Source organism: Streptomyces sp. A2-16 (genome assembly GCF_018128905.1).
In the GTDB taxonomy this organism is placed as follows: domain Bacteria; phylum Actinomycetota; class Actinomycetes; order Streptomycetales; family Streptomycetaceae; genus Streptomyces.
This window is the reverse complement of sequence record NZ_CP063808.1, coordinates 8,259,904-8,317,574: the sequence shown is the minus strand read 5'-3', so window position 1 is coordinate 8,317,574 and position 57,671 is coordinate 8,259,904. Positions and strand designations below refer to the sequence as shown.

At 67.1% G+C, this 57,671-nt stretch carries 48 protein-coding genes and 2 tRNA genes (2 of these 50 only partly in view); 37 read left to right on the top strand and 13 right to left on the bottom strand.

Annotated elements, in window-relative coordinates; translation table 11 throughout:
* On the bottom strand, window positions 1-1,055 hold the 5' portion of the coding sequence (locus IOD14_RS37325) for a GNAT family N-acetyltransferase (RefSeq protein ID WP_212672618.1). 175 nt of this gene lie to the left of the window's left edge; only the first 1,055 of its 1,230 coding nucleotides appear in the window; its start codon is at window positions 1,053-1,055; its stop codon lies off the left edge, out of view.
* Between the two features lie 168 nt (window positions 1,056-1,223).
* Between IOD14_RS37325 and IOD14_RS37320 the strand changes: the two genes are divergently transcribed.
* The 4 genes from IOD14_RS37320 (at window position 1,224) to IOD14_RS37305 (ending at window position 6,148) form a co-directional block, all read left to right on the top strand.
* On the top strand, window positions 1,224-2,405 hold the full coding sequence (locus IOD14_RS37320) for a PP2C family protein-serine/threonine phosphatase (RefSeq protein ID WP_123989235.1): 1,182 nt from the start codon (window positions 1,224-1,226) through the stop codon (window positions 2,403-2,405).
* A 106-nt stretch (window positions 2,406-2,511) separates the two neighbouring features.
* Window positions 2,512-3,267, top strand: coding sequence for an ABC transporter ATP-binding protein (locus IOD14_RS37315; protein ID WP_212672617.1), 756 nt, complete (start codon window positions 2,512-2,514; stop codon window positions 3,265-3,267).
* Window positions 3,267-5,693, top strand: a complete 2,427-nt coding sequence (locus IOD14_RS37310; protein ID WP_212673484.1) for an FtsX-like permease family protein — start codon at window positions 3,267-3,269, stop codon at window positions 5,691-5,693. Before IOD14_RS37315 ends, IOD14_RS37310 begins: the two co-directional genes overlap by 1 nt.
* Window positions 5,690-6,148 (top strand): HD domain-containing protein, encoded by a 459-nt coding sequence (locus IOD14_RS37305; protein WP_249126167.1) that lies wholly within the window; start codon window positions 5,690-5,692, stop codon window positions 6,146-6,148. The genes IOD14_RS37310 and IOD14_RS37305 overlap by 4 nt, the downstream gene beginning before the upstream one ends.
* Here the strand turns inward: IOD14_RS37305 and IOD14_RS37300 are convergent.
* The gene (locus IOD14_RS37300) at window positions 6,145-7,272 is read right to left on the bottom strand and encodes an acyltransferase family protein (RefSeq protein WP_212672616.1); all 1,128 of its coding nucleotides are present in this window, start codon (window positions 7,270-7,272) and stop codon (window positions 6,145-6,147) included. The genes IOD14_RS37305 and IOD14_RS37300 overlap by 4 nt on opposite strands.
* A gap of 365 nt (window positions 7,273-7,637) precedes the next feature.
* On the opposite strand from IOD14_RS37300, the gene IOD14_RS37295 reads away from it, so the two are divergent.
* On the top strand, window positions 7,638-7,832 hold the full coding sequence (locus IOD14_RS37295; RefSeq protein WP_020136157.1) for a hypothetical protein: 195 nt from the start codon (window positions 7,638-7,640) through the stop codon (window positions 7,830-7,832).
* A gap of 354 nt (window positions 7,833-8,186) precedes the next feature.
* On the opposite strand, the gene IOD14_RS37290 is transcribed toward IOD14_RS37295, so the two are convergent.
* Window positions 8,187-8,260, bottom strand: a tRNA-Gly gene (locus tag IOD14_RS37290).
* A gap of 356 nt (window positions 8,261-8,616) precedes the next feature.
* Here IOD14_RS37290 and IOD14_RS37285 point away from each other — a divergent pair.
* The 5 genes from IOD14_RS37285 to clpX all read left to right on the top strand — a co-directional run bounded on the left by IOD14_RS37285 (window position 8,617) and on the right by clpX (window position 13,401).
* Window positions 8,617-8,693: transfer RNA gene (locus IOD14_RS37285), tRNA-Pro, on the top strand.
* 181 nt (window positions 8,694-8,874) lie between these two features.
* Window positions 8,875-10,269, top strand: a complete 1,395-nt coding sequence (gene tig, locus IOD14_RS37280) for a trigger factor (RefSeq protein ID WP_123989231.1) — start codon at window positions 8,875-8,877, stop codon at window positions 10,267-10,269.
* 328 nt (window positions 10,270-10,597) lie between these two features.
* On the top strand, window positions 10,598-11,203 hold the full coding sequence (locus IOD14_RS37275; protein WP_174269302.1) for an ATP-dependent Clp protease proteolytic subunit: 606 nt from the start codon (window positions 10,598-10,600) through the stop codon (window positions 11,201-11,203).
* A 70-nt stretch (window positions 11,204-11,273) separates the two neighbouring features.
* A complete protein-coding gene (locus IOD14_RS37270; protein WP_020136160.1) occupies window positions 11,274-11,954 on the top strand; it encodes an ATP-dependent Clp protease proteolytic subunit in 681 nt (226 codons plus the stop codon).
* 160 nt (window positions 11,955-12,114) lie between these two features.
* Window positions 12,115-13,401: an ATP-dependent Clp protease ATP-binding subunit ClpX gene (gene clpX, locus IOD14_RS37265; protein WP_123989229.1), complete on the top strand. Its 1,287-nt coding sequence runs from the start codon at window positions 12,115-12,117 to the stop codon at window positions 13,399-13,401.
* Between the two features lie 69 nt (window positions 13,402-13,470).
* Here the strand turns inward: clpX and IOD14_RS37260 are convergent, their stop codons facing one another.
* Window positions 13,471-14,520 (bottom strand): hypothetical protein, encoded by a 1,050-nt coding sequence (locus IOD14_RS37260; RefSeq protein ID WP_123989228.1) that lies wholly within the window; start codon window positions 14,518-14,520, stop codon window positions 13,471-13,473.
* A 136-nt stretch (window positions 14,521-14,656) separates the two neighbouring features.
* Here IOD14_RS37260 and IOD14_RS37255 point away from each other — a divergent pair, with 136 nt between their 5' ends.
* The 12 genes from IOD14_RS37255 (at window position 14,657) to IOD14_RS37200 (ending at window position 30,854) form a co-directional block, all read left to right on the top strand.
* Window positions 14,657-17,281, top strand: coding sequence for a valine--tRNA ligase (locus IOD14_RS37255; protein ID WP_123989227.1), 2,625 nt, complete (start codon window positions 14,657-14,659; stop codon window positions 17,279-17,281).
* 130 nt (window positions 17,282-17,411) lie between these two features.
* The gene (locus IOD14_RS37250; protein ID WP_123989226.1) at window positions 17,412-18,896 is read left to right on the top strand and encodes a folylpolyglutamate synthase/dihydrofolate synthase family protein; all 1,485 of its coding nucleotides are present in this window, start codon (window positions 17,412-17,414) and stop codon (window positions 18,894-18,896) included.
* Between the two features lie 5 nt (window positions 18,897-18,901).
* Window positions 18,902-19,258, top strand: a complete 357-nt coding sequence (locus IOD14_RS37245) for a DUF4233 domain-containing protein (RefSeq protein WP_123989225.1) — start codon at window positions 18,902-18,904, stop codon at window positions 19,256-19,258.
* 64 nt (window positions 19,259-19,322) lie between these two features.
* Window positions 19,323-19,736: a nucleoside-diphosphate kinase gene (gene ndk / locus IOD14_RS37240; RefSeq protein WP_123989224.1), complete on the top strand. Its 414-nt coding sequence runs from the start codon at window positions 19,323-19,325 to the stop codon at window positions 19,734-19,736.
* A gap of 308 nt (window positions 19,737-20,044) precedes the next feature.
* On the top strand, window positions 20,045-21,064 hold the full coding sequence (locus IOD14_RS37235; RefSeq protein WP_004931372.1) for a rod shape-determining protein: 1,020 nt from the start codon (window positions 20,045-20,047) through the stop codon (window positions 21,062-21,064).
* A 115-nt stretch (window positions 21,065-21,179) separates the two neighbouring features.
* Entirely contained in the window at window positions 21,180-22,127 is a 948-nt protein-coding gene (mreC, locus tag IOD14_RS37230) for a rod shape-determining protein MreC (protein ID WP_123989223.1), read from the top strand.
* An 11-nt stretch (window positions 22,128-22,138) separates the two neighbouring features.
* Window positions 22,139-22,816, top strand: coding sequence for a rod shape-determining protein MreD (gene mreD, locus IOD14_RS37225; protein ID WP_212672615.1), 678 nt, complete (start codon window positions 22,139-22,141; stop codon window positions 22,814-22,816).
* Between the two features lie 80 nt (window positions 22,817-22,896).
* A complete protein-coding gene (gene mrdA / locus IOD14_RS37220) occupies window positions 22,897-25,152 on the top strand; it encodes a penicillin-binding protein 2 (RefSeq protein WP_212672614.1) in 2,256 nt (751 codons plus the stop codon).
* Entirely contained in the window at window positions 25,149-26,348 is a 1,200-nt protein-coding gene (gene rodA, locus IOD14_RS37215) for a rod shape-determining protein RodA (protein WP_123989220.1), read from the top strand. The genes mrdA and rodA overlap by 4 nt, the downstream gene beginning before the upstream one ends.
* Window positions 26,349-26,438: 90 nt before the next feature.
* Window positions 26,439-27,938 (top strand): CYTH and CHAD domain-containing protein, encoded by a 1,500-nt coding sequence (locus IOD14_RS37210; RefSeq protein WP_212672613.1) that lies wholly within the window; start codon window positions 26,439-26,441, stop codon window positions 27,936-27,938.
* A 76-nt stretch (window positions 27,939-28,014) separates the two neighbouring features.
* Window positions 28,015-29,985 carry a TIGR03960 family B12-binding radical SAM protein gene (locus IOD14_RS37205; RefSeq protein WP_212672612.1) on the top strand — a complete coding sequence of 657 codons (1,971 nt, stop codon included), beginning with the start codon at window positions 28,015-28,017 and terminating at the stop codon, window positions 29,983-29,985.
* Window positions 29,986-30,443: 458 nt separating this feature from the next.
* Window positions 30,444-30,854 (top strand): hypothetical protein, encoded by a 411-nt coding sequence (locus IOD14_RS37200; protein ID WP_212672611.1) that lies wholly within the window; start codon window positions 30,444-30,446, stop codon window positions 30,852-30,854.
* Window positions 30,855-30,956: 102 nt separating this feature from the next.
* Here IOD14_RS37200 and IOD14_RS37195 read toward each other — a convergent pair whose 3' ends face one another.
* Entirely contained in the window at window positions 30,957-31,346 is a 390-nt protein-coding gene (locus IOD14_RS37195) for a hypothetical protein (protein WP_212672610.1), read from the bottom strand.
* A 703-nt stretch (window positions 31,347-32,049) separates the two neighbouring features.
* Here IOD14_RS37195 and IOD14_RS37190 point away from each other — a divergent pair.
* The 3 genes from IOD14_RS37190 (at window position 32,050) to IOD14_RS37180 (ending at window position 34,689) form a co-directional block, all read left to right on the top strand.
* The gene (locus IOD14_RS37190; RefSeq protein WP_212672609.1) at window positions 32,050-32,622 is read left to right on the top strand and encodes a hypothetical protein; all 573 of its coding nucleotides are present in this window, start codon (window positions 32,050-32,052) and stop codon (window positions 32,620-32,622) included.
* Window positions 32,623-32,865: 243 nt separating this feature from the next.
* Window positions 32,866-33,714, top strand: a complete 849-nt coding sequence (locus IOD14_RS37185) for a hypothetical protein (RefSeq protein WP_212672608.1) — start codon at window positions 32,866-32,868, stop codon at window positions 33,712-33,714.
* 417 nt (window positions 33,715-34,131) lie between these two features.
* Window positions 34,132-34,689 (top strand): hypothetical protein, encoded by a 558-nt coding sequence (locus IOD14_RS37180; protein WP_212672607.1) that lies wholly within the window; start codon window positions 34,132-34,134, stop codon window positions 34,687-34,689.
* A 152-nt stretch (window positions 34,690-34,841) separates the two neighbouring features.
* Here the strand turns inward: IOD14_RS37180 and IOD14_RS37175 are convergent, their stop codons facing one another.
* Complete coding sequence (locus IOD14_RS37175; protein WP_212672606.1) at window positions 34,842-35,525, bottom strand: HNH endonuclease signature motif containing protein; 684 nt, start codon at window positions 35,523-35,525, stop codon at window positions 34,842-34,844.
* Window positions 35,526-36,005: 480 nt separating this feature from the next.
* On the opposite strand from IOD14_RS37175, the gene IOD14_RS37170 reads away from it, so the two are divergent.
* The 3 genes from IOD14_RS37170 (at window position 36,006) to IOD14_RS37160 (ending at window position 41,285) form a co-directional block, all read left to right on the top strand.
* Complete coding sequence (locus IOD14_RS37170) at window positions 36,006-38,246, top strand: ATP-dependent endonuclease (RefSeq protein WP_212672605.1); 2,241 nt, start codon at window positions 36,006-36,008, stop codon at window positions 38,244-38,246.
* Window positions 38,243-40,138, top strand: coding sequence for a UvrD-helicase domain-containing protein (locus IOD14_RS37165; RefSeq protein ID WP_212672604.1), 1,896 nt, complete (start codon window positions 38,243-38,245; stop codon window positions 40,136-40,138). Before IOD14_RS37170 ends, IOD14_RS37165 begins: the two co-directional genes overlap by 4 nt.
* A gap of 232 nt (window positions 40,139-40,370) precedes the next feature.
* Window positions 40,371-41,285 (top strand): aminoglycoside phosphotransferase family protein, encoded by a 915-nt coding sequence (locus IOD14_RS37160; protein ID WP_212672603.1) that lies wholly within the window; start codon window positions 40,371-40,373, stop codon window positions 41,283-41,285.
* A 3-nt stretch (window positions 41,286-41,288) separates the two neighbouring features.
* On the opposite strand, the gene IOD14_RS37155 is transcribed toward IOD14_RS37160, so the two are convergent.
* Window positions 41,289-42,662 carry a sporulation protein gene (locus tag IOD14_RS37155; RefSeq protein WP_212672602.1) on the bottom strand — a complete coding sequence of 458 codons (1,374 nt, stop codon included), beginning with the start codon at window positions 42,660-42,662 and terminating at the stop codon, window positions 41,289-41,291.
* A gap of 210 nt (window positions 42,663-42,872) precedes the next feature.
* On the opposite strand from IOD14_RS37155, the gene IOD14_RS37150 reads away from it, so the two are divergent.
* Together IOD14_RS37150 and IOD14_RS37145 are read left to right on the top strand one after the other, a co-directional pair.
* Window positions 42,873-43,430 carry an ATP-binding protein gene (locus IOD14_RS37150; protein WP_212672601.1) on the top strand — a complete coding sequence of 186 codons (558 nt, stop codon included), beginning with the start codon at window positions 42,873-42,875 and terminating at the stop codon, window positions 43,428-43,430.
* 329 nt (window positions 43,431-43,759) lie between these two features.
* Entirely contained in the window at window positions 43,760-44,056 is a 297-nt protein-coding gene (locus tag IOD14_RS37145) for a hypothetical protein (protein WP_249126166.1), read from the top strand.
* 407 nt (window positions 44,057-44,463) lie between these two features.
* On the opposite strand, the gene IOD14_RS37140 is transcribed toward IOD14_RS37145, so the two are convergent.
* A complete protein-coding gene (locus IOD14_RS37140) occupies window positions 44,464-45,243 on the bottom strand; it encodes a GntR family transcriptional regulator (protein WP_212672599.1) in 780 nt (259 codons plus the stop codon).
* 165 nt (window positions 45,244-45,408) lie between these two features.
* On the opposite strand from IOD14_RS37140, the gene IOD14_RS37135 reads away from it, so the two are divergent.
* The 4 genes from IOD14_RS37135 to IOD14_RS37120 all read left to right on the top strand — a co-directional run bounded on the left by IOD14_RS37135 (window position 45,409) and on the right by IOD14_RS37120 (window position 48,905).
* Window positions 45,409-45,756 carry a hypothetical protein gene (locus tag IOD14_RS37135; protein ID WP_212672598.1) on the top strand — a complete coding sequence of 116 codons (348 nt, stop codon included), beginning with the start codon at window positions 45,409-45,411 and terminating at the stop codon, window positions 45,754-45,756.
* On the top strand, window positions 45,756-47,057 hold the full coding sequence (locus IOD14_RS37130) for an FtsK/SpoIIIE domain-containing protein (RefSeq protein WP_212672597.1): 1,302 nt from the start codon (window positions 45,756-45,758) through the stop codon (window positions 47,055-47,057). The genes IOD14_RS37135 and IOD14_RS37130 overlap by 1 nt, the downstream gene beginning before the upstream one ends.
* The gene (locus tag IOD14_RS37125) at window positions 47,054-47,251 is read left to right on the top strand and encodes a hypothetical protein (RefSeq protein ID WP_212672596.1); all 198 of its coding nucleotides are present in this window, start codon (window positions 47,054-47,056) and stop codon (window positions 47,249-47,251) included. Before IOD14_RS37130 ends, IOD14_RS37125 begins: the two co-directional genes overlap by 4 nt.
* A gap of 364 nt (window positions 47,252-47,615) precedes the next feature.
* Window positions 47,616-48,905 (top strand): replication initiator, encoded by a 1,290-nt coding sequence (locus IOD14_RS37120; RefSeq protein ID WP_349252443.1) that lies wholly within the window; start codon window positions 47,616-47,618, stop codon window positions 48,903-48,905.
* 214 nt (window positions 48,906-49,119) lie between these two features.
* Here IOD14_RS37120 and IOD14_RS37115 read toward each other — a convergent pair whose 3' ends face one another.
* Window positions 49,120-50,739 (bottom strand): recombinase family protein, encoded by a 1,620-nt coding sequence (locus IOD14_RS37115; RefSeq protein ID WP_212672595.1) that lies wholly within the window; start codon window positions 50,737-50,739, stop codon window positions 49,120-49,122.
* A gap of 540 nt (window positions 50,740-51,279) precedes the next feature.
* Here IOD14_RS37115 and IOD14_RS37110 point away from each other — a divergent pair.
* Entirely contained in the window at window positions 51,280-51,690 is a 411-nt protein-coding gene (locus IOD14_RS37110; protein ID WP_212672594.1) for a hypothetical protein, read from the top strand.
* 336 nt (window positions 51,691-52,026) lie between these two features.
* On the top strand, window positions 52,027-54,087 hold the full coding sequence (locus tag IOD14_RS37105) for a restriction endonuclease (RefSeq protein WP_212672593.1): 2,061 nt from the start codon (window positions 52,027-52,029) through the stop codon (window positions 54,085-54,087).
* A gap of 178 nt (window positions 54,088-54,265) precedes the next feature.
* Here the strand turns inward: IOD14_RS37105 and IOD14_RS37100 are convergent, their stop codons facing one another.
* From IOD14_RS37100 to IOD14_RS37085, 4 genes are all read right to left on the bottom strand, one after another.
* Entirely contained in the window at window positions 54,266-55,441 is a 1,176-nt protein-coding gene (locus IOD14_RS37100) for a glutathione-independent formaldehyde dehydrogenase (protein ID WP_123989200.1), read from the bottom strand.
* 300 nt (window positions 55,442-55,741) lie between these two features.
* Window positions 55,742-55,927 (bottom strand): hypothetical protein, encoded by a 186-nt coding sequence (locus IOD14_RS37095; protein WP_212673540.1) that lies wholly within the window; start codon window positions 55,925-55,927, stop codon window positions 55,742-55,744.
* Window positions 55,928-56,029: 102 nt separating this feature from the next.
* Window positions 56,030-56,728, bottom strand: coding sequence for a DUF899 family protein (locus IOD14_RS37090; RefSeq protein ID WP_212672592.1), 699 nt, complete (start codon window positions 56,726-56,728; stop codon window positions 56,030-56,032).
* 136 nt (window positions 56,729-56,864) lie between these two features.
* Window positions 56,865-57,449: a TerD family protein gene (locus tag IOD14_RS37085; RefSeq protein WP_123989197.1), complete on the bottom strand. Its 585-nt coding sequence runs from the start codon at window positions 57,447-57,449 to the stop codon at window positions 56,865-56,867.
* Window positions 57,450-57,541: 92 nt separating this feature from the next.
* Here IOD14_RS37085 and IOD14_RS37080 point away from each other — a divergent pair, with 92 nt between their 5' ends.
* Window positions 57,542-57,671 carry the beginning of a GNAT family N-acetyltransferase gene (locus IOD14_RS37080; RefSeq protein ID WP_212672591.1) on the top strand. It continues 398 nt past the right edge of the window, so the window shows 130 of its 528 coding nt (coding positions 1-130); its start codon is at window positions 57,542-57,544; its stop codon lies beyond the right edge, outside the window.

Sequence of the window (57,671 nt, the reverse complement as noted above, 5' to 3'; positions counted from 1 at the left end):
TCCGTCGTACGGTCGCAGGTCGCGCCCTTCGCGTCGCCGCTGAGCCGCCAACGCCCGCTGTTCCAGGGGCAGAAGGCGTCCTCGACCTCCAGCACCACGTCCACCGGCGCCTGATAGGTCCGCGCCTCCAGCGCCGCCCCGACGTCCACCAGCCGCACGTGCAGCGAGTCCCGCACCAGCAGGGAGCAGCGCCGGACGTCGGAGACGAGGTACTGCCAGGCCTCGTCGACCGGCCGCCGCCGGACGTCGATCCGCGAGGTGAGGTCGAGGTCGAACAGGAACCGCCAGAGCGCGCCGTGCGTGGCCGGATCCAGCGCCTCCAGGTCGGAGACCACCACCGTGCCCTTGGGCCCGGCCGCCTCCCAGTCCGCCTTGACCCGGTAGCGCACGAAACCCACGACCTCCCCGTCCCGCTCCGCGACCACGCACTGCAGCGGTGACGCGCCGTCCCGGTCGCTCTCCGCGTCGAGCAGCCACAGCCGCTCCCAGCCCGGAACCCGCGCGACCATCCCGGGCCGCCGGGGCACGAGCCGGGCGTACACCGCCTCGCACGCGTCGAGCACGTCGGCGGGCGCCGCGTACCGCAGGCGTACGTCGTCGGTGCCGGGCGGCACGGACAGCCTGACCCGGGTCGTGTCGATGTCGGCGTTGAGGTGGTATGTGCCGACGCCGTACCCGAACCGGCCGTAGATCACCGGCTCGGAGGCCGTGAGCACGGCCAGCGGCTCGCCCCAGGAGCGCACGTCGTCCAGCTGGCGCCGCATCATCGAGGTGAGCACCCCGCGCCGCCGGTGCGTGCCGGCCACGCCGACCATGGTGACGCCGGCGGCGGGCACGGAGGCTCCGCCCGGCACGGTCACCCGGAAGCCGAACGCCCCCGCTGTGCCCACGCAGCGCCCGCCGTCCCAGACGCCGATGGAGCGGTCGTACGCGGTGAGCTCACGCCACAGCTCCCGTTCCTCGGCCGACTCCGGAACCCCGCCGAAGGCGCGGATCAGGTTGCCGTACCACTCTTCCCAGTCGTCCTGCCGAAGCACCCGCAAGTCAGTCCCCATGAACCATGCCTACCAGGGCATTGCGGGACGAGCGAGGGAATTTCGGGGAGCCCGTCGTGAGCAGGGGCGCGTACGGCCCTTGAACAGCTGTGAAGTTGAACCTCGCACGGGGGACAAGTCGTACCTCCTGTGCCAAGCAGGGGGTTCGACGGATAAGGTCCCGAACTAATGGCAGCAGGACGAGAGCGGCGCGCGGCAGCCGATACGTTCACGGCCCGGTTGAGGATGCAGTGGCACCGGGTCCGCGTCGGCCTGCGCAGAAGTGCCGTGGACTACTTCCGCGGCGACGGCTCGGACTGGGTCGCGCTGGCCGGCCTGCTCCTGACCGTCCCGATGATCGCGGCCGTCACTTTGATGAACTCGGTGTGGTGCTCACCCGCCGCACTGGTCCTCCCGATCGTCGCCGGCGGGCTGCTGCTGCGCCCGGCGAGCCTGCTCGGCCTGTACGCGGCGGCGGCGACCGCGCTGATCGTGGAGTCGGTGCAGCTGGGGCCGTACACCGAGGGCCCGTCCCGGGTCACCCCCGGAGTGGTTCTGGTCGTGGCCGCCTGTGGCTCCTTCGGACTGCTGATCGCACAGTTCCGCAGCCGGGTCGGAGTGCCCTGGCGACGCGGCGGGACCATGCTGTTCGACCTGCGCGAACGCATCCGGGTGCAGAGCAAGCTGCCGCAGCTGCCGCACGGCTGGCACCGGGAGATGGCGCTGCGGCCGGCGGGCGGCCAGTCCTTCTCCGGCGACTTCGTGGTCGCGGCCCGTACGAACGGCGGCCGGACACTGGAGGTCGTCCTGACGGACGTCTCCGGCAAGGGCATGGACGCGGGGTCGCGGGCGCTGCTGCTGTCCGGGGCCTTCGGCGGCCTGCTGGGTTCGCTGCCCCCGCACGCCTTCCTGCCCGCCGCGAACGGCTATCTGCTCCGCCAGGACTGGGACGAGGGCTTCGCGACCTCCATCCACCTCGTCCTGGACCTCGACTCCGGCGACTACGAGCTCTACTCGGCCGGCCACCCGCCGGGGCTCCAGCTCAGCGCCGGCAGCGGCCGCTGGGAGGAGAAGGCCGCGGAAGGACCCCTCCTCGGGGTCTACGACGGCGCCCAGTTCGACCCGGTGAAGGGCTCGCTCCGGCCCGGTGACGTGCTGATGCTCTTCACCGACGGTCTGGTGGAGACGTCCGACCGGGACATAGTGGAGGGCATAGACCGTCTGACCGGCGAGGCCGACCGCTACGTGGCGGGCGGCTTCCACGGCGCCGCCTGGCACCTGATCGAGGCGGTCGCCAAGGACGTCAACGACGACCGGGCGCTGCTGCTGATCTCGCGCGAGGGGCCGACGGCCCAGGCGATGCCGCGCTAGGCAGGTGGGGTTTACCCCCGCCCGGATCCGCCAGCCGTCCTCATCGCACCCCCACCCCTTCGCTCCGTAGGTTCAAAAGGACACCAACGGACCGAAGGGACACGTCATGCCAGCCGAATGGGCCGTAGAACTGCACGGAGTCACCCGGCGCCACGGCCGGGGCGGCTCCGCCGTCCACGCCCTGCGCGGCATCGACCTCACCCTGCCGCCCGCCACCTTCACCGCGGTGATGGGCCCCTCGGGCTCGGGGAAGTCCACCTTCCTCCAGTGCGCGGCCGGCCTGGACCGCCCCACGTCCGGGACCGTCCGCCTCGGCGGTACCGAGATCACCGGCATGAAGGAGAACAAGCTCACCGCGCTGCGCCGCACCCGCCTCGGCTTCGTCTTCCAGGCCTTCAACCTGCTCCCGTCCCTCACGGTCGAGCAGAACGTCGTCCTGCCGATGCGCCTGGCGGGCCACCGCCCCGACCGCCGCCGCACCGCCGAGGTCCTCGCCCAGGTCGGCCTCACCGACCTGGCCCGCCGCCGCCCCGGCCGGCTCTCCGGCGGCCAGCAGCAGCGCGTCGCGATCGCACGGGCCCTGGTCACCCGCCCCGACGTGGTCTTCGCCGACGAGCCCACGGGCGCCCTGGACACCACCACGGCCGCGGAGATCCTCGCCCTTCTGCGCACGGCGGTCGACGCCCAGGGGGCCACCGTCGTCATGGTCACCCACGACCCCTCGGCCGCCGCCTGGGCCGACCGCGTCCTGTTCCTGGCCGACGGCGAGATCGTCGACCACCTGGACCGCGCCCCCGCCGACCGCATCGCCGCCCGGATGACGAGCCTCACGACACCGGCCTACGCGGGAGCGGCGGCGTGATGCACCTCCCCAACGGTCTCGCTCGCGCCGCCGTCCGCTTCCGACCGGCCTCCTTCGTCGGTACGTTCGTCGCGCTCGCGCTGGCCGCGCTGATCGTGTCGGCCTGCGGCATCCTCCTGGAGACGGGCCTGCGGGCCGCCGTCCCGCCCGAGCGCTACGCCGGCGCCCCCGTCGTGGCCGCCGCCGACCAGAAGGCCCACTACGGACACGGGGACAGCGCGGACAGCGAGCCGGTCCCGGACCGGGCCCGCCTCGACGCCGCCCTGGTGGCGAAGGCGGCCACGGCCCCCGGCGCCCGCACGGCCGTCGCCGACATCACCTTCCCGGCCCGCTCGCCCCGGGGCCCCGTCACCGCCCACAACTGGGCCTCCACCGCCTTCACCGGCGACCGCCTCACCGCGGGGAGCGCCCCCGGCCCCGGCGAGGTCGTCCTCGCCCACGCCGACGTCGGCGACCGCGTCACCCTCACCACCCCCACCGGCACTCGCACGTACCGCGTCTCCGGTACGACGGGCACCGGCACGGCCGTCTGGTTCGCGGACTCCGACGCCGTACGGCTGTCCGGGCATCCCGGCCGCGTCGACGCCGTCGCCGTCCTCCCCGAGCCCGGCGTCGGCACGGGCACCCTCGCCGCCCAGGTCTCCCACCTCCTCGGCGAGCGCGTCGAGGTGCACACCGGTGAGGACCGGGGAGCCGTGGAGGACCCCACCCTCGCCGAGGCCAAGGAGACCCTCGTCGGCATCGGAGGCTCCTTCGGCGGGATCGCGGCCATGGTCGCCGTGTTCACGGCGGCCGGGGCCGTCGCCCTCGCCGTGGGCCAACGCGCCCGCGAGTTCGCCCTGTTGCGTGCCATCGGCGCCACCCCGCGTCAGATCCGCCGCACGATCGCCACCGAGGCCCTGCTGGTCGCCCCGCTCGCGGGACTGCTCGGCTGTCTGCCCGGGATCGGCCTCGCGGCCTGGTGGCTGGGGCAGTTGAAGGACAAGGGCGCGGTGCCCGAGGCCGTCGACCTGTCGGCCGGCTGGATCCCCCTGGTCACCGCCGTCGGTACGGTCCTCCTCACCGCCCTGGCCGCCGGCTTCATGGCCGCCCGCCGCAGCTCGCGCATCAAGCCGGGCCAGGCCCTGAGCGAGGCGTCCGTGGAGCGGCTGCGCTTCGGCTGGATCCGCACCCCGCTGGGCCTCGCGGCCCTGGCCGGAGGGTTCGTCTGCGCGGGCCTGGCCGCCTCGCTCACCGGCGAGGACGCGGCCAACGCCTCCCTCGGCATCGTCATGCTGTTCATGCTCGCCGTGGCACTCCTGGGACCCCTGGTCGCCCGGCTGTGCGCCGGCCTGTTCGGGCTCCCGCTGCGCGGCGCGGGCGCCCCGGCCTCCCTCGCCGCCGCCAACTTCCGCACCAACGCCCGCCGTCTGGCCTCCGCGATCACCCCGATCGTGCTCGCCATGGCCTTCTCGTCCGTCCTCGTCTTCATGCACACCAGCGAGGACCGCGCCACCGAACGGCAGCAGCACGCGGGCATCCTCGCCGACCACATCGTCACCGCGGACCCGGGCCTGCCCCCGGACGCCGTACGACAGGCCGCGCGCACCCCCGAAGTCACCGCGGCCGTCGGCCTGTTGAGGACCTCGGTGCTCGTCCCCGCGTCGGGCGGCGGACTCACCCCGGCCTCGACGCAGGGCGTCACCGGCTCCGCACGCGACCTGGCCGCCGTGCAGGACCTGGACGTGAAGGAGGGCCGACTCTCCCTGAAGCAGGGCGAGATCGCCGTGGACGCCTCCGTGGCCGACAGCGCGAACCGCGGGATCGGCGACCGTCTGCCGGTCCGCCTCCCCGACGGCACCAGGACGGAACCCCGGATCGTGGCGACGTACGGACGCGGCCTGGGCCTCGCCCAGGTGACCATGGCGCGCGCCGACCTCGCCACCCATGTCACCTCCGCCTTCGACACCGAACTGTGGACGAAGGGCGGAACTCCGGCCGCTCTCAGGGGATTCGGCACCGTCTCGGACCGCGCCGACTACACCACCGCCCAGTCCGTCGACCGCGAGCTCAACGCCTGGGCCAACACGGTCATGGCGGCCCTCCTCGGCGGCTTCGCGGCCGTCGCCGCCGTCAACACCCTGGTGATGACCGTCCTCGGCCGCCGCCGCGAACTCGGCACGCTGCGCCTCATCGGCTCCACCCGCCGCCAGGTGCTGCGCATGATCCGCTGGGAGGCCCTCCTGGTCGCCCTCGCCGGCATCGTCCTCGGCACGGCCATCGCGCTCGCCACCCTCGTCCCGATGATGAAGGGGCTGACGGGGGAGGGGCCGTACATACCGCCGCTGGTCTACGGCGCCTTCGCGGGCACGATCGTCGTGCTCGGCCTCACCGCGGCCGGCCTCCCGGCCCGCGCCGCACTGCGCCGGGACACACTGGACGAGTGAACCGACTGACGCTCGCCGAAGTAGAGGCCACCGCCCGCGCCGCCCACGCCCACCAGACCGACAAGGCGGGACGGCCGTACGCCGAACACCTCCAGGCCGTCGCCGAGGGCGTACGCGCGCGGGGCGGTGACGACGACCAGATCGCGGCGGCCTGGCTGCACGACTCCGTCGAGGACGACGCGCTCTCCGCGCGGTGGCTCGAGGGGGCCGCGCTGAGCCGGCGCACGAAGGACATCGTGCTCGCCGTCACCAAGCGTGCCGGGGAACCGCCCGAGGCGTACGCCGGGCGCATCCTGGCGACCCCGGGGGCGCTGCTGGTGAAACAGGCCGACCTGGCCCACAACGCGGACCCGGTGCGCCTCGCCGTCCTCGACGGGGCGACGCGGAGCCGACTGACCGAGAAGTACGCGGGAATGCGCGCGCTTCTCGGTCTGCCGACGCCGGACTCCGACTAGACGCCTGCGGTCTCCCGGGGAGCCGCCGCCTTCTGCTCGCGCCCCCGCGCCACCTCGGCCGGCTCCCGGCGGAACGCCCAGTTCATGTCGGGCTCCATCACGCACCGGAAGACCCGGCGCACCGGTGAGGTGCACAGCGCGGTGACGGCGACCGCGGCCACAGCGCTCACGAAGAGCTCACCGGCGGGCCGGTGCAGCCAGGCGGGGTCGAACCAGCCCGCGAAACCGGCGCCCTTGATCAGGAAGCCGTGCAGCAGATAGCCGTAGAGCGTGCCCGCGCCGAGCGCGGTGAACCACATGCGCCGCCCGGGCACCCAGGCGAAGAAGCAGGCCGTCAGCAGCAGCGAACCGCCGAACATGGCCAGCACCATGACCGGTCCCGTCCACCAGGGCGCGCCCATCTCCTGGGCGGCGTTGCGGTGATAGAACCACTCGGTGTCCATCCGCGGCACCGCCCACCAGCCGACGGCGAGGGCGGCCGCGAACACCGGCACCGCCGCGATCCGCACCGCACGCCGGCGCACCATCCGGAAGTGCTCGGGCTGCATGACCAGGCCCAGTACGAAGTACGGCAGGAACTGCAGCACCCGCTGGAGGTCCAGGTCGTCGCCGATGTCCGGGGTCACGGACGCCAGCATCGCGATGCCGAGCGCGAGCGGCAGCGGCCACCGCACCAGCTTCCAGACGGGCGTGGTCAGCCGCCAGATGAACAGCGCCACCAGGAACCAGGTCAGGAACCACGGATCGAGGAGGCTGATCTCCATGCCGGGGTCGTGGTCGGCGTACCGCTTGAAGAGGGAATAGGCCGTCTCGAAGACGATGTACGGCACCGCGACACCTGTGACGAGCCGCTTCAGCCGGTCCGGGCGCATGTCGAAACTACGCGAGAAGAAACCGGAGATGACGATGAACGCCGGCATGTGGAACGAGTACACCACCGTGTACACGCCCTCCAGGATCCGGCTGTCGCCCTTGAGCGGCTCCCAGGAGTGCGCGACGGCCACCAGGACGATCGCCAGGTACTTGGCGTTGTCGAAGAAGGCGTCACGCTGTCTGCCGGGCTCGGTTCGCGGGCTCTGCGGCGGGCGCGGACGGGGGACGGCGTCGGCGGCGGCTGGAAACATCTGAGGCACCCTAGCCCCGGCTGTGTGTTTCCGTAAAACCAGCTGTCTCGTGGCTGGTTGTTCACTTCTGAGCCCCTCTCAACAGGGCTGTATTGTCAGGATTAATCCCGCTGAAATGCCGCATAATCGCCGCGTCCGCACATCTGTGTCGATGCCTCGAATTCCCTGCGGACGGAATGTGCGGACGCGGTGGGCGCGGACCGAAAGGAACCGGCCAGGGGGTGCGGCGCGTGTATCGGCATGGCCAAACGTTGGCTCAGCGGCCGCATATGCGGGCCGCGTTGGTGGCACGATGGTTCTGGCGGGGGTCGCGAGGTCGCGTCCCCGGGCCGGGAGAGCGGGACCGACCGAGGGTGTGATCAGTTGTGGCCATTTCGCTGTCAGTGGTGCTGCTGTTGGGGATCATCCTGGTGGTGTTGATGCGGGGAGGCTCCATCAAGGCCGGCCCCGCCATCGTCGCGGTGCTCTTCGGCTTCTTCCTCGCCTCGACCGGCATGGCCGACGACATCCAACGCTTCCTGGACTCGATAGCGGACACCATCAACTCGATCCAGTTCTAGGCCCGCGCCGCCGTCCGTCCCCACGGGCGCCCGGCGCCGCTTCGGCGGGGGGAGGACGTGATCGAGGACAGCGCCCACCGCCGTCACCGCACCCACGAGCAACAGGACGACCGAGGTGATCCGCAGCATTCCCCCGCCGTACAGGGCCTGGTAGCCGAGCCAGGCCGTACTGACGCACGTCATCAGGATGCTGCCGAGCCGCTTCAGCCACGGAGCCACGCCCACCCCCGAGTCGGTCCCGCCCGCACACCGGGCGCCCGAGTGTGACACGCCCCGCGAGAGCACGGGGCAGGGCCCCCGGAAACACTCAGGGCCAGGCGGAGGAGTGATCCTCCGACCTGGCCCTGAGCCGTATGGAGCGGGCGACGGGAATCGAACCCGCGTAGCTAGTTTGGAAGACTAGGGCTCTACCATTGAGCTACGCCCGCACAGCACGCGCCGCGGTCCCCTGACCGACGGCACGACAGCATCGTACCGGGTCGTCACCCTTCGTCGCACACCGCTTGTGAACGGGGCCGCCGCGCCGGCCGGCCGCACCGGGGATCACCGCCCGCCGGACACCGTGAAACGTACGGACCCCTCCCGGCGGAGCCCTCGTCGCACGTCCGTGGTCGCCGCCGTCGCCGGAGAGGGCGTTTCCCGGGCCCGGTGGGCGGTGACGGCTGGTTTCCGTGAGACCGGTGGGGCGTGCGCCGCCGGGGTGCGGCGGGGTGGTTCCGGCCGGGGCTCGCGAAATGCGGCAACCCCGCTGCCTGCGGGCATGTACCCTACGTGTCGCACCAGACGGGGTGTGGCGCAGCTTGGTAGCGCGTCCGCTTTGGGAGCGGAAGGCCGTGGGTTCAAATCCCGCCACCCCGACCACCTGCGTGATCACCTCGCGCGAGCCGGTCCGTGATCGCCTTTGGGGCGTGTCGCCGCTGCCGTTACTATGCAAGCTGCACGCCCGTGTGTCTCTCCTACTAGAAGTCCTCCGGGCGGCTATCCGCCGGAGCCGTTCTGGCCCCGGCAGAATCCGAGAAGTCAGCCACAAGGAGACCGAACCGTGAAGAGCGCCGTGGAGACCCTGAACCCGACTCGGGTTCGGCTCAGCATCGAGGTGCCCTTCGAGGAGCTCAAGGACAGCCTCGACGCGGCGTACAAGAAGATCAACCAGCAGGTCACGGTGAAGGGCTTCCGGAAGGGCAAGATCCCGGCCCGCGTCATCGACCAGCGGTTCGGCCGCGGTGCGGTGCTGGAGGAGGCCGTCAACGACGCGCTTCCCAAGTTCTACACCGAGGCGGTCAACGAGGCCGAGATCGACGTCCTGGGCCAGCCCGAGGTCGACATCACCGAGCTGAAGGACGGCGAGACGCTGAACTTCACCGCCGAGGTCGACGTCCGCCCGTCCATCGAGATCCCGGACTACTCCGGCATCGAGGTCGAGGTCGACGCGGTCGAGGTCAGCGACGAGGACGTCGACAAGGCCGTGACCGAGCTGCGTGAGCGCTTCGCCTCGACCTCCCCGGTCGAGCGGGCCGCCGAGGACGGCGACGTCGTCACCATCGACCTGGAGGCCAAGGTCGACGGCGAGGTGCTGGAGGACGGCGTCGCGAGCGGCGTCTCCTACACCATCGGCTCCGGCGAGCTGCTGGACGGCATCGACGACGCCGTGAAGGGCCTGGAGGCCGGTGGCGAGGCCACCTTCACCTCCGAGCTCAAGGGCGGCTCCGCGGCCGGCAAGGAGGCCGAGGTCACCGTCAAGGTCACCCAGGTCGCCGCCCGCGAACTGCCCGAGCTGGACGACGAGTTCGCGCAGCTCGCCTCCGAGTTCGACACCCTCGACGAGCTGCGGGCCGACAGCCGCAAGCGCCTCGAGAACATGAAGCAGTACGACCAGGCCACCCAGGCCCAGGAGCGCGTCCTGGAGAAGCTCCTGGAGCTCGTCGAGGTGCCCGTCCCCGAGAAGCTCCTCGAGGACGAGATCAACACCCGCAAGCACAACCTGGAGCACCACCAGCTCGGCCAGATGGGCCTCGACCTCGAGAAGTACCTCGAGATCCAGGGCAAGACGGCCGAGGAGTTCGACACCGAGACCAAGGACGCCGCGGTCAAGGGCATCAAGACCCAGTTCGTCCTCGACGAGCTCGTCAAGCGCGAGAAGCTGAACGTCAACCAGGAGGAGCTCACCGAGCACCTCATGCGCCGCGCGGCTTCCTCGGGCATGTCCCCCGACCAGTTCGCCCAGGCGGTCGTCGAGGGCGGTCAGGTTCCGCTCCTCGTCGGCGAGGTCGCCCGCGGCAAGGCCCTGGCCGTCGTGGTCGAGGCCGCCACGGTCAAGGACACCAACGGCGAGGTCGTCGACCTGGACGACGACGAGGACGAGACGGCCGAGACTGTCGAGGCCTCCGCCGAGGAGACCCCGGCCGAGGACCAGGCCGAGGACAAGACCGAGGCCTGATCGCCTACGGCGCCTTGAATGTCGTACGACGGGCCCTGGGAGCATCCGCACCCAGGGCCCGTCGGTCTACCCAGGGGGCGCGGGGCCGTATCGATGTGCGGCGCCGCCCAGGGGCGCGGGCGACCACCCGCGACCCGCACCCGCCCACGCACGGCCGTGGTCCCGGCGAATAAGGCAGCATCCCCCCGCCGGAGGCTCTACGCCCCCGGCGAACAGCCCTCTATCCGGGATTCCCCGAAGGGACCAGCGCGTTAGGGTCCCTTGATAGGGAAACGTGAGACGGCCCGGCGCCGTCGTAAGACGAGCAGGTGGATACGTGACGAATCTGATGCCCTCCGCCGCCGGCGAGCCTTCCATCGGCGGTGGCCTCGGCGACCATGTCTACAACCGGCTGCTCAACGAGCGGATCATCTTCCTCGGCCAGCCGGTCGACGACGACATCGCGAACAAGATCACCGCACAGCTGCTGCTCCTTGCCGCCGATCCGGACAAGGACATCTACCTCTACATCAACAGCCCCGGCGGATCGATCACCGCCGGCATGGCGATCTACGACACCATGCAGTACATCAAGAACGACGTGGTGACCATCGCCATGGGGCTCGCGGCCTCCATGGGCCAGTTCCTGCTCAGCGCGGGCACCCCGGGCAAGCGCTTCGCGCTTCCCAACGCCGAGATCCTGATCCACCAGCCCTCCGCCGGCCTCGCCGGCTCGGCCTCGGACATCAAGATCCACGCCGAGCGGCTGCTGCACACCAAGAAGCGCATGGCCGAGCTCACCTCGCAGCACACCGGCCAGACGATGGAGCAGATCACCCGCGACTCGGACCGCGACCGCTGGTTCGACGCCTTCGAGGCCAAGGAGTACGGCCTCATCGACGACGTGATCGCCACGGCCGCCGGAATGCCGGGCGGCGGCGGCACCGGGGCCTGAGCCCCATGCGAGGCCGTACAGCCCTCGCACAGCCCCTCAGCCGACCGCCACAGCCCCTAGGAGACAGACAGTGAACGACTTCCCCGGCAGCGGCCTCTACGCCCGCACCGAGGCCGAGTACACCGGCCCGCGTGCCGAGTCCCGCTATGTGATCCCCCGCTTCGTCGAGCGCACCTCGCAGGGCATCCGCGAGTACGACCCGTACGCGAAGCTCTTCGAGGAGCGCGTGATCTTCCTCGGCGTGCAGATCGACGACGCCTCCGCCAACGACGTCATGGCGCAGCTGCTGTGCCTGGAGTCGATGGACCCCGACCGGGACATCTCGGTCTACATCAACAGCCCCGGCGGCTCCTTCACCGCGCTGACGGCCATCTACGACACCATGCAGTTCGTGAAGCCCGACATCCAGACGGTCTGCATGGGTCAGGCCGCCTCGGCCGCCGCCATCCTGCTGGCCGCCGGTACGCCGGGCAAGCGCATGGCGCTCCCGAACGCGCGCGTGCTGATCCACCAGCCCTACAGCGAGACCGGTCGCGGTCAGGTCTCCGACCTGGAGATCGCCGCCAACGAGATCCTCCGGATGCGTGCCCAGCTGGAAGACCTGCTGGCCAAGCACTCCACCACGCCGATCGAGAAGATCCGCGAGGACATCGAGCGCGACAAGATCCTCACGGCCGACGACGCCCTGGCGTACGGCCTGATCGACCAGATCATCTCCACCCGGAAGATGAACAACGCCGCCGTCCGCTGACGCGGACCCGTAGGATATGCCGCCCCTTGGCACAGTGCACGTCAAAGTGAACCCTGCCAAGGGGGGCCCGAACGGGGGGCCCGGCAAGGTACCGTCGGACATAAGGCAGCACCAGGAGCCGCTGGACCTAGGCGTCTCCCAGGCGAAGGGGAAGCACACCGTGGCACGCATCGGTGACGGCGGCGATCTGCTCAAGTGCTCGTTCTGCGGCAAGAGCCAGAAGCAGGTCAAGAAGCTCATCGCAGGGCCTGGTGTGTACATCTGCGACGAGTGCATCGATCTCTGCAACGAGATCATCGAGGAAGAGCTCGCCGAGACGAGCGAGGTGCGCTGGGAGGAACTCCCCAAGCCCCGCGAGATCTTCGAGTTCCTCGAGGGCTACGTGGTGGGCCAGGACGCGGCCAAGAAGGCCCTCTCCGTGGCGGTGTACAACCACTACAAGCGCGTCCAGGCCGGCGAGAACGGCGGCGGCAACGGCCGTGACGACGCGATCGAGTTGGCGAAGTCCAACATCCTCCTGCTGGGCCCCACCGGCTCCGGCAAGACACTCCTCGCGCAGACCCTGGCCCGCATGCTGAACGTCCCGTTCGCGATCGCCGACGCCACGGCGCTCACCGAGGCGGGCTACGTGGGCGAGGACGTCGAGAACATCCTGCTCAAGCTGATCCAGGCGGCCGACTACGACGTCAAGAAGGCCGAGACCGGGATCATCTACATCGACGAGATCGACAAGGTCGCGCGGAAGAGTGAAAACCCGTCGATCACGCGGGACGTGAGCGGCGAGGGCGTGCAGCAGGCCCTGCTGAAGATCCTGGAAGGCACGACCGCCTCGGTCCCGCCCCAGGGCGGCCGCAAGCACCCGCACCAGGAGTTCATCCAGATCGACACGACGAACGTCCTGTTCATCGTGGGCGGTGCCTTCGCGGGCCTGGAGAAGCTCATCGAGTCCCGTGCGGGCGCCAAGGGCATCGGCTTCGGTGCGACGATCCGCTCCAAGCGCGAGCTGGAGGCCAAGGACCAGTTCGAGGACGTCATGCCCGAGGACCTGGTCAAGTTCGGCATGATCCCCGAGTTCATCGGCCGTCTCCCGGTCATCACGAGCGTGCACAACCTGGACCGGGAAGCCCTCCTCCAGATCCTGGTCGAGCCCCGCAACGCGCTCGTCAAGCAGTACGAGCGCCTCTTCGAACTCGACGGCGTGGAGCTGGACTTCGAGCGCGCGGCGCTGGAGGCCATCGCCGACCAGGCCATCCTCCGTCAGACCGGCGCGCGCGGCCTGCGCGCCATCATGGAGGAAGTCCTCCAGGGCGTCATGTACGAGATCCCGTCCCGCAAGGACGTGGCCCGCGTCGTCATCACCGCGGACGTGGTCCACTCCAACGTCAACCCCACGCTGATCCCGAGGGACGCGCGCGGTCGGGGGTCGGGCGAGCAGAAGACGGCGTAACGCCACCCGCAGGACATGTGAAGGGGCCCCGGTCGACCGACCGGGGCCCCTTCACATGTGCCGGGTGCGTCAGGCCTTGACGCGCACGTCGTTGCGGAGCTTGGCCGTCAGCGCGGCCGCGTCCTCCATGGTGGTGCTCTTGCCCTCCGCCAGGCCGGCCAGGTCGAACGACAGCACGTAGGTGACGGTGCTGTGGTCGGCCCAGATGCAGAACGGCATCGTCACGCTCTGCCCGGACTCACTGGTCTTGATCTCCTGGCACTTCAGGACGCCGTTCTCGAAACCGGCGGGCTTGAACTCCTTGGGGCTGCCGACGAGTTCGCCCTCGCTGGAGCTCTTCGACGCCTCCGTCTTCATCTGGCCGAACATCGCGTCGATGACCTTCTCCGGGTCGTCGATGCTGCCGTACACACCGGCGAACGTCAGGTTCTTCGAGGTCAGGCCCGAACCCGCGGTGTAACTCGCGCTGATGTCCTTGGGGTTGTCCACGCCCCAGGACTCCGCGTCCTTGATGTCGTCGTCGGTCATCCCGCCGGCCCCGGCGTCGGAGCCCTTCTTGTACTCCCCGTCGAGGACGGTCGCCGGCGCGGTCAGCTTGTGCGCCCCGTCGTCCTTGATGTCCGACCCGCCGCCGCCGTTCCCGCCCCCGCCGATCACGAGGTAGGCGCCGACCCCGATCGCGGCCACGACGGCCACCGCACCGAGGATGATGCCGATCTTCTTGCCGTTGCCGCCGCCCGGCGGCGGGGGCTGCGGGACGCCGTAGGGGGCCTGGCCGTACGGCGGCTGCTGCCCGTACGGGGCCTGCTGGCCGTAGGGGGCCTGCGGCTGCCCGTACGGCGGGGTCTGCGGAGGGACGCCGCCCTGCTGCGGATAGCCGTAACCGGGCTGGGGCTGCTGACCCTGCGGCTGCTGCTGACCCTGCGGCGGCTGCTGGGGGTAGCCGGGCTGGCCCGGAGGCGTCTGCGGGGCCTGCTGGGGGTAGCCGTAGCCGGGCTGGGGAGCCTGCGGGGCCTGCGGCGGCTGGCCGTAGGGGCCCGGCTGGCCGTACGGCCCGGGCTGCTGCGGCTGCCCCGGCTGCTGGGGCTGCCCGTACGGGCCCGGCTGGTTGTGACTCATCTCTGGGTTCCCCTCCAGATGCTTATGTGTTCCTGACATCCTGGCCCAGGCCAAGTCGGCGCACGGCATCGGGGGCCCCACCGTTACAGAACAAACGCGTTTCGGGACACGCCCGGGACACCCCTAAACTGACCCCGTGACCGAGAACGCTCAGCAGCAGCCCACAGCGCCCATCACCGAACTGCCGACCCAGTACGCGCCGGCCGAGGTAGAGGGGGCGCTGTACGAGCGCTGGGTGGAGAAGGGTTACTTCACCGCCGACGCGAAGAGCGACAAGCCTCCGTACACCATCGTCATCCCGCCGCCGAACGTCACGGGCAGCCTGCACCTCGGCCACGCCTTCCAGCACACGCTGATGGACGCCCTCACGCGCCGCAAGCGCATGCAGGGCTACGAGGCGCTGTGGCTGCCGGGCATGGACCACGCCGGCATCGCCACCCAGAACAAGGTCGAGCAGCAGCTCGCCGAGGAGGGCAAGTCCCGGCACGACCTGGGGCGCGAGGAGTTCGTCGAGCGCGTCTGGCAGTGGAAGGAGGAGTACGGCGGCCGGATCCTCGGCCAGATGCGCCGCCTCGGTGACGGCGTCGACTGGAGCCGTGAGCGCTTCACGATGGACGAGGGCCTGTCCAAGGCCGTCGTCACCATCTTCAAGCGGCTCTACGAGGACGAGCTGATCTACCGCGCCGAGCGCATCATCAACTGGTGCCCGCGCTGTCTGACGGCCATCTCCGACATCGAGGTGGAATACCAGGAGGACGCGGGCGAGTTGGTCTCCATCCGCTACGGCGAGGGCGAGGACAGCCTTGTCGTCGCGACCACGCGCGCGGAGACGATGCTCGGTGACACGGCCGTCGCCGTCCACCCCGACGACGAGCGCTACCGGCACCTCATCGGCAAGCAGATCAAGCTCCCGCTGACCAACCGCACCATCCCGGTCGTCGCCGACACCCACGTCGACCCCGCGTTCGGCACCGGCGCCGTCAAGGTGACCCCGGCGCACGACCCGAACGACTTCGAGATCGGCCGCCGCCACGACCTGCCGTCCCTGACGATCATGGACGAGCACGGCGTCATCACCGTCCACGGCCCGTTCCTCGGCCTGGACCGCTACGAGGCCCGCTCGGCCGTCGTCGGCGCCCTCAAGGAGCAGGGCCGCATCGTCGCCGAGAAGCGCCCCTACATGCACTCCGTCGGCCACTGCTCGCGCTGCAAGACCACGGTCGAGCCGCGCCTGTCCCTGCAGTGGTGGGTCAAGGTCGGCCCGCTCGCCAAGGCCGCCGGTGACGCGGTCCGCGACGGCCGCGTCAAGATCCACCCCGAGGACATGTCGAAGCGGTACTTCGACTGGGTCGACAACATGCACGACTGGTGCATCTCGCGTCAGCTGTGGTGGGGCCACCGCATCCCGATCTGGTACGGCCCCGACGGCGAGGTCGTCTGCGTCGGCCCCGACGAGGAGCCGCCCACCGGCGAGGGCTGGACCCAGGACTCCGACGTCCTGGACACCTGGTTCTCCTCCGGCCTGTGGCCCTTCTCCACGCTCGGCTGGCCCGAACAGACCGAGGACCTGCGGAAGTTCTATCCGACCGACGTCCTGCTCACCGGCCACGACATCATCTTCTTCTGGGTCGCCCGGATGATGATGTTCGGCCTGTACGCCATGGACGGCCAGGCCCCCTTCCACACCATCGCGCTCACCGGCCTGGTCCGCGACGAGTTCGGCAAGAAGATGTCGAAGTCGAACCCCAACGCGGTCGACCCGCTGGTCTGGATGGACGCCTACGGCTCCGACGCCGTCCGCTTCACCCTCGCCAACGGCGCCAACCCCGGCGCGGACGTGCCGATCGGCGAGGACTGGGTCAAGGCCTCCCGGAACTTCACCAACAAGCTCTGGAACGCCACCCGCTTCGCCCTGATGAACGGCGCCACGGTCGAGGGCCCGCTGCCGGACGCCTCCGAGATGTCGGCGACGGACCGCTGGATCCTCTCCCGTCTCAACACCACGGTCGCCCAGGTCGACGCGTACTACGACGACTACCAGTTCGCGAAACTCGCCGACGCGCTCTACCACTTCGCGTGGGACGAGGTCTTCGACTGGTACGTCGAGCTGTCGAAGACGACGTTCTTCGCGGGCGGCGAGCCGGCCAAGGTCTCCGGCCGGGTCCTCGGCGAGGTCCTCGACGTGACGCTGCGCCTGCTGCACCCGGTCATCCCGTTCGTCACGGACGCCCTGTGGACCACCCTCACCGGTGGCGAGTCCCTGGTCGTCGGCGAGTGGCCGGCCGACAGCGGCTTCCGCGACAAGGACGCCGAGCTCGAGATCGAGCTGGTCCAGAGGGTCGTCACCGAGGTCCGCCGGTTCCGCAAGGACCAGGGCCTCAAGGACGGCCAGAAGGTCCCGGCCCGTCTTGAACTGACCGGCACCGCCCTGGCCCCGCACGAGCCGGCCATCCGCCAGCTGCTGCGCCTCCAGCCCGAGGACGAGACCTTCGCGGCCACGGCGACCCTCCCGGTCGCCGGTGCCACGGTCGCCCTCGACCTCTCCGGCACGATCGACGTGGCGGCCGAGCGCAAGCGCCTCGCGAAGGACCTCGCGGCGGCCGAGAAGGAGAAGGCCCAGGCCAACGCCAAGCTGGGCAACGAGGCGTTCCTCGCGAAGGCCCCGGACAACGTGGTGGACAAGATCCGCGGCCGCCTGGCCAAGGCGGACGAGGACATCAAGAGGATCCAGGCCCAGCTGGAGAACCTTCCCCAGCAGTAGGGCACCCAGGGGCGCGGGGCCGTGTCACGGTGCGGCTCCGCCGCGTGGGCGCGACCAGCCACAGACTTCCCCGCGCCCGCCGAACGGGACCAGTCAGCCCTCCCGGTAGGCGCAGCCCTAAACTGGCCCTGTGAGTGACACCGACCCCTTCGACGAGATCGTCGCCGCCGAGACCGACCGCGACCCCGACCTCGCGGTCATCGAGGCCGGCAGCCGCACCCTGCGCACCCAGGGCGGCCCGCCGGAGGCGGACGTGCCCGCACGCCCCGAGGACCCCGAGGTCGACAAGGCCCTGCGCGCGGTCGAGGCGGAGCTCGCCTCCCGCTGGGGCGAGACCAAGCTGGAGCCGAGCGTCAGCCGCATCGCCGCCCTGATGGACCTGCTCGGCGAGCCGCAGCGGTCGTACCCCTCGATCCACATCACGGGCACCAACGGCAAGACCTCCACCGCCCGCATGATCGAGGCCCTCCTCGGCGCCTTCGAGCTGCGCACCGGCCGCTACACCAGCCCCCACGTGCAGTCGGTCACCGAGCGCATCAGCCTGGACGGCGCCCCGATCTCCGCCGAGCGGTTCATCGAGACGTACGAGGACATCAAGCCGTACATCGAGATGGTCGACGCCTCGCAGCAGTACCGGCTGTCCTTCTTCGAGGTGCTGACCGGCATGGCGTACGCCGCCTTTGCGGACGCCCCCGTGGACGTGGCGGTCGTCGAGGTCGGCATGGGCGGCTCCTGGGACGCCACCAACGTCATTGACGGTGACGTCGCCGTGGTCACCCCCATCGACCTGGACCACACCGACCGGCTCGGCGAGACGCCCGGCGAGATCGCCGTGGAGAAGGCCGGGATCATCAAGCAGGACGCGACCGTGATCCTGGCCCAGCAGCCGGTGGACGCGGCGCAGGTGCTGCTGAAGAAGGCCGTGGAGGTGGACGCCACCGTCGCGCGCGAGGGCCTGGAGTTCGGCGTCGTCTCCCGGCAGGTCGCCGTCGGCGGCCAGCTGGTGACCCTGCGCGGCCTGGGCGGCGAGTACGAAGAGGTGTACCTGCCGCTGCACGGCCCCTACCAGGCGCACAACGCGGCCGTGGCGCTCGCCGCCGTGGAGGCGTTCTTCGGGGTGGGTGCCCAGCGCCCGGACCGCCTCGACATCGACACCGTCCGCAAGGCCTTCGCGGCCGTGTCCTCCCCGGGCCGCCTCGAAGTCGTACGGCGGTCCCCGACCGTCGTCCTGGACGCCGCCCACAACCCGGCGGGCGCCCGCGCCACCGCCGAGGCCGTCGGTGAGGCCTTCGACTTCAGCCGGCTCATCGGCGTGGTGGGCGCGAGCGCCGAGAAGAACGTGCGGGGGCTCCTGGAGGCCTTCGAGCCGATCTTCGCCGAGGTCGTGATCACGCAGAACTCCAGCCATCGCGCGATGGACGCCGACGAGCTGGCCGCGATCGCCGTCGAGGTCTTCGGCGAGGAGCGCGTCCAGGTCGAGCCGCGGCTGCCGGACGCCCTGGAGGAGGCGATCACGCTGGCCGAGGAGGACGGCGAGTTCGCGGGCGGGGGAGTGCTCGTCACCGGGTCGGTCATCACGGTCGGCGAGGCCCGGCTGCTCCTCGGAAGGGGCTGAGCCGCATGCGTACGCTCTGTGCATCGACCCTGATCGGCGAGTTCTTCGTCATCGGCTTCGCCGGACTGGTCGCGATGAAGGACCCGGACCTCGCGACCTCCACGGTGTGGACGGTCAGCGGCATCGCCATGTTCCTGTGCGTCGCGCTGTGCGGTGTGGTCACCCGGCCCGGCGGCATCGCCTTCGGCTGGGCCCTCCAGATCGCCCTGATCGCCTCCGGCTTCGTCGTGCCGACCATGTTCTTCATGGGCGCGATCTTCGCGGCCCTGTGGTGGGCCTCCGTGCACTACGGCCGGAAGATCGACGAGGCGAAGGCGAGATTCGCGGCGCAGGCGGACTCCGCTACACCTGACGCTGTGTGACGAACGTACCGACACGCCCTGTAATCTCGTCCCACCGCACACGCCTGCAGTCAAGGAGCCCCTCGTGAGCCAGCGCACCCTCGTCCTCCTCAAGCCCGACGCCGTCCGTCGTGGCCTGACCGGCGAGATCATCAGCCGTATCGAGCGCAAGGCCGGCTGGCAGATCACCGCGCTGGAGCTGCGCACCCTGGACCAGGAGACGCTGGAGCAGCACTACGGCGAGCACAAGGGCAAGCCCTTCTACGAGCCGCTGGTGGAGTTCATGGCGTCCGGTCCGGTCGTCGCGCTGATCGTCGAGGGCGAGCGGGTCATCGAGGGCGTGCGCGCGCTCGCCGGCCCCACCGACCCGATCGCCGCCGCGCCCGGCTCCGTCCGGGGGGACTACGGCGTGATCGTCCGCGAGAACCTGATCCACGCGAGTGACTCCGAGGAGTCCGCCGAGCGCGAGGTGAAGATCTTCTTCCCCGGCCGCGCATAGGTCCGTGGGTAGGTTTCGTGGCATTTTCTGACGCGACGTCAGTTCACCCGCCTGCCTGACCTGGGACGGCCGATCATTTTCGGCCGTCCCTCGGCATATGCGTGCCGATCGGGGGAACGAGTGCCCCTTACGGACCGTCTCCACAAGCGGGGCGGCTTTACATCTGCTGACAATGGCGAAGACCCTCGCGCAGTGTTCGTGCAGGCGCGTCTACGATGGAAGCCTTCACGTCACAGCACCCACTTCGCCGACCTGAAAAGCCCTCAAAAGCTCCCGGGAAGGCCAGACGAATCCTGATGGGGAACTCAATGTCGTTCATCGGCCGTGACATGGCTGTCGACCTCGGGACCGCCAACACGCTGGTGTACGTCAGGGGTCGCGGGATCGTACTCAACGAGCCGTCCGTCGTCGCGATCAACACGAACACCGGTGGAATTCTGGCAGTCGGTGCCGAGGCCAAGAAGATGATCGGGCGGACCCCCGGCAACATCGTTGCCGTGCGGCCGCTGAAGGACGGCGTGATCGCCGACTTCGAGATCACCGAGCGGATGCTCCGCTACTTCATCCTGAAGATCCACAAGCGGCGGTATCTCGCGAGGCCGCGCGTCGTCGTGTGTGTCCCCTCGGGCATCACCGGCGTCGAGCGCCGCGCCGTCATCGAGGCGTCGTCCCAGGCCGGCGCCCGTCAGGTGCACATCATCGAGGAGCCCATGGCGGCCGCCATCGGCTCCGGCCTGCCGGTCCACGAGGCCACGGGCAACATGGTGGTGGACATCGGCGGCGGCACCACGGAGGTCGCGGTCATCTCCCTCGGCGGCATCGTCACCGCCCAGTCCATCCGGGTCGCGGGCGACGAACTGGACAACGCGATCATCCAGCACATCAAGAAGGAGTACTCCCTCCTGCTGGGTGAGCGGACGGCCGAACAGATCAAGATCACGATCGGTTCGGCGTACGACCTCGACGCTGACGAACACACCGAAATCCGCGGCCGGGACCTCGTCTCCGGGCTGCCCAAGACCGTCGTCATCTCGGCCGCCGAAGTGCGCAAGGCGATCGAGGAACCCGTCAACGCCATCGTGGACGCCGTCAAGACGACCCTCGACAAGTGCCCGCCGGAGCTCTCCGGCGACATCATGGACCGCGGCATCGTGCTCACCGGCGGTGGTGCCCTGCTGCGCGGGCTCGACGAGCGGCTGCGCCGGGAGACCGGGATGCCGATCCACATCGCCGAGGACCCGCTGGACAGCGTGGCGCTCGGCTCCGGCAAGTGCGTCGAGGAGTTCGAGGCCCTCCAGCAGGTTCTCGACGCCCAGCCGCGCAGATGACGTAACTCTTCGATTCCGCCGTACGAGATGATCTCCTCTCGTGCGGCGGATCGTTGATATCGAGGCATAAGCTCCCACAAACGCAACTTCAATGAGAAGGGCACGGCCGCCGCACGTGAGGGACACACGAGAGAGCCGGCTGCTCCTGGTGCTGCTGATCGCCGTCGCGTTCGCGCTGATCACGGTGGACATCCGCGGCGGGGAGGACTCCCCGGTCGACGGTGCCCGCCAAGGCGCGGCCGCCGTGTTCGGCCCCATCGAGGACGGTGTGTCGGCCGCGGTCGACCCGGTCGGCAACGCCGTGTCGGCCATCCGCGACTCCGGCGAGCGCCACGACCGGCTCGCAGCGCTGGAGAAGGAGAACGCGGCCCTCAAGGCGAGACTCGGCAGCGACGACCGCAACTCCAGCCGGCTCAAACAGCTCGACAAGATGCTGAAGATCGCCGGCGAGGGCCAGTACGGCATCAAGGGCGCCCAGGTCATCGCCATAGGGGCGGCCCAGGGCTTCTCCTGGACCATCACCGTCGACGTCGGCGCCAACGACGGCATCAAGCGCGACATGACCGTCCTCAACGGCGACGGCCTGGTCGGCCGCGTCACCACGGTCGGCCCCAACACCGCCACCGTGCTCCTCGCCAACGACCCCGACTTCACCGTCGGCACCCGCATGGAGGCCGGCGACGAGCTCGGCTTCGCCTCCGGCCAGGGCGACCGGCCGCTGCGCGTCGAACTCCTCAACGGCAAGGCCGAGGTGAAGAAGGGCGACCGCCTGGTCACCTTCGGCTCCCAGGCCGACAAGCCCTTCGTGCCCGGCGTCCCGGTCGGCGTGGTCTCCCGCGTCGACCCCTCCGGCGGCGACCTCACCCGCACCCTCTACGTCACGCCGTACGTCAGCTTCACCAAGCTCGACATCGTCGGCGTCGTCGTCGAGGCCCCGAAGAAGGACCCGCGCGACACGGTGCTGCCCGCCAAACCGAAACCGACGCCCACGCCGACCGTGACGGTCACCGTCACCCCGTCCGCCAATGCGCCGGTCGGCGGCGAGATCCAGCAAGATCAGTAGGAGCTGTAGTCATGCGCGTCAACCGGATCCTGCTGTCGTCCGCCCTGGTCGTCGTCGCCCTGGTGCTCCAGGTCAGCGTCCTCGCCCGCCTCCACCTCCCGGGCGCCGTCCCCGACCTGCTGCTCCTCACCGTCCTCGGCCTGGCCCTCGTCTACGGCCATGTCGGCGGCGCCCTCGTCGGCTTCGGCGCCGGCCTCCTCGCCGACCTCGCCCCGCCCGCCGACCACGCCGCCGGGCGGTACGCCCTGGTGCTGTGCGTCATCGGCTACCTCGCAGGGCTCGCCAAACCGGAGAACGGCAGACTCAAGTCGGCCACCGGCCCCATGGTCGTCGTGGTCGCCGCCGCCATCGGCACCACCCTGCTGTACGCCGGTGTCGGCGCCCTCGTCGGCGACACCGCCGCCCGCCACGTCGGCCTCGGCAGCCTGCTGTTCACGGCTGCCCTGTACGACCTGCTGCTCGCCCCGTTCGTCGTCCCCGGCATCATGGCGCTCGCCCGCCGCGCCGAGAACGACCCGCTCGCCGAGGCCGGCTCCACCGCCAAGTCGGCGGACATCTCCTCGGGCTGGCTCTCCTCCGGCACCGGGCTGCGGATCGGCGGCCAGCGCGGCGGCCTCGGCAGCCTGAAGACCAAGGCGCGCACCCGTACCGCGCGGGTGGGCCGCATCAAGGGGGTCAAGCGGCTGTGACCCCACGGTGGTTGGCGGACCCGGTTCACAGGTTCGCCGTATATGACACATACACACACTGAGAGGGGGCGGCAGCCGCAGTGACCAACATCCCCGAGACCGGACGGACCCCACGGGTCCAGATCCGGCTCGTCGTCATCCAGATCCTCGTGCTGTCCCTCCTCGGCACCCTCGGCGGCCGCCTCTGGTACCTCCAGATCCGCGAGGGCGACGAGTACGCCAAGGAGGCCTCCGGGAACCACGTCCAGCAGGTCGTCGAACCCGCCGTGCGCGGCTCGATCCTGGACGCGCGCGGAGTGCCGCTGGCCGACAACGAGACCCGCCTCGTGGTCTCCGCCTCCCGCACCGACCTGCTGAAGATGAAGGACGACGGCAAGGCCGTCCTCACCAAGCTGGCCGGCGTCCTCGGGATGAAGCCCGCGGAGGTCATGCAGAAGGTCCGGCTCTGCGACGCCAAGACCCCCCAGCCCTGCTGGAACGGCTCGCCCTACCAGCCGATCCCCATCACCGACGAGGCCACCGCCAAGCAGGCCCTGCAGATCCGCGAGCGCTCCGAGGACTTCCCCGGCATCACCGCCGAACCCGAGGCCGTGCGCCGCTACGGCGCCCCGGCCAAGTCCAACGCCGCCCAGGTCCTCGGCTACCTCTCGCCCGTCACCGACGAAGAGATCACCAAGGCCCAGGACACCGACTCGCCCTACCTGCGCTCCGACCAGGTCGGCCGCTCGGGCCTGGAGCGCGAGTACGACAAGGAACTGCGCGGCAAGGCCGGCGTCACCCGCTACGAGGTCGACAACCTCGGCCGCGTCATCGGACAGGCCGAGGCCGACGAGGCCCAGCCCGGCGCCAATCTCGTCACCAGCATCGACGCCCGCGTCCAGCGGGTCGCCGAGTACGAGCTGAACGACGCGATGAAGGTCGCCCGCACCCAGTGGGACCGCAACACCAACGAGAAGTACAAGGCCGACTCCGGCGCGGTCGTCGTGATGGAGGCCAAGACCGGCCGGATCGTCGCCATGGCCTCCAACCCGACGTACGACCCCAACGCCTGGGTCGGCGGCATCTCCGCCAAGGACTACGCCCGGCTCACCGGCAAGAAGTCCAACTACCCGCTGCTCAACAGGGCCATCCAGGGCCTGTCCGCGCCCGGCTCCACCTTCAAGGTGATCTCCACCGCCGCCGCCGTGGAGGCCGGCTACGACTTCGACGGCCGCTACCCCTGCACCAGCTCGTACTCGGTCGGCGGCCAGGTCTTCAAGAACTTCGAGTCGGAGAACTTCGGCCCCATCTCGCTCGGCCGGGCCCTCGAGGTCTCCTGCGACACCGTCTTCTACGGCCTCGCGCACCAGCAGTGGCAGAAGGACGGCGGCATCAACCCGAAGAAGGGCGAGCCCAAGGACTACTTCTTCAAGGCCGCCCACCAGTTCGGCCTCGGCAAGACCACCGGCATCGACCTGCCCAACGAGGTCGCCGGGCGCATCCCCGACCGCCAGTGGAAGCAGGACTACTGGAAGGCCAACAAGGACGCCTGGTGCAAGTCCGGCAAGAAGGACGGCGACTACGTCCAGAAGATCGCCTACGAGAACTGCCTCGAAGGCAACAAGATGCGCGCCGGTGACGAGATCAACTACTCCATCGGCCAGGGCGACACCATGGTCACCCCGATCCAGATGGCCACGATCTACGCGGCGATCGCCAACGGCGGCACCCTGCACGACCCCACGGTCGGCAAGGCCATCGTGAGCGCCGACGGCAAGAGCGTGCAGGAGATCAAGCCCAAGTCGCACGGCAGGCTGCCGATAAGCCGGGCCACGCTCAAGAAGATGGACACCGCCCTCGCGGGCGTCGCCACCGAGGGCACCGCCGCCTGGCGCTTCGCCCAGGTCGGCTGGCCGCAGGCGAAGATCCCGATGCACGCCAAGACCGGTACCGCCGAGGTCTACGGCAAGCAGACGACGTCCTGGTTCGCCACGTACACCAAGGACTACACCGTCGTCATGACGATCTCCCAGGGCGGTACGGGCTCCGGCGCCTCGGGCCCCGCCGTCCGCAACATCTACGACGCCCTGTACGGCGTCTCCGACGACGGCACCATCAACAAGAAGAACGCCCTGCTGCCGACCCCCGAGAAGAGCCTGCCGAAGATCCAGACCGACGGGACCATCAAGTCCCCGAAGGTCGCCAAGGACCCGGCCAAGGACCAGCGGGCGAGCCAGGAGGGCGCGCCCGAGCCGGACGAGACACAGCAGGCGGCGACCGTGAACACGTCGACCGGCGGGAACCGTGACACCCGCCGAAGGCGCCGCAAGCGGGGAAACCGGAGGATGCTCACATGACCGGGGCCAACAGCTTCCAGGTCTCCGGGTACGGCCCCGCTCGCGCGGGCTGGACCCGGCTGCTGGCCCGCGACTCGCTCGCCCGCCGCCTCGACTGGCCGATACTGTTCTCGGCCCTCGCCCTGTCCATGATCGGCTCGATCCTGGTCTTCTCGGCGACCCGCAACCGCACCGAGATCAACCAGGGCGACCCGTACTACTTCCTGATCCGCCACATCATGAACACCGGCATCGGGTTCGCCCTGATGATCGGCACCGTGTGGGTCGGCCACCGCACCCTGCGCACCGCCGTGCCCCTGCTGTACGGCGCCTCGCTGCTGCTGATCCTGCTGGTGCTCACCCCGCTGGGCTCCACGGTCAACGGCGCCCACTCCTGGATCGTGCTCGGCGGCGGATTCTCGCTCCAGCCCTCGGAGTTCGTGAAGATCACGATCATCCTGGGCATGGCGATGCTCCTCGCCGCCCGGGTCGACGCGGGCGACAAGCCCTACCCGGACCACCGCACGGTGCTCCAGGCCCTGGGCCTCGCCGCCGTACCCATGCTGATCGTGATGCTCATGCCCGACCTCGGGTCGGTCATGGTCATGGTCATCATCGTGCTCGGCGTGCTGCTCGCCTCCGGCGCCTCCAACCGCTGGGTCTTCGGGCTCCTCGGCGCGGGCGCGGCCGGCGCGATCGCCGTCTGGCAGCTGCACATCCTGGACGAGTACCAGATCGCCCGCTTCGCCGCCTTCGCCAACCCGAGCCTCGACCCGGCCGGCGTCGGCTACAACACCAACCAGGCCCGGATCGCCATCGGCTCGGGGGGACTGACGGGCGCCGGCCTCTTCCACGGCTCGCAGACCACCGGCCAGTTCGTGCCGGAGCAGCAGACCGACTTCGTCTTCACCGTCGCCGGTGAGGAACTGGGCTTCGTCGGCGCGGGCCTGATCATCGTCCTGCTCGGCGTCGTCCTGTGGCGCGCCTGCCGGATCGCCCGCGAGACGACCGAGCTGTACGGCACCATCGTGGCCGCCGGGATCGTCGCCTGGTTCGCCTTCCAGGCCTTCGAGAACATCGGCATGACCCTCGGGATCATGCCCGTCACCGGTCTGCCGCTGCCGTTCGTGTCCTACGGCGGATCGTCGATGTTCGCGGTCTGGGTCGCGGTCGGGCTGCTGCAGTCGATCAGGGTGCAACGACCGATGTCGGCGTAGGCGGGCCGCCCCGACCGGCGGTGGGGCCGACTGCCCCCGACCGGCGGCGGCCCCCTGCCGTGACCGGCGTCCGACCACTAGATTCGAATCATGGCGGACACAAAGCGGGAGATCGAGCGCAAGTACGAGTCCGACGACAGCGGCCTGCCCGACCTGACCGGAGTCGCCGGGGTCGAGGCCGTCGTCGACAAGGGGGTCGCGCATCTGGACGCCACCTACTACGACACCGCCGACGAACGCCTCATGGCGTCCTCGATCACCCTGCGCCGCCGCACCGGCGGATCGGACGCGGGCTGGCACCTGAAGTTCCCTGTAGCCGAGGGCGTGCGCGACGAGATCCGCGCCCCGCTCTCCGACACCCTCCCCGACGAACTCGCCGCCCTGGTCCGCTCCCGGGTCCGGAACGTGGAACTGCAGCCCGTGGTCCGGCTGCGATCGGACCGCGATGTACGCCACCTCCTCGACGCGGACGCCCGGCTGCTCGCCGAGGTCAGCGTGGACGCCGTGCACGCCGAACGGCTCAGCGGCGGGGTCGGCGACGTCCAGTGGACCGAGATCGAGGTGGAGCTCGCCGACGGCGGCGACCCGGCCTTCCTCGACAAGGTGGAGAAGCGGCTGCGCAAGGCGGGCGTACGGCCGTCCGGGTCGTCCTCGAAACTGGCCCGCGCCCTCGCGGAGACCGCGCCCAGGAAGAGGAACCCCGTCATCGGGGATCCCGTGACCGCCGGCGACCATGTCCTCGCCTACCTCCGCGCCCAGCGGGACGCGATCGTGGAACTCGACCCGGCCGTCCGCCAGGACGCCGAGGACTCCGTGCACAGCATCCGCGTCGCCACCCGCCGCATGCGCAGCGCCCTCAAGTCGTACGGCAAGGTCCTGGACCGGGCCGTCACCGACCCGATCGGCGACGAGCTGAAGTGGCTCGCCGGAGAGCTGGGCGTGGACCGGGACCGCGAGGTGCTCAGCGAACGGCTGAAGACGGCCCTTGCCGAGGTGCCCGGGGCACTGGTCTCCGGGCCCGTCGCCGAACGCCTCAACGTCTGGTCCGGAGGCAATCCGGGCGGGGCGAGCGCACGGCTGATCGGCGTCCTGGACTCCCGGCGCCACCTCGCCCTGCTCGACGCCCTGGACGCGCTGATCGCCGACCCGCCGCTGCTGAAGGCGGCCGGGAAGAAACCCCACAAGGTGATCGCCGAGGCCGTGCGGAAGGACTTCCGCAAGGTCACCGGGCTCATGGAGCACGCCCTGGAGCTGGAGCCCGGCACCGACCGGGACGTCGCGATCCACGAGGCCCGCAAGAAGACCAAGCGCGCCCGCTACGCCGCCGAGGCGGCCCGCCCGGCCCTCGGCGATCCGGCGAAGACCGTGGTCAAGTCCATGAAGTCGCTGCAGGACCAGCTGGGCGAGCACCAGGACAGCGTGATGGCCCGCCAGACCCTGCGCGAGCTGTCCGCCGTCGCCCACGCGGCGGGGGAGAGCGCCTTCACCTACGGATTGTTGTACGGCCGTGAGGAGCAGCGGGCGGCTGCCGTGGAGGCTGAGCTGCCCGGGGTCTGGGACGGGATCAGGGCAGCGGCGGACGCCCTGTGACCTTCCGGGCGTACGGGGGGTGGCCGCGGCCGCGTTAGGCTAGATGGTCACCCCTGTCCGTCCATGGAAGTGCGAGATGTCAGCCGAAACCGCCGCGTCGGTGTTCCCGCAGCTCGAAGCTCTGCTCCCGCATGTGCAGAAGCCGATCCAGTACGTCGGCGGTGAGCTCAACTCGACCGTCAAGCCGTGGGAGTCCTGCGACGTCCGCTGGGCACTGATGTACCCGGACGCGTACGAGGTGGGTCTGCCCAACCAGGGCGTCATGATCCTCTACGAGGTCCTCAACGAGCAGGAGGGCGTCCTCGCCGAGCGCACGTACAGCGTGTGGCCGGACCTGGAGGCGCTGATGCGCGAGCACCGGGTCCCGCAGTTCACCGTGGACAGCCACCGGCCGGTGGGCGCCTTCGACGTGTTCGGCCTGTCCTTCTCCACGGAGCTGGGCTACACCAACATGCTCACCGCGCTGGACCTGGCGGGCATCCCGCTGGAGTCGAAGGACCGCGGCCTCGACGACCCGATCGTGCTGGCCGGCGGTCACGCGGCCTTCAACCCCGAGCCGATCGCGGACTTCATCGACGCGGCGATCATCGGCGACGGCGAGCAGGCCGTGCTCGACATGACGAAGATCATCCGCGAGTGGAAGGCGGAGGGCCGGCCGGGCGGCCGCGAGGAGGTCCTCTTCCGCCTCGCCAAGACGGGCTCGGTGTACATCCCGGCGTTCTACGACGTCGAGTACCTCCCGGACGGCCGTATCGCCCGCGTGGTCCCCAACAAGTCGGGTGTCCCGTGGCGCGTGTCGAAGCACACGGTCATGGACCTGGACGAGTGGCCCTACCCCAAGCAGCCCCTGGTCCCGCTGGCGGAAACGGTCCACGAGCGCATGTCCGTGGAGATCTTCCGAGGCTGCACCCGAGGCTGCCGCTTCTGCCAGGCGGGCATGATCACCCGCCCGGTCCGCGAGCGCTCCATCACGGGCATCGGCGACATGGTGGAGAAGGGCCTGAAGGCGACGGGCTTCGAGGAGGTGGGTCTTCTCTCGCTCTCGTCGGCGGACCATTCGGAGATCGGCGACATCGCGAAGGGCCTGGCCGACCGGTACGAGGAGGACAAGATCGGCCTGTCCCTCCCCTCCACCCGCGTCGACGCCTTCAACGTGGACCTGGCGAACGAACTCACGCGCAACGGCCGCCGCTCAGGCCTGACCTTCGCCCCCGAGGGCGGCTCGGAGCGCATGCGCAAGGTCATCAACAAGATGGTCTCCGAGGACGACCTCATCCGCACGGTCTCCACGGCGTACGGCAACGGCTGGCGTCAGGTGAAGCTGTACTTCATGTGCGGCCTGCCGACCGAGACGGACGAGGACGTCCTGCAGATCGCCGACATGGCGACCAGGGTGATCGCCGAGGGCCGCAAGGTCTCCGGCCAGAACGACATCCGCTGCACGGTCTCGATCGGCGGCTTCGTCCCCAAGCCGCACACCCCCTTCCAGTGGGCCCCGCAGCTCTCCGCGGAGGAGACGGACGCGCGCCTGCAGAAGCTCCGCGACAAGATCCGCGGCGACAAGAAGTACGGCCGCTCGATCGGCTTCCGCTACCACGACGGCAAGCCGGGCATCGTGGAGGGCCTGCTCTCCCGGGGCGACCGTCGCGTGGGCGCGGTGATCCGCGCGGTCTACGAGGACGGCGGCCGCTTCGACGGCTGGCGCGAACACTTCTCCTACGACCGCTGGATGGCCTGCGCCGACAAGACGCTCCCCGCGTTCGGCGTGGACGTCGACTGGTACACCACCCGCGAGAAGACGTACGAGGAAGTCCTCCCCTGGGACCACCTGGACTCCGGCCTCGACAAGGACTGGCTCTGGGAGGACTGGCAGGACGCCCTCGACGAAACAGAGGTCGAGGACTGCCGCTGGACGCCTTGCTTCGACTGCGGGGTGTGTCCGCAGATGGACACGGCCATACAAATCGGACCGACCGGGAAGAAGTTGCTCCCTCTTACGGTCAAGAACGCGGGTCCGTCGCCGGCTGCGAGTGGTCACTCTCACTGACGTGAGTGAGGCGTTGCGGCGCATTTTGGATGCCCTCGGGGACCGCAGTGAGCAGGACTCGGCTGCTGTCCTGAGGGCGCTCGGTGTGGAGAGTGCGCGGCCGGGGATCGTGCGGGAGACGCAGAGAACGCCGCTGCCGCCTCCCAAGGCCTCGACGGCTGTCCATTCCGAGGTGGAGTGGGTCTGAGGAGTTCGGAGCCCCTGTAGGTCCTTATCCGGCGACTGTCGCCTGAGTGGCTGCTCTCTGCTCGCGACGTGCTCCGTGGCTTCCTAGCGTGGCGATATCGCTAGCGAGGAGGCACATGTCAGCGAGTGAGCCGCCTGGAGGCAGTCCTCGGTGGGGGAGTCCGGACCAGCCTTCTCCCCCTCCCGGGCAGTGGACGTCGCCCCCTGTGCCCCCGCAGAAGAAGCGGCGAGGCCGTGGCTGTCTGTGGGGGTGCGCCGGAGCTCTGGCCGCGGTGGTCGTGATCGTCATCGTTGTGCTGGTGGTCGCGGCGGGTGGCAAGGACGAGAGCACTACCCCTGCGCCCAGTGCGACCCCCACAGCGAAGACGAAGCAGGGGCAGACACGGGACTCTGCGGGGGAGCGGGCCGACCTCGTCAGCTTCCAGCTCGACGACCGCTCGCAAGACGGCATCACCGATATCTGGCTCGTCTGGACGATCAAGAACAGCAGCAGTCAGAAGTCCAACTACTCCTGGGACTGGGAGGCGGTCGACGCCGGCGGCACGCGCGTGGAGGACGGTTCGCAGTTGGAGACCAACGTGCAACCCGGCCAGACGGCTCGGGGCGAGTACCCCACGACGCTCAAGAGCGTGAAGGGCATCAAGCTCAACGTCACCAGCTTTGACCGGACTGCAAGCTACTGATGGCGAGGCCGGTGCCTGCGTCGACCTGATGGCGACGGCTGCTCCGCGGTGTGAGTCGACTGCGGACGGGATGCGGGCTTGGGACAGTGCTTGAGGAGGGGGTCAGCTTCCTGTCACAACCGGGACGATCACCGCAGCGATGGCGGAGAGAAGGCCTCCCACTGCCAGGAAGGCGTTGAACTTCTCTTTCGCGGTCGGGAAGACGGCCCGACTCACGTCTCCTACCTTGCTTCGCAGCACGATCATCTTCAGTTTCTGCCAACGATGTTGGCGATTTCGACACCCCATAAGTACGCCATATGCGTTGTTCCGACAGTAGGTCCGACCGTCTCGGTTGACTGCCCCACACCAGACCGGCACTTGGAAGGAGGCGTAGGCGAAGACCGCAATGGACAGTGCGGCGATGATCGGGAGGGCCCATTGCTGGGTCCACGCGACGATGAGAGCCCCAACCGCGATGTATCCCCAGTACAGGCGCATGGCTTTCCCCATAGATGCGCAGCGTAGTGGCGTATGTGCAGGTCAGCTAGAAGCAAGAACCAGACAGGTACTGCGCCATGGCGTGCAACTACCTCTTGACCGACATGGCCATTGAACCCACTGCCAACCGTCATGCTGAGACGGCGTCCTCTGCCGAGTAAACGGATCACATAAGTCCAACAGCCCGCGGATGGACACGCTATACAAATCAGGGCGACTGGGGAGAAGTTGCCTCCACTGACGGTCAAGGAGGACGCTCCGACCAGCGGCCTTGCTCACTGACGTGAGTGAGGTGTTGCGGCGAACGTAGAGGTCCTGGGGGACGACGGCGAGGACGGGGCGGCTGCCGCCGTGAGGTCGCTCGGGGTGCCGGGACCGGCAGCGGATCGACCAGGAGACGCCGAGAACGCCTCTGCCGCCACTTGGAAGCTCTTCAGTCGTGCATTCTGAGGTGCATGGTTCCGAGGGGCGGCTGGCCGCGAGAGGGCTACCTCGCTGAAGCGACACGCAGGTGAGAGACGCTCTGTGGGTCTGATTCCATGAGCGGGGCGGCGCCGCGATTGTGTACCGCTGGCGTTGATGGCGGATGGGTGCTCTGTGGCGTGGTGGGCCCGGCTGGATGCCTGCGATGGGCGGCAGGACCTCCCGAGACAGCCATTTGCGGCGCTAGAGTGCATCATCCTGCACAGTCTCATTACAGATGAAGGTGGCGCGTATGTCGCGCATGGATGCAGCCACGGCTCGCGCGATGGTCGACCGAACGCTTTACCAGGGGGAGACGGTGAGGGCGTTTGGTGCGGCGAGGGACATGAACGCGCTGACTCCCACGCTCGTGGACAGCAGTCCGAACTTCTGGGTGGCTGTTACCGAGTCACGGTTCATCCAGGTTGGAGAGGCTTCGGGGAAGGCGACGTCTCACCGCTTGGCGGAGCCGCAGGTACTTGAGCTGCGGAAGAAGCTGTTCGTCGGCGGCTGGCTTCGCTTTGATCCGGCAGGGCTGGGCCCCGAACTGGGCCTGGCACTACTGAAGGTGGATAGGTCGCTCATGAGGGCCCTGGACGTGGCGCTCGCCGACCGAGCGCAAGCCAAGCCATTGCCGAAGGAGTCGACCACGTACTCGGTTGAGGTGGTCAAGAACCCGGCCTACGTGGCCTCCTTCGTCGGAGAGGAGTCGCACGTCCTCGTGTGCGATACGTGCGGTGGGTACTGCGGAGAAGTGGTTGATGGAGAGGCCCAGCCGCAGCCGGACTGCACAGCGTGCCTGCGGCAGGTGATGAACCCGGCCTGACGAAAGCGCTGTTTATGACGAAGATATCTTGAGGCTGCCCTCCGGCTCCTTCTTTGGCGAGTGGGTCGGCCCGTATGCGACTGATGGAATAATTGGTTTGCATATCTCTTAAGGTGCACCTCGCGGGCTTGGTTAGTTTCCCGGGGATCGGCAACCGAGCCCGTGCTCTCGCACTGCCAGTAACGGCCTGCGGGAGCCGTAAAAGTGGTAGCGTTGTGCACTCAGGACGAGCATCATAAGGGCATGACCGAAGAGTTCGAACAAGGTGAACCATCCGATGACGTAGTTCACCTTGGGCGCTTCCTTGAGGTTGCCCAAGCCTGGCCTGAGACTGACTGGTACGGACGCGCAATGGCGATGCTTCACTACGGTGCGTTCAGCATTGAGCGCTTCCCGTTCGAGGAAACGTTTGAGAATGATCTCGCTGCTGCCGTGGCGCTGGCTAGAAGCTACCGGCAGCTTCAAGCGGCTTGGGTCGTCACCGCTCACGGTTTCCTTGCTGAGGCACGTAACCTGTTGCGTTCCGTGTATGAGTCCGCTGGCTTGGCCCGGGTGCTCGCCAAAGATCCGAAGCTGGCCGATAGATGGATTCGGGACGGCAAGTGGTTTCCCGATGTACGTGTGCGCCAGTGGCTCAGTGACGTGCGCAGAGATCCTCCCGACGAGGTCGAGAAGTATCAGCACTTCTATACCGAAGCTTCCGCTTGGGCGCACCCTACTGCCGAGTCTTGTATGGGGCAGATCTCGGTGGAAGAGGATCACTTTCATCTCAACCCAAACATCACCTTCGATGAAGCAGCCTGCAAGGAAACTGTCTCCCTGATCGCGTCTACAACCCTGTTCGCATGCTTTGCCTTTCGTAATGCAGTTGTAGATGAGCGCGCCATTGATCCGGCTTGGCGGCGGGACATGTACGACCTCGCTCGCGAGATGTCGAACGAGTCGCTGCCCCACCTCGACCGAGACTGGGAAGCAGAGAAGGCCCACTATGACGCTGTCATGGCTAATCTCCGCGATCGGCGCTATCTCAAGGGGCAATTGAGCACCCACCCAAGGTCGTACGCCAATCTCACACCGCAAGAGCCGAAGTAGTGTTGGCATGCAACATTCAAGCCAAGGTGGGAGTGGCCGTGTCCGTAGATATACACGGCTATAAGAGTCGGGCCGACTGGGAAGAAGCTGTTGCCGCTGACGATCAAGAACGCTGAAGAGGCTCAGTTGTCACTCTCACTGAAGTAAGCAAGGCACTCGATCGGGTAGTGGAGGCGTTGGTGGGGGTGAGCGAGGAGGAGGTAACCATGGCCATGGTTGCGCTGGGATCCTTCACCCCCGCCCGCCGGGGGTGGCCTCCCCCCCCCCCCGGCCGACTCTGCCAAGCCCTGGGAGCGCCTCGCAGGTTGTCCCCTAAGCCGAGCTGATCTGAGTCGGCTCGTTGGGCTCTCTCCTTACTGGGAGAGGACTGCCACTCCGCTCTACCCCGCCTGCAATGAACACGGCAAAATCGTGCGCATGGATCAGGGGGTCGCTGCGGTCTGGGCTGCTGGGTTAGCGGGATTGGCGAGCGCGGCGGGGGCTGCGGTGGGGGCAGGCGTGGCTGCCCGGGGTGTTCGCATGCAGGCGCTTCAAGCGCGTGAGTTAGAGAAGCAGACTAAGGAAGAGGAGCGTCGTCTTCAGCACCATGACTGGCGCCGCCAAAACTGCCTGGCCTTCCAAGCGAAGCTTGGGGAGGCGGTCGATGCCCTTGATGCATTGATGGACGCCCTCAGCGATGGGGAGTCGCTGGACGAGGTGCGTGGCAGGCTTCGGCAAGCGGAGGGAGCGGTACTCCGTGGGCACTACGACCTCGTGATGACCTGCCAAGTGGCAGAACTTGAGCGCATATCCGGCGCGGCCCTTCGATGGCTGGAGCAGACACTCTTTGCGATAGACGCTCTGCGGCGAGACCCCGCGCATGTCGCCAACCATGACTCGCCGTTGAGTCAGCATTGCCTTGATCAGCGGCGCGGTCTGTTGGGTTCATACGAGATGTTCTCCAAGGCGCTTCCGCAAGTGCTACCCGTCTCGTGAGCTTGAGCGGAGCTGGCAGGGCAGTGTGCTTACCAATTGGGGAAGCGTCGGCGGACGTCACGGCCCTGCGTCAGGCTTCAGTCGCAGCGACCGACGAGTGTTAGGCACGCCAGATCGGCCTCTGGTACTTGCCTTGGTAACTCCGCCTCCCGCTACTCAGCGTTCTCCGTGAGGTATTGCCGCACAATCTTCCCGACCAGTTCCCCTTGATGGACGCGCTCTCGGTACGCGGCTCGCTGGAACGCTTGGTACTGCTCGGCGCTCAGCATGGCGTGCACCGATCGAGCATCAGGGTGCATGTGACCGCAGCAGATTAGGCGTAGACAGATGTCGGCCTTGGTTTCGCGGACCTGTGGCGTACGCCACGGATAGTGGGGATAGCCCTTCAGCTCCTCTCGGCAGCGGTGGAGCGCCTCGAACATCTCTGCCTTGCGTTTGTGCCTCGCATGGCCGTAGTGGTGCCGGAACCAGTCGCGACGGTCAGGGTCGGCTATCTCGCGCTGGGTGCGCTCCACCCGCCTGGTGATGCCGGCGTAGACCTCGGGCCTCATAGCTCGTTTTGCGAACCCGACAGCGGGATAGCGGTGATGCAGGTCCATATCTCGAACCCATTCCTTTGCGCTGCGCCCGTTCTTCCAACGGTTGCAGTCCATGCACGACGGAACGAAGTTCCACCAGACGTCAGCACCCTGGTCGGCGATGGGCTTTTCGTGCTCCAGCGTCTCGGCACGCGATCGCCCGCAGTACACACAGAGTCCACGGTGAGCCGTCAAGATCATCAGCCACAACCAGGTCGGCTGCTTGCTGCGATCGCCCAGGCGGACCCTGCTCGTCATGTTGCCTCCTCATGAACGTTGGCGTCGGGCCCCACTACGGCCATGCAGAGAAGCTTCAGGTTGAGGGCCGAGCCTCGCACCGGCCGGCGTCTCGCGGCACAGTAGCGATGTACAGCAACGCCACAAACCGGTCTTGTCCAACGGCGTCCTGCCAAGATGCGGCCTCTACGACTACCACTGATCGATCCACGGATCACGCTTCCGTACCTGCTGGTCTCTAGGTCGCGGCGTGGGTGTGAGGCGGTGTGAGGCACTGCCTCGCCTTGGCACCTTGAACATCCAGCGTAACCACTGACACTCACGAAAGAATGGAGTATCAGTGAATCGACAGTCACGCTTGCCTCCAGTCCGATAGTCTAAGTAGCCGTGCGGATTAGGGGAGGGCGGGGGAGGCTGCCTCTTCCGCAGAGCTGGACACCACCCGATGATGATATCGAACATTCGGGCGAATCGCCTGCGGTTGCCGCCCCGGAATCAACGATGCGCGTAAAGCCGGCCGAGCATTCGGCTAGCGACGTGCTTGAAAATTCAGAACCGAAGATGTCGAGGGACTCAGTGCATATTAAGTCATTTCGAGTTCAGAACTTTCGCCGCCTAAAGAATGTTCGGGTAGACCTCGACAAGCAGACGACTATTTTCGTCGGAGCGAACAATAGCGGCAAGACGTCTGCAACTCATGTGTTCCAGCGCTTCCTGGACCCTAAGGTTCGCTTTCAGATTTACGATTTCTCAGCAGACTGCTGGGATACTTTCAACAGCTTTGACCCCGTCACGGGTGATGCGGAGTCTGACCTACCCAAGATCTACTTTGATCTTTGGTTCGAAGTAGATGACGATAATATGCATCGCGTACTCGATCTCCTACCTGGCCTCGACTGGGACGGGGAGCCCGTGGGACTGCGAATGATTTATGCGCCGCGAGACCCTTCCTCGTTGGTAGCGAACTACCAGAAGTCGCGCAAAGACAGGAAACTGCCTGACGAGCATTCTGACGGCGCTTATAAACCCTGGCCTTTGGACCTTACTGACTACCTCACTAAGCGACTGACGAGTGAGTATGAAGTTAAGTACTACGTACTCGACGCCCGGCAGTGTGATGCTGATCTGATCCCTAAGGCCGGATATCACCCCTTCTATCTCGGAACGAATGCTTCCGGCGCCGGTGCAATGGTCAGCGCACTCATCAAAGTCGATTTCCTAAATGCCCAGCGACATCTCACGGACTCGGAGTCGCATGGCAGAGCTGAAGACCTGTCTCGGAGGCTAAGTAGGTACTATCAGCGCAACTTGGACAAGTTCGAGACGGACCTGGATGCACTTAGCGCTATCGCTAATTCAGAATCCGCTCTTAATGAGCATTTCGCTCAAGCTTTCGACTCCATTCTCAAGAGTATTGAGCACCTCGGGTACCCGGGCGCCACTAATGCCGGTCTCGTGGTCAAAGCTTCGTTCAATGTCCAGAACGTGTTGAGCACGAGTGCCCGCGTTCACTACATGCTTCCATCTGTCAATGGGGCTCTGCTGCCTGAGTCATCACAGGTTCTGCCGGACCAGTACAACGGTCTGGGCTTTAAAAACCTGATCTACATGGCGGTTGAAATCCTGGACTTCCATCATGCCTGGGAAGACGTGGAGGGGCAGCGTCCGCCAGTACACCTGATCATGATTGAGGAGCCAGAAGCTCACCTGCACGCGCAACTCCAACAGGTCTTTATTCGCAGAGTCTTCGAACTCCTACCCGAGGCTAAGCCGGGGTTCCATACTCAAATGGTTGTCACCACCCATTCGTCACACATCCTGTATGAGAGCAGCTTTAAGCCGATTCGCTACTTTTGCCGAGATAAGGGTGCTCAGGCAACACATCGCAGTGACGTCAAGAATCTTTCGGTCTTCTATAATGGAGAAGAAGAAGCGACCCGCAATTTCCTGCAACAGTACCTAAAGCTGACTCATTGCGACCTATTTTTTGCCGACGCTGCTGTGCTGGTCGAGGGTAACGTCGAGCGGTTGCTGCTGCCCCTGATTATTGAGCGTAAATTCCCTGCACTGAAGGCGTGCCACCTTACCATTCTCGAAGTCGGTGGAGCGTTTGCCCACAAATTTCAGGAGTTGCTTGACTTCCTGGAGATCACGACGCTAGTCATCACGGATCTTGACAGCGTTGAGGCGCCCGAAGAGACGAGTGTGGAGGCTAAGGAATCCGAGGGCGGTCATGCATGCAAGACAACTGAGCCACGTGCCATCACCTCAAATGAGACGCTCAAGCACTGGTTTCCGAAGTTGACCACGATCGATGAATTTCTAGATCTGCCGGACAGTGAAAAGATTGTTAAGGGTGCGGATAAGGAAGACGGAAACATCCGAGTTGCCTATCAGACCCGTCGACTTGCCGAATGGGGGACGGGCGCGGTTGAGCTCGCTGGACGAACCCTCGAAGAAGCCTTCGCGCTGGAGAACTTGTCTTGGACTCAGGAGCCGTCGAGAAGAGCCGTCGGTCTATCCATTCCCAAATCAGGCCAATTGACGCTTGAAGAACTTCACGATGCGCTCTTCAAGCGCGTTCGGAACCTCGATAAAACAAGGTTCGCTTTGGGGCTTATTGCGGAGCAAGACGCTGCATGGAGGCCGCCGCGGTACATCATGGACGGATTGATTTGGCTTCGTGAGCGGTTGTTGTCCCAACCTGCAGGACCCTCGTCAGGGGAAGGGCGGGGAGTATGAGATCACGAGTCTCTGCGCCGGACACGCCCGCAGACATCCAGTTGCGTGGTCTCCTGGACGGAGATCAGCTCCGGTCCTTCGTCATGGTTGCTGGCGCTGGTTCAGGGAAAACAACTTCCCTAGTGAAGGCGCTCGATCATGTAGTGACGCAGCACGGTGCCCGTCTAAGGGCTCGAACTCAGCAAGTCGCATGCATCACCTATACCGAGGTAGCCGCTAAGGAAATCCATTCTGATGTGGGCAACAGCCCTCTAGTCTCCGTGTCCACCATTCACAGTTTCTTGTGGACCCTAATTAAACCGTTCCAGAGGGATATAGGTAGGTGGGTCGATCATCACATCCGGAGTGCGATTCAAGAGATCCAGGAAAAGCAGGAGAATTACACATCGCGCACACGTAGCACGACCATAGCGAAGGATGCTTCTGACCTAGAGAAGCTTAACCTCCAGCTTCAGTTAGTCAAAGAGGTTGAACGTTACTCGTATGGTGTTGGAAGTGACTACGCAAAGGGAATCCTTGGTCACGAGGACATTGTTACGATGGTTCCCGATTTGATTCTCGACAGCAAGCTCCTCGTGCGAATCGTTGCTAGCAAGCATCCATATATTTTCGTCGACGAGAGTCAGGACACCTTTCCTAAGGTCGTCGAGGCGCTCAAATATATTGATGCGCAGGTCCAGGGTGCCATCTGCCTTGGCTTCTTCGGAGACCCTATGCAGCAGATCTTTCAGCGGGGTGTGGGGGAGATCGTTGCAGAGGCAGAGTGGGAGCGAATCGAGAAACCAGAGAACTTTCGTAGCTCAAGCAGAGTTCTCAATGTTATTAATCAGGTGCGGTCGGATGCCGATGGCATGGTTCAGGTGCCCGGACGCCTTCCAGAGAAGCAAGTGGCTGGTGAGTTCTTCTTCTTCGTTCTTCCCGCGGATGACCAGAGAAGTGAACGACTGGAACGGGTCCGAGCTTGGCTTGGGCAAAACAGTGAGGCCGGCAGTTGGGCTGCGGACTCGGCTGATGACGGCGAAGGTGCGAAGATTCTCATGATCGTCCATCGGATGGTGGCCAAGCGCATGGGATTTGAGCAACTTTATGCTGCCTTCCACGACGGTGGCTCGAAGGGCTTGAAAGAGGCCTTCGACGAGGGTGATGCCTGGCCGCTCCGTCCGTTCGAGGACGTTATTCTTCCTATTTGTGCAGCTGATAGCGTCGACTCTCCGTCTGTAATCGCGGTCCTTCGCCAGAGTGGCGGCGTTTTTAATTTGGACGCATCAGACCAGGATTTGAGGAAAAGACTGACCCTTGCGCGTGACGCCGTATCCCTACTCCGAACTAACGTGACCGAGGGTGGCTCAGGATCTGTCGGCAAGGCCCTGAGACTGGCTGTGGCTGCTGGCCTTTTTGCTCCTGATCCGCGACTCTCTGCATACCTGGAACCTGATGGTATGCATGCAGAGATCGTCCTCGGTTCGGAAACTAAAGAAGTTCTAGATGCCTTCTTGGCCTGCGATGTAGGCGAAATCTCGGCCTATTTCAGGTACATCCAACAGCAATCTCCGTACGCCACGCAACATGGAACTAAGGGGACGGAATTTTCCAAGGTCATAGTTGTCCTGGACGATGAAGAGGGGAAGTACAGCCTTTACTCGTATGAGAAGTTGTTCGGGATCAAGGAACTCTCGGATACCGACAAGCGAAACCTAGCCGCAGGAAAGGATTCGGTCTTGGAGCGGACTAGGCGTCTGCTCTATGTGTGCGTATCACGCGCGGTTGAATCGCTTGCCGTTGTCGTATTCGCAGGCAACACGGCTGAGGCCAAGTTGGCAATTGAGAAATCGAAGATCGTGGCTGGCGGAAAGATTCTGACCGATGCTGACCTTGCACCAGAAGCCAGCTGACGGGTCAGTCGAGCCAGGCGTATAGCTGGCTGGCTCCCGCGCCGCGGACTGTCCATACGCTGAGGTTCGCCAACCAGGGGCTGGTGTCTGTGAAGGTTCACTCCCCAAGCCCCTTCCTCGCCTCGATCGTCTATAGCTGGGTACGGTCAGGGTCGTGTCTGGCGTGTGTCGGGTTGGTCACCCATAGATGCGCGCTGGTTGATCGCGCGCGACTAGGGGAGCTGGTACGGGCATGGCGGTTGACGCTGCTCGATCGGAAGAGGGGTTCACGTCCACGGGAGCTACGCGGGTGATGGTGGCCGCGTGCCGGGCGGCGGGGCTCGACGACAGAGACGCGGAGTTGATCCGGCTCGGAGAGAACGCGTTGTTCCGGCTGGCCTCGGTGCCGGTGATCGTGCGTGTGGCCCGCGGGGAAGAGTGGCTGCCGAAGGCGCGTACGGAGGTCGACGTCTCCAAGTGGCTGGCGGAGGAAGGGTTTCCTGCTGCGCGCATCGTTGAGGATCTTGAGCAGCCGCTCTTGGTCGAAGGGCACCCTGTGACGTTCTGGCACCTGATAGTCGAGGGTGATCGCAAGGCCACCTACGGAGAGTTGGGCGGTGTCCTGCGGGATCTGCACTCCTTGACGCTGCCGGAGGGACTCGAACTGCCGGCGTTCGAGCCGTTCGACAAGCAGGAGCTGCGGATGGAGCGGGCTGTGATCCCGCCGGATGACAAGGTCTTCCTACGGAAGCGGTGGCGGGAGCTCCAAGACAAGTACGCGGAACTGCGGTTCGAGACGCCCAAGGGGCCGGTGCACGGGGATGCGCACGTGCAGAACCTCATGGTGGATGATCGCGGGCAAGTGATCCTGATCGACTTCGAAGCCTTCTGCTACGACCATCCTGAGTGGGATCTGATGGTCACGGCTGTCGAGCATCACAGTCTTGGGTGGCAGACCGATGAGCAGTACGCCGACTTCGTGGCCGCGTACGGGCGGGACCTGTACGACTGGCCTGGGTACGAGACGCTGCGCGGTTTGCAGGAGTTCGGCATGACGACGTGGCTCATGCAGAACGTGCAGGAGGACGAGGAGACGGCGGCTGAGTACCGCCGGCGCATCGCTGGTCTGCGAAACGATGACGCTCCTCGGGACTGGCGGCCCTGGTAGCCGCTAGTCGTCGTCCTCCAGGCGGGCAAGTGCGTCGTGCACCTGGTCGTTGAATGCGGCCACGGTGGGGTTCGTGGCGTGGATGCTTACCTCGGCCTGGAAGTCGGTCACGTACCGCTGGAATCGTCTCGATTGGAGTGTGTCGCCGCCGTCTACGGCCAGGCTTGCTGTCGTGACGGCGGCTTCCAACTCGCCGTTCAGGAGCTGGCTTTGAGCCAGCACCATGCGGCAGAACCCCAACGTTCGGGCGTACTTCGGGTCTGTGCTGTCGACGGCGCGCTGAGCCTGCTCGACGGCTTCGCGGCGCATCTTGAGATCACGGAAGCAGTGGCAGAGTTCGCCCATGAGCTCCGCGGAGTCGAAGTAGCCGAGCCACGCGGGATCCTCGGCGGTGTCGGCGTTCTCGAAGTGGCGCTGCGCCTCATTCATGGCGCGGCCTGCGGCGATGCGGTCGCCTGCGTTGGACAGTGCGCGGGCTTCCATAGCCGAGTAGTTCGCCATGGCGCGCGGCGTAGCACGTCCCTTGGCGCCCTCGACGGCGGCGCGGGCCAGTTGGATGGCCTGAGCGTGGTTGCCGAGGTAGTTGGCCTGGTGGCTGAGGTTGCCGAGGATGCGGGCGCCGAACATGCGGTCGTCGATGACCTGGGACAGGCGCAGCATGGAAGTCAGGTAGCGGTGGGCGAGCTGGTGGTTTCCGGTGTCGTACGCGGTCCATGCGAGCAGCTGCGAGACCTCGGCGGCTGCACCGAAGAGCGCGGTGCCCACCTTCCCGCTGTAGCTGGCATCGAGGAGAGGCAGGACCTCGTGGCGGAAGTAGTGGCGTAGGGCCTTGTGGCCATGGCCTCCGCCGTACTTGAAGTCGAGCTGCATGAACATCCCGGCCGCGTCCTTGATCGCGCGGACGTCGCGCATGCCGACGCGCTGGTGGCTGGGTCTGTCGGGCTGAATACCGTCCGGGCGCGCGATCATCCAGGACAGGACGGCAGAATTGAGGTCGCCGTCCGCGATGGCCAACTGGTCGGATGCCGGGGCGTCGGGGGATTGGTCGGCGAGGCGCTCCAGAATGGACAGAACGTCCGGCACTGTGTCCGCGTAGCCGATGGGCTGGGGTGCCGGCTGCTGCGAGTGATCGAAGAAACCGAGATCGCCGGGTGTGATCCGACGGCCGGTTTTGGTGCTCAGCACGTCTGCCATGATCGCGGCGGTCTGAGGTGTAATGCCTGCGCCGTCCCGCCATCGCTGCACGGAAACGTGGGTTGTTCCGAGGTGCACGCCGCGCTGCTCGGCGGCGTCCTTCATCCGCTTCGCAAGACCCTTGTTCGAGACCTGCGCTTCGTCCATGACGGCAACTAAGTGCGCGTTCGGCTCTCGGCTCATGCTCCCCTGCCAACCCGAGAATGACGGCGAGTGCTCATCCTGTCACAGGAGTATCGCCGCAGGGGGTTCATTGGTGAACCCCCTTTGCCTTTGCTGGTGTTCATGTGAACCCCCTGGTGAACGCTCCCGGAACCAGTCTGCTCGCCGTGTACTGGCACGCGTGCAACAAGCGATGCCATGAGGGCCGCCGGCGGCTCGGAGAGGGACCAAATGGATGCGGGGAAAGCCAAGAGCCTGGCAAGCGAGCTGGACGCCTATGCGCACTGGTTCGTGGTGCCGGATCCGTCCTCTGACGGGCACTTCCTGACGCTGACGCTCTTCGCCGAGTTCGGCGACACGGGGCGCATGGCGCGCGACATGACGGCCGTGTTCTTGCGGGGCGCCGGGGTTGATGCGCTGGTCAATGACGCTCGACTGGCCGTTTCAGAACTCGTGGGAAACGTGGTGAACCACGCGGTACCGGATCGGCACCTCAGTCGTCCTGGAGGCTGCCGACGTATCGATGTGATCTTCAAGCTGTACCCAAAGTGGCTCTTCATCGGCGTTGCTGATGAGGACTCGACGCCCCCGTTGCTTCCAGCAGGAGAGGCGTTCGCGCCGGGACTGCTCGGTGAACTGTCCGAGGCGGTGTTGCCTGACACGGGCCGTGGGCTGCACATCGTTCAGCGGCTGGCGACATCGGTCTGGTGGTCGGCGGAGGATCGCGGAGGCAAGACCGTCTGGTGCCGCTTCGATCTCGATCCGTTGACGGCCGATCACGTGGCCTGACAGACGCCGGGGCACCGCATCACCGTTGCTCTGCTCCTTCGCGATCGGGAGCAGAGGTGCCCCGGTTACCGGCCGGATCCTGACCGCTCCGGCCGAAGGGGCGCGGTTCCTCGAACGTTTCGGGAACTCCCCTCCCGAGTGAGGGGCCGCGCTTCACAACCTCATACCGAGACCGGGCCACCCCATCAGCCCTGGAAAGCGAAGGGTGGCCCGGCTGGGAACACGGCGGTTCCCGGTGCCTGATGGTACCGGGGCCGTCGTGCTGCATTTCGGTCCTGGTCCAAGGAAGTTGACGATCCGTTACCTAGATCAGGACAGAGGTGGGCCAGGTGTCTGGCGCGGGTGAGGACAGGGGGAGTGACGGTCTGGACGTCCCTGACAGCGACTCGGGGCTGTGGGTGTCGCGGGTCGACTACATCGCGGGCTGGCGTGTGGCACGCGGGTCGGCCGACCGGTTAAACCGGGCGCTCCTGGCCGTGGGCTTCGAGTTGTCAGACGTGCGTGCCGTGGCCTCGACGAACGAGGAAGGGCGGGGCGTTGTACGCGTCGCGGGATGGCCGGACGCCGTGGAACGGCTTGCGGTCCTCCTGGAGACGCTCGCCGACAGTCATGGTGGTCGGACATGAGCGGCCTTTCCGCTGATGAGCGGGACACGTGGGCACGTCGCCGGCCGCAGAGACTTTGGGTGGGAGCTGTCATGGGGCGAGTGAACAGGGGGCCTTACGCTCGCCAGCGGATCGGGCAGTCCTTGGACCTGCCCGCAACAGCCCGATCGGCCCCCTGTTCTTCGAGGCTCGCCCCATGGCGGCTGCCTAAAGTCTCGGAGGTCGTCGACCCCCAGCCCCGTGGGCCCCGTCCTGTAGCGGCTGGTCGATGCTTCATGCCCAGCGGTGTTCTGCGGTGTGGGGCGCTTGCCGACCGGACGGGACCGGCGGTCACGCCGCACGCCCGGCCGGGGCGGCGGGGCGCCCCGGCACGCCGCAGGCGTGCCCTTGAGGAAGTGAAGAATGTTTCGACCGATTGCCATTGCGGATCATGGCTGGCGGCGTTGAGCGGGCTCCTTGTCGGCAGTGATCCGGTAGGCAAGCTCAGCGCGGTCGGCGCCGATGCGGATTTCTTCGAGGATCAGGGCCTGGTCGTCGGTGCCGCAGGTGACGCGGGACAGGTGAAGGACCGGGGTCGCATCGGGCAGACGCAGGGCGGTGCGCTCATCCGGGAGCGGCATGCGCGCGCGGACCGTCTCGGACCACCACAGTTTGTGTCCGGACTTCGTCAGCATCGCGTACACGGCGGCGGGTTCGGCATTTGGCGCTTCGGCGAGATCCGGTACGGCGTCGGCCGTGGCGAGCGGGATCAGCGTGCGGTGCATCGCGCGCGTGCCAGTGGCCGGATCAGTCAGCAACCTGTCGCAACCGAAGAGCGCTTCCTCGACCTGTACCTCAAGGAGGTGTGCCGTGGGTTCGGTCGCATGCGTGCGGTAGGTGCTCGGCTCCTCGGTCTGCTCCCATGTAGCTACGCCATGGAGTGTGAATTGACCGCCGGACGTGCGGCCCACGTGGCCGGCGATGCTGACGACAGGGCGGCCGTTGGAGCGTACGAAGCTCCCCTTGCCGTGCCGAACGTCGATGAGGCCTTCCGCCCGCAGTGCGGAGACGGCGTTGCGGACCGTGGGACGGGAGACCTGGTAGCGGGTCATGAGTTGAGCCTCGGACGGCAGGAGCGAGTCCGGAGCGAACTCTCCGGACAGGATTGCTTCCCGGATCGCGGCGGCCACCTGTTGGTAGAGGGCTCCGGGGCGCTGGATCTCTGTCATCTCGGCATCTCCGGGTTGGAGTCGTAGGCACGTCGCACGCGCGACATCACTCGTCAGCATAAGTAGTTGCTCTCTCGCCGTACAGGGCTTCATAGTCGTAACTCGTAAGGACAAGTGACGTCAGTACCTGATCGACGTCCTGACTGGCCAAGGAGGCCAACACCAATGCAGTCCATTCCCGTGGATGCGGCGCGACTCGGCGTACTGCGATGCGCCATCGCGCCCGAAGCAAAGCTCAGCAACCCCGAGACACAGGAGGTGAAGAGGGACCGGGACGGTAACCCCGTCTACACGGTGGCCGTCACCGTGCGCCAGGACCGGCGGCGCATCTCCGTCGTCGAGATCGCCGTGAGTGGCGAGCCGAAAGGCATCGAGGAAGGCCAGATCGTGAGAGTCACCGGGCTGACCGCGTTCGCCTGGTCGATGGGTGACCGGCACGGGATCAGCTTCCGCGCCGACGCGATCACACCCGTGCACGGTGCCGCCGCGCACACCAAGGGCGGTGATGCGTGATGGGGCCGTACCTGCTTGCCGTTGCCCTGGCCGCGCTGGCCTGGGTGCTGCTCGTCGGTGACCTGGTGCGTCGGCATCGTCCGGTCTGGTACTGGTACGTCGCCGGCTACCCGGTGACTACGTGCCGGGTGCTGTTCACCTGGCGCAGAGTCGCCCTGCTCAACGATCTGTCGGTGTCGCGACTTCCGTCGCGCACGGTGGTCGGGCATCTGTTGGTCAAGGATGATCCGGTACGGCCAGTGGCTCCGCGGCTGTCGTTTCCGCGCGCTACGCGCATGGGGCTGGCCGTGACCGTACGGCTGCACGCGGGCCAGACCCCGGCGACGTACATGGAGGCGGCCGATGCCCTCGTGCACGCGTGGAAGGTCCACGCGGTGCGGGTCACCTCGCCGGAACGTGGGGTCGTGTTACTGACAGCCATGGCCACTGATCCGCTGCAACGTCCCGGCCTGGCCACGGCCCCCACCGAACTGCTCTCTGCCCTCATCGGCGCTCTGGAAAGCGGCGGTGCCTGGGTCATGAACCTGCGGCTCGTGCCGCACTGGCTCATAGCCGGGGCCACCCGGTCCGGCAAGTCCACCCTGCTGGCCAGGCTGATCACCCAACTCGCGCCACAACCCGTCGCTCTGGTCGGTATCGACTGCAAGGGCGGTATGGAACTCGGTCTTTTCGCGGAGCGGTTAAGCGCGCTGGCGACGTGTCGCCGCGAAGCGGTCGCCATTCTCTCCGCCCTCGTCGTCGACATGCAGGACCGGATGAGCGCGTGCCGGTCGGCCGGTGTCCGTTCGATCTGGGAACTCCCTGACAGCCTCCGGCCGACACCCGTGGTCGTGATCGTCGACGAGATCGCAGAGCTGTACTTATCTGACGGCACCCGCGAGAGCAAGGCGGAAGCCGATCAGTGCTCCACCCTCCTGCTCCGGCTTGCCCAGCTCGGGGCCGCCCTCGGACTGCACTTGGTCGTCGCCGGCCAACGCGTTGGATCCGACCTGGGTCCCGGCGTCACGGCGCTCCGGGCCCAACTCGGCGGCCGGATCTGCCACCGGGTGAGTGACCCCGGCACGGCCGAGATGACCTTGGGCGACCTCAATAAGGACGCCGTGGCCGTCGCTCAGGCCATCACGGCGGAGGAACGGGGTGTGGCCGTATGCAGCGGACCGGACGGCGGCTGGAGCCGTGCCCGCTCGCACCTGACTCCAACGGAGGAAGCCGTCTCGACAGCCCGGAAGTACTCCGGCATGACCCCGGAACTGCCCGCCCTCGGTCATGCGCTCGTCGCGCTGGAAGGGGATGACAAGTGATCAGCGAAGGAACGGCGTTCACGTTCACGGTGATCTTCGGGATCATCACCGTCCTCCTCGTCCGCTCCCGTGATGTCCGCGCCTGGGAAGCCGTGTGCGTCGGCCTCTTCGGCCTCTACCTCGGACAGACCCCCGTGCTCTTCACCGTCCACGGACTCGTGACCTGGTTCGTCAGCGGCTTCTCCCACACCTGAGCGGAAAGGACGTACCGCCATGCCTATGCCTCGCGTGAGGTGCCCTCACTGCAAGGGCGACGGCGCCCGCAGGACCTGGACCGGACGACTGCACCGCTGCCGCGTCTGCCGTGGCACCGGAACCATCCGCTGACCGAGACCCACACACCACACCAGACGAGGGAGGACCCATGCCCCACGACCTGCCGTCACCCATCACCCGTGCCGCTACGGCGGCCCAACCCGGAAGGTCACCGCCATCACCGCGGACCTCACTCCAGCTGACAGGCGCCCCGTTCTCGACCGGGCGGGGAGCCTGCGTCGGCTCTCCGAGACAGATCGCGACGCAATACGCGTTGCCCAAGATGCCAACTTCCAGCGCTGGTTGGAACAGATCACCGCCACAGGTGGGTGTGCCAACCCCGTCCACCTCTCCGGCTCGACTACGACTCTGGCCCCGGATACCGGCGAGATCTTCCGTCACTACGACACTCGCGATGAACCTGGAGAGCGCCTTCTCGTCCGGTGTCGCAACAGACGCGCGACTGTCTGTCCGGCGTGCTCCCGGCTACACGCTGGGGACACCTTCCACCTTGTCCGTGCGGGTCTCCTCGGCGGCAAGGGTGTTCCCGCCGCAGTCCGCGAGCGACCTCGGCTCTTCGTCACCCTTACCGCCCCGTCCTTCGGTGCGGTTCATCGAGTCGGGGAGCGCTGCCGCCCCCGTCGTGACGGCGGTGCCTGCGAGCATGGTCGTCCCCTTGGCTGCGATGTGCTTCACGCTCCCGATGCGGCGGCGGTCGGTCAGCCGCTCTGTCCCGACTGTTACGACTACACAGCCCACGTGCTGTGGCACGCCCACGCTTCCAAGCTGTGGGATCGGTTCGTCATCGACGTCCGGCGGCGCCTCGCCGGCTCAGTCGGCCTCGTTCAGTCTCGCTTCGCACACCACGCCCGGCTGTCCTTTGCGCGTGTGGCCGAGTACCAAAAGCGGGCGGCCGTTCACGTACATGCCGTGGTCCGCCTAGACGGACCGAACGGTCCTGATGATGAACCTCCGGCTTGGGGCACTGCGGATCTACTCATCAACGCGGTGCGTACATCGGCTGAACGGGTCCTGGTCCGCACGCCCCACAGCCCAGCCGTGGGTGAGTTGGGTGTGCGATGGGGTGTCCAAATCGACGTCCGGCCCCTGCGCACTGATGAGGGTGGGCTCGATGATGACGCCGTTGCCGCATACGTGGCCAAGTACGTCACCAAGGGGGCGAGCGAGACAGGCGCCGGCCTGGACCACTCGCTCTCCACCTTCGCCGAAATCGACACGGCACCCGTCAACGATCACGTCCGCACCCTCATGCGTACCTGCTGGCGCCTCGGTGGGCTTCCCGAGTACGCGCCCCTCCGGCTTCGGGCCTGGGCTCACACGTTGGGCTACCGGGGCCACATCCTGACCAAGTCCCGCGTCTACTCGACGACGTACGCAGTGCTCCGCGCTGAACGCGCTGACCACATGGGCCATGGCGACCTGCCCGACGCAGTCACCGAGAGGCACTGGCGCTACGTCGGTTCCGGCCACACGCCAGGCGCTGCACTCATCGCCGCCGGAATCGCCGATGACCTTGCAGAGTCCCGGCGGCTCGGCCTTGAGGCGAGGCAAGAGGGGGAGTGGTGCGGATAGCCGCGCTCCCTGAACGCGAGCCGCGAAAGCCTCTGCGTCCGTCATCGCCTGGACCTGGCGACGACAGGGCACGGACCTTGATCGAAAGCGAGATCGTGATGGTTGATGATGACGGCACGGAGGAGCCCTTCGACCCCGCGTCGTGGTTCAAGTGAACGGGGACGCTGCCTGCCCTTACTCCTCCAGACGGCAGCGCCGCATCTATCGCCTGCCGTCAGAAGGCTTCAGCGAAGTCGTCTTCCTTCAGTATCAGGCGGTCCCGCACGTCCTTGGGGATCATGAGCTTCATGTGGATGCGCGGTGCGCGTACGCCCGGGACCTTGCTCCGCTTGATCTTGCATTTCACGCCGACCCGGAGCAGATCGGCGGCCATGGCTTCCATGCCGCCCTCCTCCCAGTGGGCCCGGAAGGTCTGGCCGTTGTGCACCGCCACCCATCGATCCTTCGTCGACTCGGGGTCGATGGCCTCCAGTTGCTTGATCAGGTCGTCGAGAGTCTTCTCGGCCTTCTCTTTGGTGAACCGCGTCTTGGTGAAGCGGCCTCCAGGCTCAAGCCCTGTCATGTAGTAGCTAATGGACTGTTCGAGACGCTGCTGTTCCTTGCGGGCCTCGGCGCCTTGCCGGTACTCGCGCGTCATAACCGGCTCGTCGCCCAGAACCTTCAGGACGTCCTCGACGAGCTTGCTGTAGATCTCGTAGGGGTTCGGTGCACCGTGGCCTCCGGCCTTGCACTTGCCGCACCGGAGGTACATGTAGGACCGCTCTTTGACTCGGTTCTTCTGCACCGTCATGTTCGTGCCGCAGTCGTCGCAGATCAGCACCCCGAGGAACTGTGTAGCGCCGCCCGGAGCACGCGTGGGCTGGTTCTTGCCTCGGCGGTCCAGGGCGGCCTGAAGGCTGTTGAACTCTTCCTCGCTGAAGATCGGCTCAGCTACGCGGATGGGCTTGGCGTCATTGCCCAGCACAATCTTCGAGCGGCGCACCCCGCCGTTCTTGTCCTCTTCTACGCGGTAGCCCATCAGCGCTGGGTTCCGGAGTCGACGGAGGAGGGTGGCCGTTGTCAGGCCTGGTCCGCAGAGCCTGGCGCGGACGAGGACCCTGGCCATTCGGCGGGCGGAAGCCGGCCGGGTGCGTGTAGCTGCGTTGCGGCACCAGTGCAGCGCACGGTAGGCCTCCTTGTTGATGGTGAGGACGACTCTCCCGTCCTCGTCCTCCGCTGTCTCGTAGCCGTACGTCGGCTTACCCACGAGCCAGTTGCTCTGAGTCTTGGTGTAGTCCCAGAGGCTCGCGACGCGTGTGCTCGTGTTGGCGGCCTCGATCTCGGCGATGCCACCGACGATCGTGACCATGATCTTCCCGGCGGTTGTGGTCAGATCGATCGAGTCGTTCTTGGAGACGAGGTTCTTGCCGTACTTGAGGCACCAATCGATCATGGTGCTGAGGTCTGTGAGTCGTCGTACGAAGCGGTCCAGCTTCCAGAAGAGCAGTACATCGAACTCGGGCGCCTTGTTGTTGAGCCAGTCCCCGAGCTCCTTGCGCTTCCACGGTGGGACCTTCGTCGCCGACACGTTGAGGTCGCTCGCAACTCCGACCACTCGGTAGCCGCGCTCCCTGGCAAGCACGCGGAGATCGAGCTCCTGCCGGACAGGCGACGTCGTGTCGTCCGTCAGGACGGACAGCCGCACCGACAGGAGCGCGCGTGGCGCGTCGTCGGGTAACAGGGCCTCCGCCCTCTTCAGCTCTTCCAAGAGCGCTAAGTCGGCCTCACTCCATTCGGACTCAACGTCGTACTGCCCACGGTCAGTTGGCGTGCGTGTCCTCGTCCGTTTCCCCATACCGGCCACGGTAGCGTTGTTTTGGCTCCGTTGGTATATGGCCGCAGATGGACACCCACATCCAGATCGGCCCGACGGGGAAGAAGCTGTTGCCTCTGACGGTCAAGAACGGTGGTCCGGCGCCGGCTTCGAGTGGTCACTCTCACTGACGTGAGTGCGGCGTAGCGCCGCGTGGTGGATGCCCTGGGGGACGACAGCGAGGAGAAGACGGCTGCCGTCCTGAGGGCGCGGTGGATCGTGCGGGAGACGCCGAGAACGCCGCATGAGGCGTTGAGAGCCTAGGGGGGAGCCCGTGCTGGCGGCTGTCGCCTGAGTGGCTGCTCTCGGTTCGCGACGGGGCTCGTGGATTCCTGGCGTGGCGGTATCCGCTACCGAGGAGGCGCCATGTCAGCGAGCGAGCCGCCTGGGGGCAATCCGCAGTGGGGAGGTCCGGGCCAGGCCTCCTCCCCTCCCGGGCAGTGGGCATCGCCTCCTGGGCCACCGCAGAAGAAGCGACGGGGCCGTGGCTGTCTCTGGGGATGTGCCGGTGCCCTGGCCGCAGTGGTCGTGATCGTCATCGTTGTGCTGGTGATCGCGTCGGGGGACAAGGACGAGAGCACCACTTCTGCGCCCAGTACGAGCGCTACCGCGAAGACGCGTCAGGGGCAGACACAGGAAGCTGCGGGGGAACGAGCCGACCTTGTCAGCTTCAAGCTCGAGGACCGATCACAAGCGGGTATCACCAACATCTGGCTCGTTTGGACGATCAAGAACAACAGCAGCGAGAAGTCCAACTACTCCTGGGACTGGGAGGCTGTCGACGCCGGCGGCACTCGCCTGGAGGACGGTTCGCAACTGGAGACCAACGTGCTACCCGGCCAGACGGCCCGCGGTGAGTTCCCCACGACGCTCAAGACCGTGAAGGGCATCAAGCTCGACGTCACCAGCTTTGACCGGACTGCTGCCTACTGAGCCGGCCGGTAAAGCCTGAAGCACCTCACTGCGGCGAGCGAGGGGTCACGTCTGCGGCAGCGGGATGAAAGGTGGCCCCAAGCTGTAGCTGGACTCAAGGACACTGTTTCTGTGCCTTGTGGTCCTCTCACTGCGCGGGTCCTACGGCGATGCCGGATGTGGATCCTTCACCTTGTCCACACGCTGGTGACCTGTGCGGATCGCTGATTTCTGTTGCCCTCGGCAAGTTGATATCCAGGACGGCGATTGCTGGATAAAGTCGTTTTGTCGCAACTGGTTGCGGGGACAACCAGAGTTCGGTCGGCGCTGCCGACATCCTGGGGAGGGCCTGAGCGCATGAGTCGTCGCTCTGCTGGTTTTGTCAACACTTGGGCTGAAGCGCAGCGTCAGTACCAGCGGCAGATCGAGGCCGAGCAACGGCGACGTCGGGAAGAAGCGCGACAAGCGCGGGACTACCAACGACGTGCCGCTCAGGGGCACCGGGAGTACCGTCAGGCGCAGGCCAGGCAACGTACGGCAGAGCTGGACGCTCAGGTCGCGGCCTTGCAAGGACTGCTGACCACGGGTTGCCAGGCGCCGGCCTTCAGGGCGTCGTCGTTGATGCGAATGGAAGAGATTCCACCGTTCGACCCTGGTCGGCTTGCGTGGCCTGTGAGCATGCCGGATCCGAACCAGTACCAGGCGCAAGGCGGCTGGACGGCCAGTCGGCGCGCTCAGGCGCAGGCTGAGGCACGGTCACGCTTCGAGCGCGACTGGCACGCGGCACAGGCTGCGGAGGCGCAGCGGCAGCGGCAGTTATCCGCCGCCCAACGTGACTACGACCAAAGAGCTGAGGCACAACGAGCCGAGGTGCGACGGCACAACACCGGCATCACCGAGGCGATCGCGGGTGTCAGGCGGGGCGACCCCGAATCCGTGGTCGAGTACTTCTCCGCTGCTCTCTACTCATCCACAGCCTGGCCCGAAGGCTTTCCTCGACAGGTGGCAGTGGCCTTCGACTCGGCGGCGCGGCAGTTGGTCCTGGATTGGGAGCTGCCCGGGTACGGCATCGCCCCGGAAGTGAAGTCCGTGAGGTACGTACCTGCCCAGGACGAGGACAAGGAGACGGCGCGACCTGTGACGCAGCGCCGCGCGCTGTACCGGGAGGTGCTGGCGCAGAGCATGCTGTTGGTCCTGCACCAGCTCTTCATGGCAGACGAGTACGGCATCCTCGACTCGGTGGCGCTGAACGGCTTCGTGGACGCACCCGATCCCGCGACAGGCCGGCAAGCCCACATATTCCTGGCCACCGTCATGACCCAGCGAGCCACCTTCACCGACCTGCGTCTGGAACAGGTGGATGCGACCAGCTGCCTGACGGATGCGCTACGGGGACAGCTCACGACCCGGCCTGACCAGCTCACTGCCGTACGGCCGAGTCGGCAGCCCCGGGACGTCGGAAACCGGGTCGTCACCCATGGCGGCGGTGTCGAGGAGCCGGACCTGTACGACATGGACCCGATCGCCTTCGAGTCCCTCGTCGCCGACCTGTTCCGTGCCATGGGAATGCAGGCTGTGATGACGCAGCGCTCGAACGACGGGGGCGTGGATGTCGACGCGCTGGACCCGACTCCCATCCGGGGCGGCAAGATCGTCGTCCAGGTGAAGCGCTACCGCAACACGGTGCCGCCCACCGCGGTGCGGGACCTGTACGGCACGGTCCAGGACATCGGCGCCAACAAGGGCGTCCTTGTGACGACGTCAGGATTCGGCCCGGGCTCGCACACCTTCGCTCGCGGCAAGCCTCTGGAGTTGATCTCGGGCCCCGAACTGGTTGATCTGCTGCACCGGCACGGGCTACGCGGGCGCCTGGGGGAGGGCGGGCGACCGGTCCCTTCGCGGCCTGAGCCGTCCGGTCCGCCGACTCGGCCGGACGATTACAACGTGCTGGGCATGACGTGGTCGGGCAACGTCGCACTGGACGTCTGCGCACTCGTCTGCCGAGGCAGTCGAGTCCTCAGCGAAGACCACTTCGTCTTCTTCAACAACCCGCAGACTCCGGATGGTTCGGTACGCGCGGTGTCAGCTGCTGCGCCGGACAAGGCAGCAATACGTGTCGCCTTCGATGCGCTGCCGGGAGACGCGGATCGGTTCGTGCTGGTTGCGGCCGTGGACCCGGAGGTGAACCCGAGCGCCGATCTCTCCGGCTTCACCGATGCCTGCATCCGCCTGCTCGACGCGTCGATGACCGAACTGGGCCGCCTGGAGGTTTCCGACGGCCGCTGTGGTGAGACGGCCTTGGTGCTCGGGTCGTTCAGGCACAGGGCCAGTGGTGACTGGGACTTCGTACTTGGCGGGAAGGGCTACGTCGGCGGCTTGGAGCAGCTTGTCCAGGACTTCGGTATCGAAGTGGAGTAGCTCGGGCGGTCGAGAACGCCGGCCCGGCGCCGTTCGCGCGAGGCGGTCACAGTCACTCCGCCCAGGTATGACGGGAGGTCAGACGGCGGCGGCCTGTCCGCCCTCGACCGAAGCTCGGCTTTCACGTCGCCGGTCGGCCGGCTCGGTCCGAGGGCAGGCAGGCCAGTGTCCGTGGGCCCTACTTCTTGTGGCCGTTGCCGTGTCCGTCGGGATGGAGGACCACCTTGATCCAGCCTTCCTCGCGGGCGTCGAAGTGCTCGTAGGCGGTGGAAACCTGGTCCAGGCCGAGTTCGTGGGAGACGATGAAGCTCGGCTTCGCCTTCCCGCCGGCGATCAGGTCCCGCAGCGCTCGGTTGTACTTCTTCACGGGCGCCTGCCCGGTGCCCATGCGCTGGCCCTTGAACCACATCATGCCGAAGTCGATCGGGACCTTGCCCTGCGCCTCCAGCTCCCCCTGGGCCTTCTCACCGCCGGGGTCCTTCGGCAGGAACACGCCCACCACGCCGATGTCACCCGTGAACCTGACCGAGTCGATGAGGCCGTTGAGCGTGAGGCTGGCGTCCTCTTGACCCTGGTGGTCGTGTGCCTGGTAGCCGACGCACTCGCAACCGTTGTCGGCGCCCAGACCGAGGGTGGCCTCCTTGACGACCTCCGCCGGGTCCTGCTCGGCGGTGTTGATCGCGATGGCCCCGATCTCCTCGGCCTTGCGCAGCCGGTCGGGCTGGTGGTCGGCCACCCAGACGCGGCCGGCGCCCTTGAGCAGGGCGGAGTAGGCCGCCATCAGCCCGACGGGACCGGCCCCGTAGACGATCGTCTGGTCGCCCGGTTTGACGTTGGCCATCTCCGTGGCGTGATAGCCGGTGGGGAAGATGTCGGCGAGCATCACGTAGTCGCTCTGGCGCTCGGCGGCGTCCTCGCCCAGGCGCAGCGCGTTGAAGTCGCCGTAGGGCACGCGCAGCAGTTCCGCCTGGCCGCCCTGGTAGGGGCCCATGTCGGCGAATCCGTAGGCGGCTCCCGCGAGAGCCGGTTCCGGCTGCATGGTCAGGCAGTAGTTGGTCAGCCCCCGCTCGCACTGCTTGCAGAAGCCGCAGGCGATGTTGAAGGGCAGGACCACGTACTCACCGACCTGGACCTTGCTGACGGCCGAGCCGACCTCCACGACCTGGCCCATGTTCTCGTGTCCCAGGGTGCGGCCGGTCTCGAACGAGGTGCGGCCCTCGTACATGTGCAGGTCCGACCCGCAGATGTTGGTGGCGGTGATCTTGACGACGATGTCGCAGGGATGCTCGATCTTCGCGTCCGGTACGTCCTTCACTGTGACCGTTCGCGGTCCTTCGTATACCGCTGCTTTCATGATGGCTTCTCTCGGTGCCGCGACATGAGGGCGGCACGGCGATGATGAGACGCGCAAAGAGCCTGACTCTTGGAAGGTGCCACGACGGGGGTCGTGGCACCGGCGCGTCTCCGCGGGCCGTTCAACCGGTTCGGGCGGAACGGTGGTTCGGGCCGGTGGCCCGCCAGGCGGAGCTTCGGCGCTCCGACGGCGTGGGACGCGGGTCCCCGTCGGCTTCCGACCTGAAACAACCTTCCACCGAGCAATCGGCCGGTCTCTGTTCCGGACGGCCATCGATCGAGGACGCCTCTCCGGCTCCGGTCACCGGCTACTCGCCGTCGTCCTCGAGCATGCGGCGACGTTCCTGACGTCGAACCGTCTCCCCTGGCCCGACTCCTCGGCGAGCCGAGCGGGGAGTGTCCGGGCCGTGCGCTGCGCGATCTCCGTCGGCGCGTCCGGATCCGCCAGGAGAGTCACGACCGTGAAGTCCTGCGACGACTCCCGCATGACCGGGCTCCTCCCGTCGGGCATCCCGGGACCACCAGTGCCCGGGATGCCCGAGATGCCGTCAGGCGGCGTTCTCGGCCTCTGCTGGTGCGAGGGCGGGGCTCAGTGGGTGTCGGCGGAGTGGGGGCCGTAGAGCGCTGCTATGTCCTTTGATGTGGGCCAGCGGCTGTAGGTGGGGGACTGGGGCCAGCCTTCGGGGGAGGTCTGCCATTGCTCCTGGCGGCCGTAGGGGAGGAGGTCGATCAGGGCGAAGGTGTGGCTCAGTTGCTCGGTGCCGCGGCCGGTGGTGTGCCAGGTGCGGTGGACGGTGTCGCCGTCGCGGAGGAAGACGTTGACCGCGAAGCCGCCGTCGGGCGGGGCGCCGACGTCGGTGCCGAAGGGGCTGTTCGCGGTGGAGTACCACGGCATCCTGTTGCCGACCCGCTCCCGGTAGGCGAGCGCCTCCTTGATCGGGCCCTGGGTGACGACGACGAAGCGTGCGTCGTAGTTGTCCAGGAACTCCAGGCGGGTGTACTGCGAGGTGAAGCCGGTGCAGCCCGGGCACTGCCACTCGCGGCCGGCGGACCACATGTGGTTGTAGACGATCAGCTGGCTCCTGCCCTCGAAGACGTCCGCCAGCCGGACGGGACCGTTCTCGCCCTCGAGCGTGTAGTCGGGCATCTCGACCATCGGGAGGCGACGACGCTCGGCGGCGATGGCGTCGAGCTCGCGCGTGGCGGCCTTCTCCCGCGCTCGCAGTTCCTCGAGCCGGTGTTCCCACGTCGCGGCGTCGACGACGGGAGGCAGTGCGTGTGCGGTCATGGTCCCCTCACAGGGTGGGTGCGTACGCGGCTTTCCGTTGCGCAGAGGCAGACCCCGTGGGGGTTCGGAACTCATCGGTCGGCGGTGCACGGGGGAGGGGCGGTGCGGACACCGGGGCCCTCCCCCCGGCGGCGCGTTACTTGCTCGCGGCGAAGCGCATCAGGGCCAGTTCGTCGCCCTGCTTGATCTTGCCGGTGACGTTGATGACCTCGAGCTTCCAGGTGGTGCCGAACCGCACCGCCTTGGCGACCGCGCAGCCGTTGTCCGTGGTGAGCATGCTCGGCCAGATGTCCGCGACCTGCTGGGTGCTGCCGCCGGTGGCGTCGTAGACCTTGAAGCTGATGTTGCGGGCCTTCTGGAAGGAACTGCCCTTCTTGTAGGCGGCGGCGACGAAGACGATCGACGTGATGTGCGGCGGGATCTTCGCGAACTCGACGGTGACCGTCTCGTCGTCGCCGTCCCCGTGGCCGGTCTGGTTGTCGCCGCTGTGGAGCAGGGAGCCGTTGCCGATGGGGTCGAGCGAGTCGAGGCCCGCCAGGCGCACCGGGTCGCCGTCGTGCATGGCGATGGCGATCAGGTCGAGATCCGTGCCCGTCTTGCGGCGGAGCTTGCCCATCACCCCACCGCTGGCGCCCGCGGTGGGGTCCCAGGAGACCCCTATGGACAGATGGGTCACGCCGTCCAGGTCGGCGGGGCCGTCTTCCTTCGTAAGCGTAATCATGGGGACATACTGCACGGGCTCCGGCCGCGGTACCGGAACAGGCCCGGGAAACCCGGTGGCCCGGCGTCCCGCGGCCTCGCCATCATGGACAGATGCCGCAGCTGACCGCGCCGGACGTCCGCTTCCACGCCTCCTACCTCGACGCGGTACGGGAGTTCACCGAGTCCGGCGCGGACCCGGTCGTGCTGGTGGGGGAGGAGACCGGGCGGTACCGGAGGACGT

Bases quoted from the DNA above. Each gene is read 5' to 3' on its own strand.
- IOD14_RS37140 (WP_212672599.1), bottom strand. From the start codon at position 45,243: ATGACAGAGATCCAGCGCCCCGGAGCCCTCTACCAACAGGTGGCCGCC.
- IOD14_RS37115 (WP_212672595.1), bottom strand. From the start codon at position 50,739: ATGGGGAAACGGACGAGGACACGCACGCCAACTGACCGTGGGCAGTAC.
- IOD14_RS37185 (WP_212672608.1), top strand. From the start codon at position 32,866: ATGACCGAAGAGTTCGAACAAGGTGAACCATCCGATGACGTAGTTCAC.
- rodA (WP_123989220.1), top strand. From the start codon at position 25,149: ATGACCGGGGCCAACAGCTTCCAGGTCTCCGGGTACGGCCCCGCTCGC.
- IOD14_RS37085 (WP_123989197.1), bottom strand. From the start codon at position 57,449: ATGATTACGCTTACGAAGGAAGACGGCCCCGCCGACCTGGACGGCGTG.
- IOD14_RS37105 (WP_212672593.1), top strand. From the start codon at position 52,027: ATGAGTCGTCGCTCTGCTGGTTTTGTCAACACTTGGGCTGAAGCGCAG.
- IOD14_RS37245 (WP_123989225.1), top strand. From the start codon at position 18,902: ATGCGTACGCTCTGTGCATCGACCCTGATCGGCGAGTTCTTCGTCATC.
- IOD14_RS37210 (WP_212672613.1), top strand. From the start codon at position 26,439: ATGGCGGACACAAAGCGGGAGATCGAGCGCAAGTACGAGTCCGACGAC.
- IOD14_RS37190 (WP_212672609.1), top strand. From the start codon at position 32,050: ATGTCGCGCATGGATGCAGCCACGGCTCGCGCGATGGTCGACCGAACG.
- IOD14_RS37135 (WP_212672598.1), top strand. From the start codon at position 45,409: ATGCAGTCCATTCCCGTGGATGCGGCGCGACTCGGCGTACTGCGATGC.
- IOD14_RS37315 (WP_212672617.1), top strand. From the start codon at position 2,512: ATGCCAGCCGAATGGGCCGTAGAACTGCACGGAGTCACCCGGCGCCAC.
- IOD14_RS37235 (WP_004931372.1), top strand. From the start codon at position 20,045: ATGTCGTTCATCGGCCGTGACATGGCTGTCGACCTCGGGACCGCCAAC.
- mreD (WP_212672615.1), top strand. From the start codon at position 22,139: ATGCGCGTCAACCGGATCCTGCTGTCGTCCGCCCTGGTCGTCGTCGCC.
- IOD14_RS37100 (WP_123989200.1), bottom strand. From the start codon at position 55,441: ATGAAAGCAGCGGTATACGAAGGACCGCGAACGGTCACAGTGAAGGAC.
- IOD14_RS37170 (WP_212672605.1), top strand. From the start codon at position 36,006: ATGCGCGTAAAGCCGGCCGAGCATTCGGCTAGCGACGTGCTTGAAAAT.
- IOD14_RS37195 (WP_212672610.1), bottom strand. From the start codon at position 31,346: ATGGGGAAAGCCATGCGCCTGTACTGGGGATACATCGCGGTTGGGGCT.
- IOD14_RS37095 (WP_212673540.1), bottom strand. From the start codon at position 55,927: ATGCGGGAGTCGTCGCAGGACTTCACGGTCGTGACTCTCCTGGCGGAT.
- IOD14_RS37300 (WP_212672616.1), bottom strand. From the start codon at position 7,272: ATGTTTCCAGCCGCCGCCGACGCCGTCCCCCGTCCGCGCCCGCCGCAG.
- IOD14_RS37165 (WP_212672604.1), top strand. From the start codon at position 38,243: ATGAGATCACGAGTCTCTGCGCCGGACACGCCCGCAGACATCCAGTTG.
- IOD14_RS37150 (WP_212672601.1), top strand. From the start codon at position 42,873: ATGGATGCGGGGAAAGCCAAGAGCCTGGCAAGCGAGCTGGACGCCTAT.
- IOD14_RS37320 (WP_123989235.1), top strand. From the start codon at position 1,224: ATGGCAGCAGGACGAGAGCGGCGCGCGGCAGCCGATACGTTCACGGCC.
- IOD14_RS37175 (WP_212672606.1), bottom strand. From the start codon at position 35,525: ATGACGAGCAGGGTCCGCCTGGGCGATCGCAGCAAGCAGCCGACCTGG.
- IOD14_RS37275 (WP_174269302.1), top strand. From the start codon at position 10,598: ATGCCCTCCGCCGCCGGCGAGCCTTCCATCGGCGGTGGCCTCGGCGAC.
- IOD14_RS37260 (WP_123989228.1), bottom strand. From the start codon at position 14,520: ATGAGTCACAACCAGCCGGGCCCGTACGGGCAGCCCCAGCAGCCGGGG.
- IOD14_RS37090 (WP_212672592.1), bottom strand. From the start codon at position 56,728: ATGACCGCACACGCACTGCCTCCCGTCGTCGACGCCGCGACGTGGGAA.
- IOD14_RS37155 (WP_212672602.1), bottom strand. From the start codon at position 42,662: ATGAGCCGAGAGCCGAACGCGCACTTAGTTGCCGTCATGGACGAAGCG.
- IOD14_RS37180 (WP_212672607.1), top strand. From the start codon at position 34,132: ATGGATCAGGGGGTCGCTGCGGTCTGGGCTGCTGGGTTAGCGGGATTG.
- IOD14_RS37160 (WP_212672603.1), top strand. From the start codon at position 40,371: ATGGCGGTTGACGCTGCTCGATCGGAAGAGGGGTTCACGTCCACGGGA.
- IOD14_RS37130 (WP_212672597.1), top strand. From the start codon at position 45,756: ATGGGGCCGTACCTGCTTGCCGTTGCCCTGGCCGCGCTGGCCTGGGTG.
- IOD14_RS37310 (WP_212673484.1), top strand. From the start codon at position 3,267: ATGCACCTCCCCAACGGTCTCGCTCGCGCCGCCGTCCGCTTCCGACCG.
- IOD14_RS37205 (WP_212672612.1), top strand. From the start codon at position 28,015: ATGTCAGCCGAAACCGCCGCGTCGGTGTTCCCGCAGCTCGAAGCTCTG.